Source organism: Oceanobacillus caeni, assembly GCF_019037185.1.
GTDB classification, from domain to species: domain Bacteria; phylum Bacillota; class Bacilli; order Bacillales; family Amphibacillaceae; genus Oceanobacillus; species Oceanobacillus caeni.
Window position 1 is genome coordinate 1 of record NZ_JAHHXM010000022.1, and the last position, 43,492, is coordinate 43,492.

Genomic DNA, 43,492 nt, shown 5'->3' on the forward strand with positions numbered 1-43,492 from the left:
GAAAATTTCAACATTCAAATCAAAGACACAAATTAAATGGTTGACTTCTATAATTATTTTTTATGCAACGCTAGTGAAAATAAGTAAAAAATGCATTGACTTTCCTCTAAGGGGAAGTTAAATTATGTTATAAATGTCTTTAAGGGAGTAGAGCCATATGAAGAAACACAACATTGCATTAACTATCGTACTAGTAAATATATTTATTGCGTTTTTGGGAATTAGTCTTGTTATCCCAGTCGTTCCTACCATCATGAATGAATTGCATATATCCGGATCGATTGTCGGCAATATGGTTGCTGCTTTTGCCTTTATCCAACTCCTTGCTTCGCCAATTGCAGGTCGATGGGTTGATAAATTCGGTCGGAAACGAATGATTGTCATTGGCTTGATTATTTTTAGTTTCTCAGAATTGCTGTTCGGTATCGGAAAAACAGTTAGCGTTCTTTTTATTTCGCGCATGCTTGGCGGCGTAAGTGCAGCTTTCATTATGCCAGCGGTAACCGCCTTTATTGCAGATATTACGACGCTCCATACACGCTCTAAAGCAATGGGCTATATGTCAGCAGCTATTTCAACTGGATTTATTATTGGTCCGGGTATTGGGGGCTTCTTAGCAGAAATTCATTCTCGCTTGCCGTTTTTTGTTGCGGCAGGTTTTGCTCTGGTAGCGGCCGTATTGTCGGTTACACTACTTCACGAACCGGAAAGAAACCCTGAACATGAAGAAAATAGTGTGGGGCAAAAAGCTGGTTTAAAGCGAATTTTTGCTCCGATGTATTTTATATCATTTATGATTATATTAATATTCTCTTTCGGTTTATCTTCGTTTGAATCGCTGTTTTCATTGTTTGTCGATCATAAATTTGGTTTTACACCGAAGGATATAGCTATCGCGATAACAGGTGGAGGCATTATCGGGGCCTTTTTTCAAGTTGTGCTATTCGATCGCTTAACGAGACGGTTAGGTGAAATTCGTTTAATCCGATACAGTCTTATATTGTCAACCATTCTCGTCCTTGTATTAACGATTGTTCATCAATATATTTCTGTTTTACTTGTTACCATCACTGTATTTATTGGATTTGATTTAATGCGTCCGGCTGTAACAACATATTTAACAAGAATTGCCGGTAAGGAACAAGGCTTTGTAGCTGGTATGAATTCGATGTTTACAAGTATTGGGAATGTGATTGGCCCTATAATCGGTGGATTGTTATTCGATATCGATCTTGATTATCCGTTTTACTTCGCAACCATTGTTTTAGCAATCGGAATTGGGCTTACTCTTGCATGGAAAGAACCGAAATCCCAAGAGGCTGAAACAATGTAAAATGTAAAACCGTATTCCATGCGATTACAAAGAATACGGTTTTTTCTTTGTTGTCAGGAAATTATAAAATTTGTATGGCTGTAGATAATTTAGATACAGAAATAGCCACGTCCGGCTCCAGCGCCCAGCGACTAGCGAGACTTCCTTCACCTCCGTACGATAAGTCAACATCGGCTCGCTGACGCTCGCCGTGTTTCCTTTATCTCCTACGGCTCAGTCCAGTCCGTACGTCGCTAAACGGGCGCTTCCGCCTTTGTTCTCTAAGCTGCATCATTGGATTTTAGTTCAATATCTGCCATTAGGTTTTCTCGTCGATTCTTGTTACCTTTCCAGAAGAATAGAGCAGTGATTAGAATGGTCATGACGATTCCACCGATATGTGATACATGATATGGTAAGCCAAAACCAAGATTGCCATCATATAAGATATAGGTTAATACCATATCCGTAATGAATAGTGCTGGTATTAGAGCAATGAAATAATTTTTCTTCTTCACAAATAGATACATGGTACCAATCCAAAGAGCAAGTGCAGCGGTTCCTTGGTTGGCAAACGAGAAGTAACGCCACAAAATATTAAAATCAATTGTCGTTAACCAATAAGAAATCACAAACATTGGTATCGCAATAGATAAACGTTTTGCTACTTTCGTTTGATCCATTTTAATATAATCGGCAATGATATTACGTGCTGCACGGAATGCAGTATCACCAGATGTAATTGGTAACACTACTGCGCCAAGAACAGCAATGGTACCACCAATCGCACCAAGTAGGGTCATTGAAACTTCATTAACCACTAGGGAAGCTGTACCTTCATTAATTAACCCTTGAAGCCCTTGCCCATCAAATAAACTCATAGCTGCAGCAGCCCATATCATGGCGATAACACCTTCTGCAACCATCATTCCGTAGAAAATATAACGTCCTTGTTTCTCATTTTGTGTTGTTCTAGAAATAAGTGGTGACTGGGTAGCATGGAAGCCAGATAAAGCACCACAAGTAATCGTTAAGAATAATATCGGTAAAACGGGCAAGCCAGCTGGATGCATATTCGTTAAAGATATTTCGGGAATCTTATAATCGGAGAATAATAATGCTATACCAACTCCAATTGTACCAATTAATAAAACTGCCCCAAAATACGGATATACTCGTCCGATAATTTTATCAATTGGTAGAATGGTAGATAAGAAATAATAGCCGAAGATCATTAAAATAATAGCAATTAAGGCAATCTTTCCATCTATTAAATTGTGTAATAAGGATGCTGGTGTCGTAACAAACACGGTACCAACTAGTAATAATAAAAGTAATGCGAAAATGTTTACTAAATGTTTGGAAATATTCCCCAAAAATTTGCCTGCAAGTTCTGGAATGTGAGCACCTCGATTACGAATCGAAATCATACCAGTTAGGTAATCATGCACAGCTCCCGCAAAGATGGAACCTAACACAATCCATAAAAAGGCAACAGGACCATATAAAGCCCCCATGATTGGACCAAAGATAGGCCCGGTTCCGGCAATATTTAATAATTGAATTAGTGCGTTTTTCTGTTTGTTCATTGGCAAATAGTCAACATCGTCTCGATTTGCATAAGCCGGTGTTTTTCTATCTTCGTTAGGGCCAAAGACTTTTTCAACATATTTTCCATATGTGAAATAAGAAACAACCAATAAAGCTATGGCAATTAAAAATGTAACCATCTTAACTCCCCCTTTGTATGATGGTGCAAACGTTTACATCATCATTTTATATCCTTTCATAAAAAAATACAATAGTTTTAACCGTTTGTTAATCTTGTGAAATTATGTTAGTATACTTGTATACAAGTATACTGGTTTTTGGGGAGTGATGTATTTGAAAGGGCTTTATCCCGAAAAGAAATTATTAGACTCTTCTATTGGACAAGTGGTCGTCGCCGATTTGCGAATGAGAATTATTTCAAAGGATCTAATAAATGGAAGCACTTTATCCGAAAATAAATTATCTGAAGAATACAATGTCAGCCGTTCTCCTATTCGGGATGCTCTAAAGGTACTGGAAAAAGAAGGGTTAGTTCAGTTAAGGAGAATGGGGGCAAAGGTTGTAGGGATTACTGAGAAAGATATTGATGAAATTTATGATGTAAGACTTATAATAGAATCCTTTGTTTTTAATCATTTATTGGAAGCAGATATTAATGATGAGTTAATCAAAGAGTTAAATAAAATATTAGAAATGATGAAAGTTGCATTTAAATATAAAGATGCAGATGAATTTGCATTTAAAGATGTGCAATTTCATGAAACGATCATTCATGCGATTAATCATCGTTATATAAGCGTTCTTTGGTCGAATATAAAGCCAATTGTAGAATGTTTTATTTTATTGGATATGAGACACCGAATGGAGGAAAACTATGAAGACTTTCATCGGGTCATACATAATCATGCACTTCTGATACAATGCATTCAACAAAAGGATAAAAAAATGATGGATGAAGCTTTTTATAAAAATTTTAAAGATGTCAAGAAAAATTCAGATGGTTTATGGGATGATCCAGAATCATTGAAGAAAGCGAGTGAGTATCGTGGATAAAAATAAATACATGCTTGGGGTTGACATTGGCACAACCAGTACAAAAGCTGTGTTATTCCGTGAAACAGGAGAAGTTATTGCAAACGAGAATAATGGATATGATTTGTATAAGCCAGATATATATACAGCTGAACAAGACCCAGAAGAAATCCTTCAAGCGGTTCTTCTATCGATTGGGAATGTGATGAAAAAATCTCAGATTAATCCCGAAGATTTAACTTTCATTTCATTTAGCAGTGCGATGCATAGTGTCATAGCTATGGATGAAAATGACCGAAACATAACACGTTGTATTACATGGGCCGATAATCGTAGTTCCAACTGGGCTAAGAAAATAAATGAAGAGTTTAATGGACATGCTATTTATTCTAGGACTGGAACACCCATTCATCCAATGTCCCCATTATGCAAAATTGCTTGGATGGAGAATGAGGTACCTGAGGTTTCTAGTAAAACAAAAAAATATATTGGGATAAAAGAATATATTTTTTATAAATTATTCAATGAGTATGCGGTAGATTATTCGATTGCCTCTTGTACTGGATTAATGAATTTAGAATCTTTGAGCTGGGATAAAGAAGCATTGAAGGTAGCCGGAATTACAGAGGATAAATTGTCCCGGATTGTTTCGACGAAGGAAGTATTTACTGGATGTGAAAGCTCTTATGCGGAACAGATGGGGATATTAAAAGAGACCAAATTTGTTATTGGTGCCAGTGATGGTGTGCTTTCCAATATAGGTGTAAATGCTATTAAAAAAGGTGAAGTTGCGGTTACGATTGGTACAAGTGGTGCCATTCGAACGGTCGTTCCAAAGCCACATACGGATCCAAAAGGACGGATTTTTTGTTATGCGTTAACGGAAGATCATTGGGTTATCGGCGGTCCAGTAAATAACGGTGGAATTGTATTTCGTTGGATTCGCGATGAGTTGGCGGCAAGTGAAGTGGAAACAGCAAAACGATTGGGAATTGATCCGTATGATGTGTTAACCCGAATTGCAAGTCAGGTAAGACCTGGTGCGGACGGGTTATTATTCCATCCTTATTTGGCGGGGGAAAGAGCCCCATTATGGAATGCAGATGTTCGCGGTTCCTTTATTGGCTTAACCTTAAGTCACCAAAGAGAACATTTAATCCGAGCTTCTTTAGAAGGGGTTATCTATAATTTGTATTCTGTATTTTTAGCATTAACGGAAGTAATGGATGAGCCCGTTACAACTATTAAAGCGACAGGTGGATTTGCTAGGTCTGAATTATGGCGGCAGATGCTTGCTGATATTTTTGATCAAGAGGTAATTGTTCCAGAAAGCTATGAATCATCTTGTTTAGGGGCTTGTTTATTAGGGTTATTTGCACTTGGGAAAATTGATTCCTTTGAAATCGTGGAAGATTTGATTGGGGAAACACACAAACATAAACCGAACCCATCTCATGTTAAAGAATATCGGAAATTAATCCCAATTTTTATCAGTCTTTCCCGAACTTTAGAGATTGAATATGAAAAAATTGCACAATACCAGTCAGAGATAACAAAAGCGTAAGCGTCCTTACAGGCTAAAAACGCGATGTCCTGTCGCAACTTCTTTACTCACACGTTCTGTGCTTGAAACGACGTACGGAGGTGAAGGGAGTCTTGCTTCGGCTTTAGCTCTGAAGCTGTACGCGGCTTTCCTTATGACAAGTTTTAATTAGCATAATTCTTATCTAATAGAAAAAATAACATTTAGTGTACCCTATACATCAAGATTGGAGCTATAAATCATGGAAAATATATTACCCCTAATTGTTGTCGCATTAGGTGTTGTAGTTTTACTTTTTCTAATTACGAAATTAGAAATAAATACATTTATTTCACTTGTTATTACAGCTTTTCTAGTTGCTTTAGGATTAGGTATGCCTTTGGAGGAAATTGTTGAATCCATTCAAGGCGGTATGGGAGGAACACTCGGAAGTATCGCTCTTATATTTGGTTTTGGCGCCATTTTAGGTAAGTTGGTTGCTGATGCAGGTGGCGCGCAGCGAATTGCGAGTACCCTTATCGATAAATTTGGTGAAAAACAAATTCAATGGGCGGTTGTTATTGCCTCCTTTATTATTGGGATTGCCTTGTTCTTTGAAGTAGGATTAGTCCTATTAATTCCAATTGTCTTCCAGATTGCAAAACAATTAAAGGTATCCCCATTATATCTAGGAATACCGATGGCAACTGCATTATCTGTTACACACGGGTTCTTGCCGCCACATCCAGGTCCAACGGTAATTGCCCAGCAATATGATGCAAATATTGGAATGGTATTAGTTTTTGGTATTATAATTTCCATTCCCGCCGTTATTATTGCAGGTCCTTTATTCGCAAAAATCATTCAAAAAATGATTCCTGATTCTTTCAATAAAGCAGGGAATATTGACTCGCTTGGTGAAACAAAAACATTTAAAATAGAAGAAACACCAGGCTTTGGAATTAGTGTGCTCACCTCTCTATTACCGGTTATATTAATGGCTATTTCAACGGTTGTTGAATTGATTCAAGACCTTGGTCATGTTGAAAATAACGTATTCTTTAAAATCATTTATCTAATTGGCGAGCCAACGACTGCTTTATTAATCTCTGTGTTGCTTGCTGTTTATACAATGGGAGTAAAACGGAATATTCCAATGAAACAAGTAATGGCTTCAGCAGAAGAATCTATCCGTTCCATTGGTATGATGCTACTAATTATTGGTGGCGGTGGTGTCTTAAAACAAGTACTAATCGATGGCGGTGTTGGTGATTCTGTTGCAGCATTATTTGCGGACTCCCATATGTCCCCATTATTTTTGGCATGGCTAATTGCTGCAATCTTACGGATCGCGCTCGGTTCTGCAACGGTTGCAGCACTAACAACGGCGGGCTTGGTTATTCCATTGATGCAGGGAAGTGGCATAGATCCGGCTTTAATGGTACTTGCAACAGGTGCTGGAAGCTTAATCGCTTCTCATGTAAATGATGCGGGTTTCTGGATGTTTAAAGAATTCTTTGGTTTAACTTTAAAAGAAACGTTTTCCACCTGGACATTACTAGAGTCAGTCATATCTGTAGTAGGTCTAGTTGGCGTTTTAGTTATTAATATGTTTGTTTAAAGGAAAAGGAAGTGTCTATCATGAAAAACACAATAGGTTTATATGGTTTAGGAGTAATGGGAGCAAGTCTTGCAAGGAATATGGCAAATAAGGGTGAGCAGGTTGCGATATATAACTATACACCTGACTTAACGGATAAATTTGAGAATGAGTTTCCTGATTATGATATAGAAGCCCACTATGAATTAGAGGAATTTGTTCGTTCTTTAGAAACTCCAAGGAAAATATTTTTAATGGTCACTGCAGGTCCAATTGTTGATTCAGTGATTCAATCCCTTGTCCCTCTTTTAGATAAAGGGGATATCATAATGGATGGTGGAAATTCTGATTTTCATGATTCAAACAGAAGATATGAGGAACTTCATAAACAAGGAATTCATTTCATCGGTGTTGGTGTTTCCGGCGGTGAAGAAGGGGCCTTAAATGGACCGGCATTAATGCCAAGTGGTGATCCAGAGGCATATCAACAAGTTGCACCTATATTGGAAAAAATTGCAGCACAGGTGGATGGAAAACCATGTTGTACCTATATAGGACCAAAGGGCTCAGGTCATTATGTAAAAATGGTTCATAATGGAATTGAATATGCGGATATGCAGTTAATTACGGAGGCTTATCAATTCTTGCGTGAAATAGTTGGACTTTCGGTTCAGGAAATCTCAGAAGTGTTCACATCTTGGAATGAAACGGAATTAAAGAGCTATCTTATTGAGATAACTGCAGATATTCTAACGAGAAAAGATGAAGAAACTGGTAACCCGCTTGTCGATGTGATTTTAGATAAAGCAGGTCAAAAAGGTACAGGAAAATGGACAGGCCAAGAGGCATTAGACCTTGGGGTTCCATCAACGATTATGACGGAAGCTGTATTTACCAGATATTTGTCATCAATGAAGGAGGAAAAGGTGTACGCCTCTGAACGTTTAGTAGGTCCTCAAGTGGCGGAAGCTGGACTTGATAAAGAATATTGGATTGATGTTGTGAAAGAAGCGCTGTATATGGGTAAGATTTGCGCTTATGCACAAGGATTTTATCAATATCGTATGGCTTCTAGTCAGTATGGCTGGTCTCTCAATTTGGGGGAAATTGCTTTAATCTTCCGTGGCGGATGCATTATTCGAGCTGACTTTTTAAATACAATTAGTGATGTGTTTAAAGAAAACCCTGAGTTAAGTAACATATTGCTTGCCCCTTACTTTGTGGAAAGAGCTAGTCGTCATCAAGCATCCTTAAGAAAAATTGTAATGAAAGGATTTGAAGCTGGACTATCCTTGCCATGTTTGACGACTTCTTTAACCTATTATGATGGATACCGATCCGCTTCCAGTGCTGCGAATCTTATCCAAGCTCAAAGAGATTACTTTGGAGCTCATACCTATGAACGCATTGATAAAGAAGGAATTTTCCATACAAACTGGCAAAACTAAAGAGTAAGTAGACTTTTATTTAAAGAAGGCATTACTATATCATGCCTTCTTTATTTTTTTATTTTTAGTAGTTTAACCTTTGGAAGAAATCTACTATTTACAATTATGGGGTAGTTAAGATATTATAGTAGAGTAGCTATAATTATCGCTAAATCTATTTAAGAGCGGGGGACCCAATTAATTACGGATATATCCGTGTGGGTGAATCCTTTAAAAGGAAGGGCTTCTATTTTCTCTTAGTCCTAACCCGAAAGCTAACCCCGTCAGCGTTTAAGAGGAAACAAGCGAGAAACATATTTTGAGATTACACAGTGCTTGACACGCAGGTGTCTTTTTTTTTGCGGTTAGGAAAGTATAATAATCTTTCCGGTTTGGGGCTCCGATTACTCGTCCCATCTTAAAGAATTGCAAAAGCGCAACTAAGCATCACCCAAAGGATTGGCAAATGCAAAGTTTTCTAATAATCTCAAAAACAGTGTTAATTTGGATCATCTTGTTTTCCTTGCCTGTACGTTATGTATTTATCAAAATCATCAAGAAGGTGGGGGTTTTATGAAAAAGTTTAAATTAAGTTTGGCTAGTCAAATTTTAATTGGTCTTATTCTAGGTATTATCGTTGGTGGGATTTTTTATGGAAGTGAAACGGCGCAAAGTGTTTTACAACCATTTGGTGATTTATTTTTACGCTTGATTAAACTGATTGTAGTTCCTATTGTTTTATCAAGTATTATCGTTGCTATAGCAGGCGTAGGCGATATAAAGGCAGTTGGGAAACTAGGGATTAAGTCATTAAGTTATTTCATAGGTATGACATTAGTTGCTATTGCTGTTGGATTAATTTCAGCTAATTTATTTCACCCTGGTACGGGATTAAATATGGACGAGCTTGAGCAAAGTGACATATCAAGTTACGTAGATACAACAGAAGAACAGGAAGGGAAATCGATTGCGGATACTCTCCTTCACATTGTTCCTACCAATCCATTTCAATCAATGGTTGAGGGCGATATGCTAGCGATTATTTTCTTTGCTGTAGTATTCGGTTTAGGTATAGCTGCGATAGGTGACAGAGGTAAGCCAGTTCTAAGATTCTTCGAGGGTATGGCACATGCGATGTTCTATGTGACGAACTTATTTATGAAATATGCTCCGGTTGGTGTATTTGCATTAATTGGGGTTACGATTTCTAAATATGGTTTCGAATCCCTTATTCCTTTAGGTAAATTAGCAATTACGGTTTATGGAACGATGATTTTCTTTGTTATCGTTATTCTAGGGATAGTAGCTAAGATTATAGGATTTAATATTTTTAAATTATTGAATTTAATTAAAGAAGAATTACTGTTGGCATTCTCTACTTCAAGTTCAGAAACAGTACTTCCGAGAATTATGGAAAAAATGGAGAAGGCAGGAAGTCCAAAACATATCGTAAGCTTTGTTATTCCAACAGGTTATTCTTTTAACTTAGATGGATCTGTTTTGTATCAAGCGATTGCAGCCTTGTTTGTTGCGCAAATGTATGGTATTGATTTAAGTATCTGGCAACAAATAACCCTTATGTTAGTTCTAATGGTTACATCTAAGGGGATGGCAGGAGTACCGGGTGTATCGTTTGTTGTTTTATTAGCTACATTCAGTACAGTTGGTTTACCTGCTGCAGGCTTAGCATTTATTGCTGGTATCGACCGTATTCTCGATATGGGTCGTACAGTAGTAAACGTTGTAGGTAACTCTTTAGCAGCTCTTGTAGTAGCTAAGTGGGAAGGACAATTAAATCCTCCGGCTGAAGAGTCAATGCATGAAGCATCTTAAATAAAATCCATGCCAATAAAAATACTCTCAAATATTGATTAAGTCAATGTTTGGGAGTGTTTTTATTGGTAGTGTATATTTCCCTGCTCTCTTCTAATAATAATCAAATAAGGGGACAAGTTATTTACCTTAATGATTACTTTATAAAGGAGTTCGAATATCATGAACCGACCAAAATCACGAAAAGAAAGACAATGGAGAGGTCGTAAAAATTCGCAAAACCCACATGGTCAAGTGAAGTCTCTTGATCAATTAGCTGATGAAGCAGGGAAAAATGAAAGTAAGTGACATTTATAGGGGTAACTTATATGGTTAGGAAGACAGGGTGATTAAATCCTGTCTTTATCTATCTAAACGGGCGGTAAGACTTCCACCTAATTTTAATAGATTAATCATGCAAAAGTGAAGATTTATGGTACAATTTTCTAAGCCGATTTATTCGTAATCTATTAAAAAAGGGAGGGGAGTATAATGAAAATTCAAATACAAGATTTATATCATGGAGCGGTTCTTTCACAAATTTCGGAGCATCCTTCCTTTCATGCTTTGAAAAAAGTAGATTCAGAGTACGGTCATTATTTAGTGAATCAGGATACTAGATTATTTGTGAAATATTTAACGAAGAAGTCTTCACCATGGAACTTTAAATTTAGCGTTTCCGAAATGCAATCGATACAACATGTCATGAAAAAAACAAATAATGTCTTCTTATGTTTGGTATGTGGGCAAGAAACCATTTGCGCTTTAAATAAAAATGAGTTAAGGAATCTAATAAACTTAAATTCTGCAGAAACCCAATATATCATTGTAGAGGTCCCAACTGGTGGCTCCATGCATGTAAAAGGCACGACAAGAACTCTAGAAAGAACACTTCGACATAATTCCTTTCCGGGTAAACTATTTGAAGAGACATTGGAATTAAGCAATAGTTAACGGGAATGTAAACCCCTTTAAATGTTTAAACTCAACATTTAAAGGGGTTTTTATATTTATCCCACCTAAACGGGCAGTAAAACTCCCACCTCAAGCTTCTGTGGAATAAAAGTCCCCACTGATGGAAGTCCTTTTTATAAAAGTAAGACTATTCTGCAAAGAGGTTTTCATGTATTGTATTCTTAAAGGAGGTTGTTGATGAGGAAATTAACTGTCATGGCACTTATCCTATACTGTGCACTATTTATTCCTGGAGTTGTATCAGCAAATGAAAATCTAACACCATCAGGTATTCCATTTAAGGATTTGGAAAGTTATGTAGATGAGTATGTAGAGGAATTTATTGGGGAAACAACAGCGGGTGCTAATGTTGTAGTCGTTAAAGATAACCAGATCGTTTTATCAAAAGGGTATGGATATGCTGACATGAAAAGCAAAATTCCAATGGATCCAGGAACTTCTGTTTTGGAATGGGGTTCGGTAACTAAATTGTTTGTTTGGGTATCGGTCATGCAATTGGTGGAGCAAGGGAAAATCGATTTGAATGAAGACATTCGCCATTACTTACCTGAAGGATTTTTGACGAAATTAACGTATGATGAACCGATAACGATGTTGCATTTGATGAACCATAATGCTGGGTTTGAGGATCGAATATTTGACCTTGGTTATGCTTCAAAAGAAAAGGTAGAGTCTTTAGAAGAGGGGTTGAAAAAGGCAGAACCGAATCAAATTTATCCTCCAGGTGAAGTGGTTGCTTATTCTAACTTTTCTACATCACTTGCGGCTTATATTGTTGAGCGGATTACAGAAAAGGAATTTGATGAATATGTTTCTGAAAACATTTTAGAAATAATTAATATGAACCATTCGTCGATTCATTTGCCCAAAGAGGAAAATGAAGAGATTATTCAGCATGTCACCAAGGGGTATGAACTTATAGGAATTGGAGAATTTCGAGAATCCACTCCATTTTATATGTCGATGTATCCGAGTGGTGGAATGAATGGTACGACAGACGATTTAGCAAAATTTGCGATGGCACTGATGCCACAAGGAAATAAAAAAAGTATTTTATTTGATGAATTAGACACGTTAGAACAAATGCTATCTACCAGTTATTCTGCAAACGACAATGTACCGGGAATTGCTCACGGTTTTTGGGAAGTTGATGGGAAGAAAAAAGGTTTTGCTCATTCAGGAAATACCGCTGCTTTTTCTAGTAACTTTCACATCGTACCAGAAGAAAATTTTGCTGTTATTGTATTAACGAATCAAGCTGGGGAAGCGGATATAACGTTTGGGTTGACTAAAGCATTAATAGGTGAGAGTGTATTTCATCCTGTAGCAAATGCCCCAGATTCTTTCGATGTAGAAGGAACCTATATAAGTGCACGTAGAACAGATAGTGGATTTCTCCATCTTTATTATTATTTGACACCATTAAAGGTCAAATCTTTAAATGAGAATGAAATCCAAATAAGCGTGATGGGAATGAAGGGGAATTATATTCAAGAAGAACCTTATACGTATCGATTCGTCAATGGGGATTCTGTTTTTCTCCCAATGCAGACACTTTATTTTCAAGTGGATGAAGGGGTGGTAAACCAAATTTCCACAACTTATTCAGATTTTTTACCAATGGATAAAAAGGGTGAAATGCTTGCCGCACATGGTATTTTATTTCTATATTGTATCGTGTTTTTTCTTGTTACTGCACTGATTCTGTTGGTTCGCTGTTCCTTACATTGGCGGAAGAAAAAAGCTTTTTCAATCATGATGAGGTGGAATGCTGCATTGCACCTATCAGGAATGGCATTAGTTGTGAATGTGATGGTACTTATGGGACGAATGTTAGTGAATAGTAATCGTGCTTATTCTGAAATCATCATTCACTTTACCTTAAATTACCTTTTTACCTTTACTTGTCTTCTTTCTATGTTTTTCGTTATATGGAATTGGAGGAAAGAAACTTTGACGAAATGGCGTGTTATTGTCTATTCTTTGTCCATGTTAAGTAGTATGCTTCTGATAACGTTACTTATATATTGGCAATTTTATTTTTAATGGGATGGAAGGATAGGTTTTCCCACTTTCATTTAAAAAAACTGCCTACATTTCTGTAGACAGTTTTTTAAATGAAAGTGGGAAGTACTTATGTCCTATTAAAATTACTCTTGTTGTAATTCAGAACCTGATCCAGAGTCGGGATTCTCGGGACTTAATTCTGGGTCTTGTTCAGAATTTGGATCTTCAGGATTCTCTGGTTCTTCTACGTCGGAATCAGGATCAGATGCAGGATCCTCTTGTTCTGGTTCGGATTCTAATCCAGGGTCTGTTTCTGATCCAGGATTTGTTTCACCTGTACCAGGATCTACTTCCGTTTCTGGTGGGGGTTCCATATTATCCTTATTTTCATCCTCATTCGTTTCTCCTGAACAAGCAGCTAAAGTCAATGCAGTACCGATAGAAATTGCACCTACGATGATGTTTTTAAATTTCATTTTAGGTCTCCTCTCTCAGTCTCAGATTTTTAACTTCTACTAAAGTATAACAAAGCATTGTAAAAAAACTGTGGTAAAGCAATGACAACCTAATAACAAAAGTATGGCAAGAATTGGAAATGGGGTTAGTAGGTTTTTGACGCTTTGAGACCCATCAATAAGCAGGTTTTATCAGGATGAATAGGTGGAGGGTTGTATTATTCTATTCATAAATTTGTAATATTTCTAATTATGATAAACCTGTCCCTGTATCCCTTTTTTTAATAATGTTAGCCTAATGTGAATCCTACTGCATATATATTGTAGTAGTATCAATGCTTAAAGGAGGTTTTCCATTGAGTGATTTGTTAAAAAGTCTTATATCAGGAGGTCCAAAGGGTTTTGAAGAAGCTAAGCCAAGTTTTAATTCGCAAGAAGCCCTAGACGAGGCAAACCGTTGTCTGTACTGTTATGAGGCACCCTGTATAACAGCTTGCCCGACTGGTATTGACATTCCAAGTTTTATTAAAAAAATTGCATCTGGAAATATGAAGGGTTCGGCAACAACGATTATGGAAGCTAATCCTGTCGGTGCAAGCTGTGGGAGGGTTTGTCCAACGGAAGAGTTGTGTGAAGGCGCTTGTGTACTTAATCATTCTACTAAGCCAATTCCAATTGGTGATTTACAAAGGTATGCAACGGATTGGGCAATTAAAAATGAGCAAGTTTTATTTAAAGCAGGAAAAAGCAATGGAAAACATATTGCTATTGTCGGTAGTGGGCCAGCAGGGTTATCTGCTGCTCGTGAGCTAGCTCGTTTAGGTTATGAAGTTACTATTTTTGAAGCGAAAAGTGAAGCGGGTGGTCTTGATACATTTGGAATTGTTCCTTTCCGCCTTCCGAAAGATATTTCACTTTGGGAAGTCGAGCAAGTGGAAAAGCTAGGTGTCACCATTCGAACGAATATGGAAGTAGGTAAAGATATTTCTGCTGACGAGCTATTGGAGAAATACGATGCTGTTGTACTTGCAATAGGAATGTCTAAGGTACCAATGTTAGGCATTGAAGGAGAAGAATTAGCCGGAGTTTACGATGCCATTGACCTCGTAGAACGTACGAAAAATGGGATTTATGAAAAAGAGTTTATTGGAAAGCGGGTTGCAGTAATAGGTGCAGGTAATACTGCGATTGATGGAGCGACAACATCTGTCAGACTTGGGGCAGAAAATGTAAAGATACTTTACCGTCGAACAGAGAAAGAAATGACAGCTTATGATTTTGAATATGAATTTGCCAAACAAGATGGTGTGGAATTTAGATGGCTTACTAATCCGAAGCGTCTAATTAGCGATGAAAATGGGCATGTCAAACAAATGGAATGTGTCAGGATGGAATTACAAGCCACAGAAAGTGATGGACGTCCACGACCGGTTGAAATAGCAGGTTCAGAGTTTTTGATGGATGTCGATATCGTTGTAAAAGCAATTGGACAAACAAGGCATATGAAGATGATTGAAAGTTTTGGCTTAGAACATATTGGTGGAGTTGTAAAAGTAGACGAGGAGTCTTTTATAACATCTAATCCAAACGTATATGCTGCTGGGGATGTTATTTTTGGTAAAGGGATTGGAGAAGCGATGGTTGTTACTGCAGCCCAACAAGGAAAAGAAACCGCATTATCCATTCACCAACGTTTCAAAGAATATACGGCTGAGCAAGTTTGAGAATAAACAAACCTTAAACAGGAGGATGAATATGGCTGATATTAGTATTAATTTTGCTGGAATCAAATCATCGAATCCATATTGGTTAGCATCGGCACCACCGACAAATACCGGTTATCAAGTCCAGCGTGCATTTGAAGCAGGTTGGGGCGGGGCAGTATGGAAGACATTAGGCGAACCGATATTAAATGTTACCTCTCGCTTTGGTGCGCTTCATTTTAATGGTCAGCGTGTGGCTGGATTTAACAATATCGAGTTAATTTCAGATCGTCCCCTTGAAGTAAACTTAAAGGAAATCTATGAAACAAAGAAAATGTATCCTAAACACGTTATTATAGCATCATTAATGGTTGAGCCGACACGAGAAAAATGGCATGAAATTGTGAAAAAGGTACAGGATGTCGGGGTGGATGGAATTGAGTTAAACCTAGGCTGTCCACATGGTATGTCAGAGCGCGGAATGGGTTCGGCTGTGGGGCAGCATCCTGACTTAGTAGAAATGACTACAATGTATGCGAAGGAAGCTGCCGAAGTTCCCGTTATTACAAAATTAACACCAAATATTACCGATATTAGAGAAACAGCGAAAGCGGCAGTCCGTGGTGGGGCAGACGCAGTTAGTATGATTAATACGATTAATAGTCTGATAGGTGTTGATTTAGATACATGGAATCCGGTACCCCATGTGAATGGGCAAGGTGCACATGGTGGTTATTGTGGTCCAGCCGTGAAGCCAATTGCCTTAAATATGGTTGGAGATTGTGCTAGAAATCCAGAAATTAATATCCCAATTTCAGGAATCGGCGGAATTTCAACTTGGCAGGATACCGTAGAATTTATGCTGATGGGTGCAGGAGGGGTACAAATTTGTACTGCAGCAATGCATCATGGATTTCGAATCATCGAGGATTTAACGGAAGGATTATCGAATTATTTAGATGAAAAAGGAATTGATTCATTAAGTGATATCATCGGGGCTTCTGTCCGGAAATATACAGACTGGAGTGATTTAGATCTAAATCATAAAGTCGTTGCCCGCATTAACAATGATATTTGCATTAATTGTAATAAATGTCATATTGCCTGTGAGGACACCTCCCATCAATGCATTGACATGTTAACAGATGAGAATGGAAGTGATTATCTAAAAGTAAGAGAGGATGATTGTGTAGGGTGTAATCTCTGCTCTATAGTCTGTCCTGTAGATGGAGCAATTGATATGATTGACCTTACACCAACAGAGCCACCAATGTCATGGAATAATCGTCAAGCAGCTATTCAAATGCTACAGAAAGCTGATTCATAATGATATCGATGAAAAAATAAACTTTTAAGAGGTTGTTCAAAAAGTCCGGTGAAAATGACACTTCGCATTTCTTCGTTGGCTTGCTTTTCCGCTACTCACGTATTAATTGCATACGTTCCGTTCCTTGGAAAAGAAGTGCACTTTTCCTGCGTGCGATGTGGAATCGGAGAAGCTTTTTCTAGTGCTCAAAGCTACGCCGCCTCGAACTGCGACGCACAGGACGTGCTAGTGTCGGCGTTGCAACAGGACGTTGCGCTTTTAGCCGACCTTGGTCCTTTTCATCCTCCTTTTTGAACAAGTACTTTAAGTAATATTATCAAAGGAGGAATTTTAGATGAAGAAAATTATTAAAAATGGAATGATTGTCACGGCGACAGATACGTACCAGGCTGATATTTTAATTGAAAATGAAAAAGTTAAAGCAATTGGCCAGGGGTTAAGTGATGTGTACGCTGAAGTGATTGATGCTTCAGGGCTTTATGTATTTCCTGGAGGAATTGATCCACATACCCATATGGAAATGCCTTTTGGTGGGACAGTAACAAAGGATGACTTTGAAACAGGAACGATGGCGGCTGCACATGGGGGAACAACAACGATTATTGACTTCTGTTTAACGGAAAAAGGAAAAACATTAAAGAATGCGCTAAGTACGTGGCATCAAAAATCAAAAGATAAATCGGTTATTGATTATGGATTCCATTTGCAAATTGTAGAAGCAAATGAAAGCGTTTTGGAGGAGATTCCTGTTGTAATTGAAGAAGAAGGTGTCACGTCTTTTAAAGTATTTATGGCGTATAAGAATGTATTACAGGCTGATGATGAAACATTATACCAAACGTTGACAACTGCGAAAAAACATGGCGGCTTAGTGATGGTTCATGCAGAAAATGGGGATGTGATTGAACATTTGACAAAAGAAGCTTTGCGTAATGGAAACACCGAACCTATTTATCATGCATTAACCCGCCCGCCTGAATTAGAAGGGGAAGCGACAGGACGTGCGGCGAAGCTAACCGCGCTTGCTGACTCACAATTATATGTGGTGCATGTTACCTGTAAAGAAGCGGTGGAACAAATTGCCGAGGCGCGTAGTAAAGGATTTAATGTGTTCGGAGAGACGTGTCCACAATATTTAGTACTTGATCAAAGTTATTTGGATCAACCTGATTTTGAAGGTGCGAAATATGTGTGGTCACCTCCATTACGAGACAAATCCAACCAAGAAGTACTTTGGAATGCACTGAAGAGTGGGCAGCTACAAACGATTGGTTCGGACCATTGTTCCTTTGATTTTGATGGACAAAAAGATTTAGGGAAAGGTGATTTCACAAAAATTCCTAATGGTGGACCGTTTGTAGAAGACCGGTTTAGTGTTCTATTCTCAGAAGGTGTGAAAAAAGGACGTATTTCGATAAATCAATTTGTAGATATGGTGTCGACTCAAAGTGCAAAACTGTTCGGTTTATTCCCGCGTAAAGGGACAATTGCTCCCGGAGCGGATGCCGATATCGTTTTATTTGACCCAAATGCAGAGCGTACCATTTCTGTAGATACACACCATTCAGCTGTTGACTATAGTGCGCTAGAAGGAATGAAAGTGACAGGAGAGCCTGTAACGGTTTTATCTCGCGGTGAATATGTCGTGAAGGATAAGGAGTTTGTAGGTAAACCTGGAGCAGGTAAATTCTTAAAACGTGAAAAATACAATTCTGATGCACTTCAGCGACAAGAGGAAACAGCTACAGGTCGATAATCTTATACTATAAAAAGAATGACTCTTTAAATGAGTACCCGAACAGAGAGAAAACGCGTTATTCGGTTATTCGGTCACTCATGGATGAGATGAGTACCCGAACAGAGAGGAATCCGCGTCGTAGGGTCACTCATGAGGGTGATGAGTGCCCGAATAAAGAAGAATCCGCATTGTAGGGTCACTCATGAGGGTGATGAATGCCCGAATAAAGAAGAATCCGTGTCGTACGGTCACTCATAAGTGTGATGAGTGCCCGAATAAAGAGGAATCCGCGTCAATCGGTCACTCATGAGGGTGATGAGTGCCCAAATAAAGAAGAATCCGCGTCGTAGGGTCACTCATGAGGGTGATGAGTGCCCGAATAAAGAAGAATCCGCGTCGTACGGTCACTCATGAAGATGATGACTGCCCGAACAGAAAAGAAACTGTGTCAATCGGCCACTCATCAACTCAATGAACACCCGAATAAGACAAAGATACAGAATATGATTAGTTAACTAATCTAGTTATCTTGTAAACTTCCTAAACTATTTTCTGCATAACCGATTAAATTTGACCGAGTAGCTTACCTGATCTCCACCCGTAATGAAACAACTGGCGGGTTTGGAAAACATGGCATTCCCTATTTAGTGAATGCCAAGGTTACACTTAGGTGGGAAGAGAAAGATTCATATTTTCCTACCTAAGAAAAAAATAAACGGGAAGAAGGTCGATTGTCTTGCAGGAGAAAAAGAAGGGTAGTTCTTACTTGAAGTCAAAAGACTTGCTTCCAATCCACCACAATGAGAGAAAGATAGGTGTTCGGGGATTTTTTATGATGTGGATTGGGATGGCGATTCTGCTGGCAACTTTCGACATTGGTGCATCAGGTATACAAGGTATTTCGTTGCCATGGGTTGTGTTGGCAACGCTAATCGGTTGTGTTGCTATCGGTGCCTTTATTTCTCTAATTGGTGATATCGGGGTAGAACATGGATTGTCATTTCCAGTCTATATGAGGGCACCGTTTGGAACAGTGGGGACACACATTCCGTCCGTTACAAGGGCGGTAACAGCTTCCTTTTGGTTTGGGTTGAATACGTATTTTGGATCAACTGCTATCAATGCGATATTAAATACGATGAATCCGAGTTTTGATAATTGGCTTTTGTGTTACATTGTGTTTGCATTATTCCAGCTGATTAATACGGCATCTGGAATTAAGTGGGTGGAACGATTTGCTGATTTAGCAGCCCCGATTATTGTCATTTTTTCTTTAATAATATATCAAACACTAACGACGGAAATCACCAGGCAAGGAAGTAATGTCTGGGACTGGGTAGCAAGTCCGGTGACTGGAGGGGTTGCTATTACTGCGTTTATGGTAGTTATTTTTGCGAATATGGGATTTTGGGCAACGCTGGGATGTGATATCCCGACCATTTCACGTCATTTTAAGGCGCCTAGATATGAAAGAAATTGGTTTAAGCGAAATAAAACAACGCTTATTGGAACTCTCATTGCTATGCCTATAACAGAAGCATTTATGATTATGATTGGTGCGGCTGCTTTTATTGTGGCGGGTACTTCTAATCCGGTTACGGCTCTTCAAGATACTGCATCTGGTTGGATGTTGGCAATGTTACTTCTTATGATTGTTTTAACACAATGGTCTACGAATACTGCAGCTAATGTTTTGCCCGCTGCTGCAATATTCTCTAATGTGTTGGGTCCGAAAGTTTCTCATGCGATTGCTGTCTTTGTCGTTGGAATTGTGGGTACGATTATACAGCCTTGGAGTGTTTATGAAATATTGACCCAAGTTCTTTTAATTATCGGTGCTGTGTTATCGTCCGTTAGTGGAATTCTCTTTGCCGATTATTATTTATTAAGAAAACGAAGGGTGAATGTCCCCGATCTTTTTGATACAGAAGGTCAGTATCGCTTTAATGGGGGCGTAAATATTGTTGGATTTATTTCTTGGGCTGTTGGTGGTGTGATTGCAACGATATTTATGACGTATTCCTTTATCATTGGTTTCGTGATTGCAGCTGTCATCTACTATATATTTTCGAAATATTGGTACTTTAGGAAATTCCCGCAAGCTGAAATTTCTTATCCGAGTGATAATGACTATTTAGGGATTACTGTAGGACGGGATTGGTTTATTGTAACTGATTCAAACCTTGATTATAAGAGTGAAGAAGGAAAGTAAGGTAGGAGGGGGATCGATTTGTCGAACTATGAGGATTTTATAAAAGAAAAACAAGTGATTGATGAATTGGTAAAACAAAATTATGTTATTAAAAACATTCAAGGAACCTTAGAAGGTGATGTAGTTAAGTTTGAAAAGCTAGGTAACACCGCTGCTAGGAAGTCCATTCGACTAACCAATCCTGATAGTAGAAAGTATGTGACGACGCTATTGATTAAGGGAAAGTAAAGATTATAGATGGAGGGAGAAGTCATGCAAAAGCAAAAAGTGCTTATAAACGGGGAAAGATTAAAAGATACATTGGAAGAATTTGCGGACATTGGAAGAACAAAAAATAACGGGGTCACCCGATTGGCGCTAACCGATATCGATATTCAAGCTAGAAATCATTTCAGGTCTGTATGTGAAGAGCTTGGAATGACAGTTAAGTGGGATGATATGGGGAGCATGTATGCGACACTAGAGGGAGTAGATAAGGATAGCCCCCCAATAGTAATGGGATCCCATTTAGATTCAGTGGAAAAGGGGGGAAGATTTGATGGTGTTCTTGGTGTAGTGACAGGTTTAGAAGTTGTACGTACCCTTGTTGAAAATAACATTAAACCACAAGTACCAATTGTTATCGCGAATTTTACCAATGAAGAAGGAGCAAGATTCGAGCCTTCTATGATGGCATCTGGTGTGATGTCGGGCCGTTTCGATAAAGGTATGATGCTCCAGTCTACTGACAAACAAGGGATTACATTTGGGGAAGCCCTAAAAGCAAGTGGCTATGAAGGGGATAAGGCGAATCGGTTACAGAATGCAAAGGCATTCATTGAACTCCATATTGAACAAGGTCCTGTATTAGAAAATGAAGCAACGGATATCGGAGTGGTTGAATGTGTGGTGGGGATGTGTTGTTATGAAATCGAAGTAACTGGGGATTCTGACCACGCTGGAACAACTCCAATGCCAATGAGAAGGGACGCTCTTTTTGTAGCAAATCATTTAATAAATGAAATACGTGAAAAAATGAGTAAATTGGATTCAGACCTCGTTTATACGATTGGGAGAATGGATGTAAGTCCTAATATTCATACGGTTATTCCAAATAAGGTTGTATTTACAATCGAAGCACGTCATAAAGAAGTAAACACTATTCGGCAAGTAGAGAATATTATTCAAGGTCTTACCGAATCAAAAGGTAAGGAAAAATGTGAGGTGACCGCAACAAAACTTTGGGATCGTGATACGGTTTGGTTTAAGGAAGAACTTGTGGAATCATTGGAGAATTCCTGCACGTCCTTGGGATATACATTCAAGCGTATGCCGAGTGGTGCTGGTCATGATGCACAGTTTATTGCCACTTATCTTCCAGCCGCCATGGTTTTTGTTCCGAGTGTTAATGGAAAGAGCCATGCAGAGGATGAGCTTACATCTTGGGAGGATTGTGAAAAAGGCGTTAACGTTGTATTGCAAACGGTATTGGATTTAATTGGTCATAGATGATTCTATGACCTTTTTTAGCGAAGGTATATCAAAAACTACCTATTCGGTGCTGTAAACTATCATTCTATTCTAATAATTTATATAATAGCATTAAGAGATACCTTCTCTATTAATAATAGACAATGAAGGTTATTCATATTTTTAGACAAGTATAGGAGTGACTAGCGTGAAATCACAAGTTATTCAGTCTTTTGGTGAACCATCTGTTTTTCAATTGAAAGAGATACCCAAACCTGAACTAAAACCGGGACATGTACTTATTCAAGTGAAGGCTACGAGTGTAAACCCTATTGATACGAAAGTTCGTGCTGGTGCGGTTCCAGCTGTTGCACCTGAGCTTCCAGCGGTATTACATGGAGATGTGGCAGGTGTGGTATCTGAAGTTGGTGAAGGAGTAACCGAGTTTGAAATTGGTGATGAGGTGTTTGGATGTGCGGGTGGATTTAAGGGGACTAGCGGCGGTGCACTTGCAGAGTTTATGCTAGCTGATGCTGATTTACTTGCACATAAGCCGAAAAATTTGACGATGGAAGAAGCAGCAGCTTTACCATTAGTTTCCATTACAGCTTGGGAAGCATTGTTTAATCGTGTACAAGGCTTATACCAGGGCAAGATATATTAATTCATGGAGCCGCTGGAGGTGTAGGACACATCGCCATTCAACTTGCCAAATGGGGAGGGGCGACAGTCTATACAACTGCTTCTTCACAAGAGAAACTCGAGATTGGCAAACGTCTTGGTGCTGATGGAACGATTAATTATCGTGAAGAAAAGGTTCGTGACTATGTACAGAATTATACAAACGGAAAAGGATTTGACGTGGTGTTTGATACGATGGGTGGCGAAAATCTTGATCGATCTTTTGAGGCGGCAGCGGTGCATGGAACGGTAACAGCCATTGCTACCCGTTCGACTCATGACCTTTCCCCAGTGCATTCAAAAGGACTATCACTTCATGTTACCTTTATGTTGTTAAAGATATTAAACAAAGACATGCATAAACATTATGGAGAAATTTTGCGGAAGATTACAGGATTGGTTGAAGAAGGGAAGCTGCATCCACTTTTAGATTCCAACATTTTTAACTTCGATGAAGTATCAAAAGCTCATGAATACTTGGAGTCAGGCAAGGCAGTAGGGAAAATTGTTTTGAAAAATAGTTGGTAGGATTTTAAGGTTTGAAATGCTTTAACAGGTCGAAGGGACAGATTTATCGTCTTAACAAAGGTTAGGGACAGTAAACCTGTCCCTATGTCTGTTTCTTTAGTGAATGGGCTGCTAGTGCAAGTTCAATTGCTTGACGGTTTATTGGTTCCATATAACCTTTTCCGAGTAGTTCTTCAATTTTTTCCAAGCGATGGTAGAGGGTCTGACGAACGATAAATAATCGCTCGGCAGTCTCTTTTTTTGACCCCAAACAATTTAAGTATGTTGATAGTGTACCTAATAGGTTACTCTTGTTTTCATGATCATGCCTAATAATGGGCCCCAAGTATTCATGAATATAATCTTCTAGTTTTTGATTTTCAAGTAAGTTCAATAGAATGCGATAAACCCCGATATTTTCGAAAAAGTATGTTTGTAAAAGGTTAGAAGATTGAATAAAGATGACATCTTTAGCTTCTTTATAACTCTTGTTTAATTCTGTGTAATCATTTTTAATATTACTAATCCCGAATCTACAGTTCTTTCCTATTAATATTTTTTGCTCCTCGATATTTCCGATCTCTTCTATGATTCTTGTAAATCTTTCAGTATCCTTCTTTGCTTCTTCTTGTTTAAAAAAAGAAGCAATGACCGTGATTTCATTTTTACTAACGGATAGGGAAGGTATAAAACCATAGCTTTTAAATAAAGATCGAATCATGAGAGATTGTTGCAATTTGATTTCTTCCCATTCTCCATCTTTCAACTCCATGTCAGGTGAGGCCGTTTCTATGAGGAATAATCTATAATTAAAATTCTTTGCTTGAGCGGGTAAAACCTTTTGAATATCGTCTGCTGCACAATCTTTACCTTGTAATAATTTACGAATGAGCTCTTCCTCTAGATTTTGTTTTCGTTCTTCTATTGTTCGGTTACGGAGCATAATTTGCGTGATGGCTAAAATTGCACGATCGATTAAAGAATGGGAAAATTCATCTAAATCTTTTTTGTTACGTTTAACGAATAAGTTACCACAATTATTTCCAACTATTTTTATTGGGAAGTTGGTATAATCCGTTTCTTGCAAAAAATTACTTTCATATAAAGGAGTGTTTGTTACATTCTGTCCAATGGATGTCTTAATAGATGGAATGTCATCCTTTACAAGTGGCGGATAATAGTATGTTTTGGAATCGTCCGTTAAAAAAATAACTGGAATGTCTAAATGGGAATATAACTCTTTTAAAATTTTTAAAATACCATTTGGCATTAAGGATAGCTTGTTAACTTCTTGGGAAAATATATTGATTTGATTTAACCTATGATGGTGGTGATTAATAATGAGTGTATGTAGATCTTGTGTAATATCGACAAATTTCACAACAGTATCAAAGATAATTAGTGGAATATGATGGGCATTTCCATATTGGATAATATCTGGATGAATGGTTTTCACGTGGGTTCCAAGTTCTATACAAATACCAGCAATATCTTTCTTTCTTAATTTATCAAGATAAATGATTCCGTTTGGTGAATCAAAGTGGATACTAGAACCAGTAGTTAGAATCAGCTCTCCCCCATTAATGAAAGACTCAAATTCGCTTATTTCTAAAATATGGGTCCATTTCACTTCGCGATTCAACCCACCATGTCCCGCAACCAGTTTGCACTCTCGAAATAATCCTCTTGAAAGAACATCGTTAACTGTAACCTGCCATTTTTCCATCTTAAAGTAACCCCTTTCATATTGTAAAAGAGAAATGATAAAGATTTAACATAATGTAAATTGAAAAGTCGCTTTATTTAGTATAGAATAAATTGTGTAATATGCCCAATATTTTGTCAAATTTGATACTTTAGAGAAATGGACATTATGTTTATTTAGCAAGATAAGGGAGGAGATGTTAGATGGAATCAGTAGAAAAGAAACAATCATTAGTGGAAAGGGATCGTCAAAATGTTTGGCATCATATATCCCCATATAGTGAAAAGAACCCACCAATGGTCATTAAAGAAGGAAAAGGCTCATGGATTACTGATGAACAAGGAAACCGTTATTTAGACGGAATGTCAGGTCTTTGGTGTGTCAACGTTGGTTATGGTCGTGAAGAATTAGCACAAGCTGCTTATGAACAAATTAAGAAAATCGCATATATTCCAATGACACAAAGCCATGAACCTGCAATTAAATTGGCAGAAAAGCTTAACGAAATGCTTGACGATGATTATATGATTTTCTACTCCAACAGTGGTTCCGATGCAAATGAGGTAGCATTCAAAATCGCCCGACAATACCATCAGCAAAATGGTGATCCGAATCGTTATAAAGTCATTTCACGATACCGTGCTTACCATGGTAGTTCAATGGGAGCATTGTCTGCTACTGGTCAAGCGTTAAGGAAATATAAATATGAACCTCTAACTTCTGGATTTTTACATGTCAGTCCTCCAGATAACTACCGTAAACCAGAAGGAATTTCGATAGAAGAATACAATATTCAACGTGCAGAGGAAATTGAACAGACAATTATTTGGGAACAAAAGGAAACGGTTGCAGCAGTTATTATGGAACCGGTCATTACAGGTGGCGGTATCCTAATACCACATCCAGTGTATGTAGAGAAGGTTCAAGAAATCTGTAATAAACATGGTGTCCTGTTAATTATTGATGAAGTTATTTGTGGCTTTGGTAGAACAGGGAAAGCGTTCGGTCATAAGCATTTTAACATTAAACCAGATATCATTACGATGGCAAAAGGACTTACAAGTGCCTATTTACCGTTATCTGTAACAGCTGTTAGGAAGGATATTTATGAATCATTTAAGAGTGGGGAAGAAAATAGTCATTTCCGCCATGTCAATACATTTGGAGGCAACCCAGCAGCTTGCGCCTTAGCTCTTAAGAACATTGAAATCATGGAGGAAGAAGGCCTATTTGATCGCTCAGCGCAGTTAGGGGATAGACTTTTACAAGAATTGGATGAATTACGTACACATCCTTATGTAGGAGATGTGCGTGGTGTTGGTTTAATGGTTGGGATTGAACTGGTAGAAGATAAGATTTCAAAAGAGCCAGCATCGAAAGAAAGAATTGGAACGATTATCGCAGCATGTAAAGATAATGGGTTAATTGTTGGGAAAAATGGAGACACAGTTGCCGGTTATAATAACATTTTAACGTTGAGCCCGCCTTTGTCTAGTACCGATGATGATATTGATTTTATGATTGCAATTTTAAAGAAAGTATTTAAAGAAAATATGTAATATAAGAATGAAAAGGGGTATAAACATGAGAATCGGAATTCCAAAAGAAATAAAAAACAATGAAAATCGAGTAGCTATCTCACCTTCTGGGGTAGATGCCTTAGTCGGTGCAGGACATGAAGTGGTTATTGAAAAAGGAGCAGGCTTAGGTTCTGGGTTCTCGGATACAGAATATCAAGATGCTGGTGCACGAATCGAAGCAAATAGGGAAGCGGTTTGGTCACAAGATATGATCATGAAAGTAAAGGAACCTCTACCAGAGGAGTACGGCTATTTCCGTGAAGATCAAATTCTATTCACCTACCTTCACCTTGCTGCTGAGCCTGAATTAACGAAAGCGCTTACGGATTCAAAAGTGACAAGTGTTGCATATGAAACAATTCAGGAAAAAGATGGTTCTCTTCCATTATTATCGCCAATGAGTGAGGTGGCAGGAAGAATTGCCGCACAAATTGGGGCGCAGTTCTTAGAGCAGCCAAAGGGTGGAAAAGGGATTCTACTAAGTGGTGTGCCAGGTGTTAGTCGCGGGAAAGTAACGATTATTGGTGGTGGCGTAGTAGGAGCGAATGCGGCTAAAATCGCTATCGGTTTAGGAGCGGATGTCACCATCATTGATTTAAATCCGGCACGTTTACGTGAACTCGATGACTTATTCGGAAACCAAATCCAAACGATGATGTCGAATCCGCTAAATATAGCAGAATCGGTAGCTGAAGCAGATCTTGTAATTGGAGCAGTATTAATTCCAGGAACAAAAGCTCCGAAACTCGTAACAGAATCGATGGTAAAAGCAATGAAGGAGAAATCTGTCATTGTAGATGTTGCCATTGACCAAGGTGGAATATTCGAAACATCGGACAGAATCACAACACATGATAATCCAACCTATGAAAAACATGGTGTTGTCCATTATGCAGTAGCCAATATGCCTGGTGCGGTTCCTAAAACAGCATCACTAAGTTTAACGAATGTAACCTTGCCTTATGCGTTAACCATTGCCAATAAAGGAATTCAGAAAGCGGCACAAGATAATGAGGCAATATATAAAGGAATTAATACAGTGGCAGGACATGTAACATATAAAGCAGTTGCAGAAGCACATGGGTTAGATTATCGAGAAGCAAGTACTCTTTTTCAAAGGGAAGAAAAAGTTGGAAGTAAGTAGAAATTATAAAGTAGGGGGGGACGAAAGTGAAGGCTGTTACAGTAGAATCTATTCCCCATTATATTAATGGGGAAAAAGTAGAAGGAAAAAGCAATCGCTATGGGGCTGTTTACAGTCCCTCAACAGGACAGAAGATTGCTACCGTAGCTTATGCAACAAAGGAAGAAGTGGATGAAACGGTAAGACTTGCAAAAAAAGCTCAAATAGAGTGGGCTAAAACATCAGTAGGCAAAAGAGTACAAGTTCTTCACAAATTCAGACAATTGCTCGTGGAGCATACAGAAGAAATGGCCCAATTGATTGGAAAAGAAAATGGAAAGACGATTTCAGATGCCAAAGGAGAAATTAGTCGAGGCATTGAGTCCGTGGATCTAGCCATTGGTGCACCACATCTAATCAAAGGAGAACATTCAGTAAATGTTGGTGGCGATATTAATTCGTATTCTATGAAACAACCATTAGGTGTTGTGACATGTATTTCTCCTTTTAACTTTCCAGTCATGGTCCCATTAGCAATGAGTACGATGGCGGTTGCGGTTGGAAATGCGATGATCCTAAAACCATCTGAAAAGGTTCCGTGCTCAGCCCTTTTTATATCGGAACTATGGGAAAAAGCTGGATTACCTTCTGGTGTATGGAATGTTGTGAACGGGGATAAAGATACAGTTGAAGCTATTATTACTCATCCAGACATTGAAGCTATAAGCTTTGTTGGTTCTACGAAGGTCGCTGAGATTATTTATGAGACAGGTACCAAACATCACAAACGCGTCAATGCTTTTGGTGGTGGAAAGAACCACATGGTTATTATGCCAGATGCAGACATTGATAAAGCAGTGGATTCCTTTATCGGTGCAGCTTATGGAGCAGCTTCACAGCGCTGTATGGCGATTTCAGTTGCGATGCCAGTAGGGGAGAAAACAGCGAGAGTCTTTACAGAAAAATTGAAAGCAAAAGTCGAAAATTTAAAAGTCGGTACGTATGATGATGAACATGCTGACTTTGGTGCTGTCATTAGTGCGGAAGCAAAACAAAGTATCCTTCAATCCATTGACGATGCGGTAAAAGAAGGAGCGAATATCCTTGTTGATGGTAGAAATCCGGAAGTAGAGAATAATGAAGGATTCTACCTTGGTCCAACATTACTTGATCATGTTACACCAGAAATGAAGATGTATAAGGAAGAAGTATTTGGACCAGCGCGTATCATTGTGAATGTGGATACGATAGAAGAAGCGATTCACTTAATCAATGATCACCAATATGGAAACGGTGTAACAGTATTTACGAACAGCGGCAGCCATGCACGGAAATTCACACAAGAAATTGAAGTAGGAATGGTTGGAGTTAACGTACCAATTCCAATTCCTGTTGGCTATCATAACTTTGGTGGTTGGAAAGGCTCCAGATACGGGGAAGGACAAATGTTTGGACCAGATACCGCTCGCTTCTTTACGAAAATGAAAACTGTTTCAGAACGATGGTTTGATTTAGACGATAAAGATAGTGAAACAAACTTTGATTTTCCTAGTAGTTAAATAATATTGGGTCGTTTTGACCCAATATTGTTTTATCCTAAATACTGTAAACGGTTACATATCATTATATAAATTTAAGGCTGTGAGGTGAAAGTATGAGAAAGTATTTTCAGTTATTATTAATTGTACCTTTTTTAATGTGTGTGTTGTTACCATGGGCTAATCGTGTAGAACCATATGTGTTAGGGTTGCCATTTTTACTATTTTGGATTGTCTTATGGATGGTCCTATCTTCATTCATTTTATTTATCGTGTATAAATTAGATCCTGAAAATGAAGGAAGTGAAACTGAATGAATTCAGCATTAATAATTATTTTTTTATTTGCAGCGATAGCTTTGTATTTAGGGATTAGGGCTACATTTGGAAAGAAAATGAGTGTTGATGAATTCGCTGTTGGCAATAAAGGATTCGGTACGTTATTCATTTTCTTATTAATCGCAGGGGAAGTATACACGACATTTACGTTTTTAGGTGGTAGTGGATGGGCATACTCGAACGGTTCAGCGGCTTATTATGTCCCAATGTATATTTGCTTAGCATATGTGTTGTCGTATTGGGTTATCCCAAAAGTTTGGATCTTTGCCAAAAAAAATAACGTCATTTCACAGCCACAATATTTTATGAAATCGTATAACAGTAAAGGGTTAGGGATTGTTGTAGCGTTTATTGGAACTATTGCATTAATTCCGTATATCGTGATCCAACTAAAAGGATTAGGGATTATCGTCTCGGAAGCATCGTACGGAGCTATCACACCTACAATGGCATCGACAATTGGTGCAGTCATTGTCACAGTGTATGTTGTGATTTCTGGTATTCATGGGTCAGCATGGACCGCAATATTGAAAGATATTATGATTTTATTTGTTATTGTATTTTTAGGAATTTATATTCCGTATCATTACTTTGGTGGGATTCAGCCGATGTTTGAAGCGGTCCAAGCAGTAAAACCAGATGCGCTTACACTGGCCCCAGAGGGATACAGTGTATCATGGTTTATTTCGACTATTGTATTAAATGCATTTGGATTCTATTTATTGCCACAGACATTCACTGTAATTTTATCGGCGAAGAGCCCAAGTACATTAAAGAAAAATGCTGTGACATTACCTTTGTATACAATTTTAATTTTATTTGCGTTCTTTATCGGATTTTCGGCGATTGTGCAAGTACCGGGGCTTCAAGGGGCTGATGGTGACTTGTCACTATTACGTTTAGTGACACAAACATTTGATCCGTGGTTTGTTGGAATTGTCGGTGGTGCGGGTTTGCTAACGGCGCTTGTACCGGTATCAGTGATGATAACGTCAGGGGCAATTGGTTTAATGACGGGCTTCTACAAGTTAATCAAGCCAAATTCAACCGATCGTCAGCAATTAACTGTGTCAAAAGTGTTTGTTGTATTGATTATTTTAACTGCGTATATTTTTGTGTTGAAAGGAGGTAATGCATTAGCTATTTTAAACATTATGTCGTACGGGTTAATCACACAATTAGTACCAGCAATGGCTTTCAACTTTTTCAATTCAAAGTATATGAACAAATTTGGTGCAATGGCGGGGATTTTAACAGGGGTTTTCATCGTATTGTTTAATGCGGTAACATCATTTAAACTTGTTAACATTTTTCCTAATATTCCGAGTGTAATCAATGATATTAATATAGGGTTTGTAGCAATTCTTGTAAATATCGCTGTTGGTGTGATTGTCAGCCTGTTAACAAATTCGATTGTCCGTAAACAAAATCAATCTAATATGCCAGATGAAGTAATAAATTATTAATAAGGGTTTAATGGTATGCAAACATGTAATTTACCACATATAAAATCATTAATTGAACAGTTTAGTCAATTTGGAAGATAAGAAAAGAATGGTGTCACTGGACTTGCTTATCAAAAGAAGATATCGAAGATCGTTATTTTTAACAAAAAATGTGAAGTAGTGATGATACTAGAATGATAAGGACAGAGAATTATGACCCCGCTGACACGTAAAAGAAAGGAAAGAGATTTTCTAAGTTGTCTAAATATCCTCGAAAAAATAGTTGTATAGCTTGATCATTCACCTTAACATTATGATGGAAACACCAATGATTGTGTTAGCGAATAAAGCAGAAACATTTGTTTTCAGCATTCCATTTTTATTATTTGGATTTTGTTATTTAACGAATTGGGGAGGCAAATAAACGAACACAGAATCTAAATGATATATAGGAGGAGTATAGATAATGATTGGTGTATTAATCATTGCCACATTTATTATTTTCCGCTTAGCGATAAAAGGTTGCTTTAGAACATTAAAACACAAACGGGCTCCACCGTGCTGTCAGGTCAAAACGTGGTAAAACGATTTGATGATGTACGTTACGAATATAACAAAGAGTATCACCCTGAATTGATAGAGAATTTAAAGAAAAAAGATGAGAAGACGTTTAAGTGATTAGCACATATTTTAGATGATTAATAATGGAGGGATTTATGATGTTTTCAGAAGCAGTCCGGTTAACACAACAGCTCGTTCAAATACCTACAGAAAATCCAAATGGTTCGGAGCGCGAATGTTCTACTTTTGTAGAGAATTATTTGAAAGAACTAGATAATGTCAATGTTACGACACAACGAGTAGAGGAAGGTAGAACGAATGTGATTGCGAAGTATAAGGGTAATCCATCCGATTTACCTCCAATTGTTATTATTGCTCATATGGATACTGTTCCAGTAGAAGGAAAATGGACGGTGGATCCTTTTGGGGCAGAAATTGTGGAAGGAAAATTGTATGGTCGTGGATCATGTGATATGAAGAGTGGCCTAGCTTGTGCGTTAATAATGATTAAGCATATCAGTGAAAATAATATTCCTTTGAATAGAGATTTGTATGTTATTGCATGCGTTGATGAGGAAGGTCCTTATATGAAGGGTGTTAACGCACTTGTGGATGAACAAATTATCCCTAATGATGCTCTAATCATAGCGACAGAACCTACGAATGCAACCTTATCTACGGTTCATAAAGGAACAATTTGGTATGAAATCTTAGTCGAAGGTAAAAGCTCGCATGGAGGAAATGCTCATTTAGGCGCAGATGCAGCCCATGCAGCAGCGGAAATAATCGTTAAGTTAAAAGAAAAAGTGAAAAAGTTACCTTATGATCATGACATTTTCGGTAAATCCACTATTTCAATAGGTACGATTGGTGGAGGACATAAAACGAACATGGTAGCGGGTTCCTGTCGTATCGAAGTCGACTTCCGTCTTGCTCCACCGTTGACGAAAGAAGAGGCGAACCAAATAGTTACAAGTGCCGTTGAAGAAGGTTGTGCAAATGTAAAGGGAACTCAAGCAAAGGTGCAACATTATGGCTGGGAACGACCGCCAATCGAGACAGATTTGAATTGCCCATTAATCGCTCCTTTTGAAAAGGCTTATTTGAAAGTAACAGGAAAAGAGCTAGAGAAAACAGGATTCCCTGCATATACAGATGCTAGCATGATTGGATTAAGGACTGGTAATCGTAATATTTTAGTATTTGGCCCCGGGCATCTAGATCAAGCCCATGTTATAGACGAATTTGTTGAGATTGCACAAATTGATTTATGTACGGAAGTGTTAACGGAGATGGTGCTGGAAGCAGGGACAGGTTCAACGTCCCAGTAATGGCTTATGACAGTGTATTTGTCCCATGTTTCCTTGAAAAATACCATCTATTAAAAGTGTAGTAGTGGGATAGTAGAAAGATAGGGTCAAAGCTATGACCCTATCTTTTGGTGTTAATGGAGGGTAAAAAAATTATAACTTATATCTTTATTACAAAAAAAGGGCAATCATTAAAACTGGCTCTTATAGTATTAATTTTCCTAGTATTATAAAGGATGATAACTTCCGCTAATCGCATCCACTATGACTTCCCGGCCTCCGCTTACTTTTGAGTTGTATTCTGCAAGCCAAAACGGACGGTAAAATAAAGCTGTGCTATGGATGGTCACCGTAGGAATCGTTATGAATTTAGCTTTTTGTGTCGCTGCTTGAAAAATAAACTTCTCAGCCAGCTGCTCCGCTTCTTTCTCTGAAATCTCAATAGGGAGGATTTTCTCGTCAACAATTGGTCGCTGTATAAATTCCGGCTGTACATCAATAATTGCCCCTTGTCCGCTGATCGCGTCAATCGTACAGGCGATTTTCCCGTTGAACTTAAGCAGACTTTTAGCACTGACTTCAAATTCTAAGAAATAGTATGGATAAAGAATCATCGTGTTTACCTGAACACTTGCTCGTTTATCATATTGCTGTAATCCCTTGAGTACCTCTTGCTGAACAAACTGTGGTTCCTGCGTTAAGATCAGACTCATGAGAAACTATTCCTTACGCTTCCTGATTCTTTTGCAAGAAACTTAGAAATATTTTTAGCTTCTGGTGCAAGACTACGAGCAATATTTTGATCAAATTGCGTAGAGAAGGAGCGTTTGTTTTTCGATTGTTCAAATATCGTTAAGATTGACTGTGATGGTTTTCGTCCAAATCGGCTTCCGATGATCATGCCTATAAGCGAAACTAATAATCCAGCTAAGAAAGGATGAAGTCCTGTTACAGCCTCCAGATCCATAGAAGTCCAAATAATATTTGTCGTAGCTCCTCCAATCATCGCACATAAACATCCGATATAATTGGCTTTTTTAGAATAAACAGATGCTACATAAGGTACAAGAAAGGCATTTCCTAGTGTACCAAAAGCAAAGACAGCCAATCCAAAAATAGAAGGCGGTTCAAAAATTGCAACAACAATTCCAACAATCCCGCCACCAAGAATACACAGCCTTGACACTAGAACGGTTGTTTTCTCTTTTGCATTTTTATTTATAAACCTTTGATAGACGTCACGTGATAGAATTGTACCTGCTTGTATTAGTAAAGAGTCACAGGTAGACATAACGGCTGACATAACTGCTGATAAAAGGAGTGCAGCAAAAAAGCCTGGGAATAGCGTATAAGCTAATTCTGTAATGATCATTTCTGGATCACTTATTGTTGGGATCAGTAAAATACCAGCAAGTCCTAAGATGTATGGAACAAAGATAAAAAATTGATTCCAAATGGCTCCTATTAAAATAGCGCCTTTAACGGTCTTTGTACTTTGCATAGACATATGACGGACAACGACATGGGGGAGCCCCATATATCCAATTGAAAAAATTAAAATCGCACCTAACACAACTCCCCATTGGCCATAAAAGGCTAAATCTTTACCCCAGATACTTAAATAGGTTGGGTCAATATTTCCTAAGGCTGTATTTAAACTGGTCAATCCGCCTACGTGGATGTATGCTAGAACCCCAATCCCCACAACTCCGGCTACCATGATGATACCTTGTACAAAGGCTGTATAGGCAACAGCTAAATAACCGCCTGCCACCGTATAAATAATAATCACACTGATACCAATAATGAGGGACATTTCATATGGAAATCCCGTTAGTGTAGCCATTGCCTTTCCTGCAGCAATAAATTGTGCACAAACATATGCGAAGAGGAACACGATAGAAATAATAGATCCTACCACACGAACACTTGCATGTTCAAATCTTTTTTCTAAATACTCAATGGGTGAAAGCGCTCCCAAAAGTTCGGACATTCTTCTCATCCGTTTACCGAGAACAGATAGATTAACAATCGATCCTCCTGCATCCCCAATCGCATACCAAACTGCGTACCAACCATATTGAAAGGCAAGTGCGGGCGCCCCCATGAACATATATCCGCTCATAGCGGTCGTCTGCATCGTCATTGCTGTAACAGCTGGTCCAAGAGATCTTCCTCCAAGTAAATACTGTTCTGAGGACTCCGATGATTTTCGCGAAAACCAAAGGCCAATCATTAACAGCGTTAGAATATAAATAATAAATATAACACCGTCCAAACTCAAGACAAATTCCCCCTATCAGCTATTCCCATTTTCTTCTGCATCATCTTCACGCTTCATCTTAAAATACATGACCAAAGCTAATCCAACCCAAATAAATGGCCAAGGAAGAATGAGCCAAAATGTTTCAGCCGGCAAACCCAACAAACTATCACCTCCTATTTAAAAAGATGGTTTGAATAATTATACTATTTAGATAACCGAGATATAATTTACATAATGTCATGAATAAGAGAGTGCTATTTTACACTTTGTTAAAAAGCGGGGCGTAGAGAGATGGTTCAGTGCCCTGATACTAGGTTGGTACTGTGAATATCCGGTGAAGAGGAAATTTAGGTTCGAAATGGTTCTATTCAATTAGTATTAAAAAGGAATGATGATGTTAAAATTATAACTAAGAGCCTTTATTAGTTTGAACGTTTTTAGTAATAGAGGGGATATTAAATATGTGTTTTAAGTACTGAATAAGCTCGGAATGTCGGATTAATGCAAATGAATGTTGAAATACTTCAAACGAAAACCGGATTAATGTAAACAAATGGTGACAGTCAAAAAAAGTGCCTGTCCTCCAATGTGGTAAAGTATCCACATTAAGGGACAGGCATCAAAATTATATTTTAAAACATTTTATCAAAGTGGATGATTGACACCAATAATCTTAAGTTACTCATTTATCGCTTAATTTAAACTTCTCAACTACCTTTTGTAAATCTTCCGCTATTTTTGTTAGAGAGGAAGCTGAGTTTGAGATTTCCTCCATGGATGCAAGCTGTTCTTGAGTTGATGCAGAGGCATTTTGTGTCTGACCTGATATGGTCTCGCCAATGGTTGCAACGTCTTCAAATATTTGAATGAAATGTTCTGTACTAGAAGAAATTTCTTGAATTTCAGACGTAACTTGCATAATTTGTTCCGTTATTGTATCAACATATCCTGTTATCGTTGTAAATGATTCTCCTGCGTGATGCGCAACGTCAATACCTTTTTCAACTTGCACGGTAGCTGTTTCCATGGATTTCACTGTATTGCTCGTTTCTGTATGAATTTTGCCTATCATTTCTTTTATTTGGTCTGCCGATTTAGAGGATTCTTCCGCAAGTTTGCGTACTTCGTCGGCAACAACGGCAAATCCTTTTCCATGTTCTCCGGCCCTAGCGGCTTCAATCGCAGCATTTAGCGCAAGCAGGTTAGTTTGGTCGGAAATTTCTGTTATAACATCTACTATATTGCTAATTTGTCCAGATAATTCGCCTAATCCCTGGATATTATTTGACAAATCATGTGTGTTTTTCTTGATGTATTCCATTTGATTGACAGTTGTTTCCAAGGCTTTGTTCCCTTCGTTTACAGCTGACATTGTATTTTCTGCAGTTGTAGAAACTTCATCAGAGCTTGCTGCAATTTGGCGAATGGAACCAGCCATTTCTTCTGCCATTTGTTTACTATTTTCAATACTATTTGTCTGTTTGTCCATTTCTACTGCAACTTCTTGAATAGATGACGAAATTTGTTCGGTCGCTTGAGTATTTTGTTCAGTGCTCGCACTTAATTGTTCAGATGCTGCAGCTACATGATGAGACTTATCACGAACCTCTGTGATAACCTCATTTAGATTTTCCCTCATACGATTAAAGGATTCAGATAATGTCCCTATTTCATCATTTGTATTAATTTCAACACCAACACTTAAATCTCTTTGACTCATTTTCTCACTTACGTCAACCAATTGATGAATTGGTTTAGTAATGGAGCGAATGATGAACAGGATAGTGACTCCTCCGAGGATAAGTGCAATAAATAGAATAGCAAGGGTAGAATGCAAAATTGGTTTAACGGCTTCGTTCACCTCGGATTGATACATGGTTCCACCAATCTTCCATCCGGTAATGTCATTCGTTGCAAATGCTAATTTTTTTTCACCTTCGTATTTGTAATCAAACGTTCCAGAGTCCGTGTCGTATAGTTTGTCATAAAAATCTTCCTTCGCCTCACTGCCGGCTTCATTGGTTGGATGACTAATAAAATGTTCCGTTTTATCTAACACAAACAAATAGCCTTCTTCTCCAAGTTGTACGGAACTAATGATATCTGTAAGGCTCCCTAGTTTTAAGTTAACCGCAACTACACCGTGATTATCTTCAGTTGCCTTTGCTAATGTAACTACTACTTCATTGGACGATTGTGAGACATATGGATCGGTAATAATGACATTACCTTTATTATCCATTGCCTCCTGATACCAAGGTCGTTCACGTGGATCATAGTCTGGTGGGTTTTGAAATGAAGTCGGTGAATTCATGAAATCCCCTGTCTCCGTACCCACATAGGTTTGCTCGATCACATTTTCTTTGGCTTTTTGAATCGTATCTAAAATTTCCCTCGTTTTAGCATCTTTATCTTTTTTGATATTTTTTGCATCAATGGAATTAGACAAATAATCAACATTTTCCATTTGTGCAATAATGAATTGATCAATGGTTTGATTAACAATGTTTACATTTTCTTGGGCTGTATCAATTATTCTTTGGTCCGTATTGGATTTTGAAGTTACATATGAACCAAAGCCAATACACATACTTGGTATTAATAAAATTGCTAAAAATGATATGATTAATTTTTTTCTTAGGCTTAGTGAAATTTTCGCCTTATTCTTTTTGTCTCTTTTCAAATCTCTTTCCTCCAATCTCTTCATTTCAGGTCTTTTTACCTAGATTTTTACTTACTTATATTGTATCGACAAAGAATCCTAGGTTCTTAAGGAAAAAGTAAAATACAGTTAATTCCATTTATTAAGAAATTAGAGAAAATGGTAGGTGAAGGTAATGTACCTACGATTATTTTTACTTGCCCAAAAAATGGTACTTGATTAATTCACTAGACACAGGTATAGTAATAGACAAATAATTTATTGCATAAAAGCGTTCATGTATAAAAGTTAATATGACACCCATACAACGGACAAAAGTAATTCTATTGGATGCAGCAGGAAGAGACTGAATGGATGCTGGAAATTCAGGCAGCAGTAGAAATGAAATACACCGTGAAAAGAATGGGAAATAAGAGTGAATGACATAGATCATTAACTAGGGTGGTACCGCGGAGAGCATCTTCGTCCCTAATATTGGGATGAGAATGCTTTTTTTATTTTATACATTATAGGGGGAAGGACACATGTTTACAACGAAGAGAGCATATTCACCAACCATTGGAGAGGCTTTGATCCTTCTTCTAATTATAGTAGGGTTGGTTAGTATAAGCATCATCAAATTTTCAGCACCTCCACATATTCCAATTTTATTATCTATTTTTCTACTAATCCTATACGGTTTAGTGAAAAGAGTACCGTTTCATTTGTTGGAGGAAGGAATGGTGAATGGTGCTAAATCAGGTTTACCAGCAATTTTTATCTTTTTTCTAATAGGTTTGTTAATTGCTACATGGATGATTGGTGGGACCATACCAACACTTATCTATATGGGCTTCGAATTGGTTACTCCCCATTTTTTCTACGTGATTGTTTTTGTAGTCACAGCTATTGTGGGGATGGTAGTTGGAAGTTCGTTAACGACTTCCGCCACATTAGGAGTAGCTTTTATCGGGATCGCAACAGCGCTAGATATCTCTTTAGCGGTAACAGCGGGCGCAATTGTATCAGGAGCCTTTTTTGGAGATAAAATGTCTCCACTTTCCGATACAACGAATATTGCATCAAGTGTATTAAAGGTAGATTTATTTGAACACATTCGAAATATGGCTTGGACAACCATCCCGGCTTTTTTGATAAGTCTTATCATTTATGCGTTTATTTCTCCTAATGTAACAACCGTTCACTTTGATAGGTTAGCATCTATTCAAGCTGGTTTATTAGAAACTAACTTAGTTCATTGGTATAGCTTAATACCGGTCGTGATTCTTATTATTTTTGCTTTGAAAAAAGTTTCAGCCTTTATTACGTTAGCCTTTATTTCTATTTTTTCTATTTTCCTATCACTATTTCATCACATACCATCTGGTAAGGAATTATTTCAAATACTTTTTGATGGTTATGTATCCACGACCGGAAATGAAGCAATTGATAGTTTGTTAACTCGTGGTGGAATTAATAGTATGATGTTCACCGTTGCCCTTGTCATCCTAGCTTTAAGTATGGGGGGACTACTTTTTACTTTAGGCATCATTCCAGTAGTACTAGAATCTGTAGGGAAATTATTGAATAGCGCTGGTTCTGTTATTTTTGCTACTGCATGTACTGCAATTGGGGTTAATGTATTTATCGGAGAACAATATTTATCCATCCTTTTACCAGGAGAAGCATTTCAGTCTAATTTTAAAAAGGTAGGACTTACTAATAAAAACTTATCAAGGGTGTTAGAGGATGCAGGTACGGTTGTGAATCCTCTTGTTCCATGGAGTGTATGTGGAGTATTTTTATCGAATGTTCTCGGAGTACCCACACTTGAATATTTACCTTTGGCGTTTTTCTGTTTACTATCCCCGGTACTAACCATCTTATTTGGATTCACTGGTAAAACATTAACGTATGCAAAAAGTGAATAATGGATTTTAATTGGAGGAGTTGACTAGATGGGTTAACTCCTCTTTTGGCAGCGGGTATTTTTTACCCACTTATTCCGGTTGTAGATATTACCCCTTATCAAACAAGCCAATGTAAATTACATAGCATTTGTCGTGTTGATTGTCAAAGAGACAAGTAAAAGTAACCGTCCTGGTCTCTAAAGGATAGAATGGTTACATTTAGGTATGCCGATAATCGTGCAAAGATTGATTAGAACGGATCCTACTTTTGTGAATTAGAATATATTTTTTCTTAAAAAGTTTGATGTTTAAGAATAATGAATAATCATGATACACTTTACAATTGAATTGCCTTCATTTTTATAGATATGTTGTTTATTACCATCAAATATAATTATAAAATTAAAAAGGAAGTGAACTTATGGATAAACACATAAATGCGTTACGAACAGCATTTCCCTATACTATTCCGATTCTGGCAGGATTTAGTTTTATAGGGATCGCCTATGGTATGTATGTTCATGCTCTGGGTTTTGAGCCTATTTATACTTTTATAATGAGCTTTTTTATCTTCGCAGGCTCAATGGAATTTGTAGCTGCTACGTTATTGCTTGGAGAATTTAATCCTATTTATGTTTTATTTTTAACGTTAATGCTAAACGGAAGGCACTTATTTTATGGTATTTCGATGTTAGAGAGATTTAAGGGAACCGGAAAAAAGAAATTTTATCTCATATATGGTATGTGTGATGAATCGTTTGTGATAAATAGTACTGCAACGATTCCTTCCAATGTGGACAGAGGTTGGTTTATGTTTTATGTCACGCTATTAAATATGTTTTATTGGGTCAGTGGAGCGATGATAGGAAGTTTTATAGCTTCTATTGTTAGCTTTGATACGAAAGGTTTAGACTTTGTTATGACTGCACTGTTCGTTGTGATTTTTTTAGATCAATGGATGAGAGAAGATAAACATTACAGTTCATTAATAGGAATTGGAGTTTCGGTGTTAGCACTCATCATATTTGGCCCAGAATATTTTACTATTCCTGCGATGATAATCATGTTAGTGATTTTAACGCCTTTACGAGGTCATATTGAAAATAAAAAGGTGGTGAATGAAAGGTGACTTTTACACAAGAAATGATAACGATTGGTACAGTTGTTTTGGGAACAGTGATTACAAGGTTTTTACCTTTCATAATTTTCTCAGCAGATAAGCCTACACCACCCTATATTCAATTTTTAGGTAATGCTTTACCGCCTGCTGTATTTGGTTTACTCGTTATTTATTCATTAAGAGATATTTCTTTTTTATCTGGCAGTCATGGGATACCAGAATTAATTTCAATAGGTTTAATCATAATAGTACATTATTGGAAGAAAAATATGTTTCTTTCAATAGCAAGTGGGACAATATGTTATATGTTAATAATACAATTCATATCCTTTTGATAATAAGCATGATGCCTATTAGGATAACAGGATATATAAGAGCCGCTTTGGAGGAAATGTTAGATTCATTAAAAATTTTTATGGATAGAGTCGAAGGAAATTGATTATTTTTAGATAGAGTTATAAAGACTTCCACTATAATGCTAAACCCTTTAATCATTAAAAAGCCCCGTGATACATAAAGTAGTCTCAGGGGGGATGCCTATGTCGGGAAGAATATGGGTGGGGTTGTTTTTTCTTATATTTGGTTTTGGTTTTTTTGCATCAGTCTGACATCATTGACATGTCGCAAGTCTTGTCTACTTGGTGGCCACTCATACTCATTATTATTGGTATTATTCAGCTAATCAATCGTACACTTTCTTCTACAGTGTCAGGTTTCCTATTTTTATTGGTTGGGGTCTTATTTTTTATAAATCAATGGTTCGACCTGCATTTAATTTTTTATTTGTGGCCGCTTATTTTCATTTTCATTGGTTTCGTTATCATTCTTACCCGGGCTAAAAGTGGAAAAACTAAACATACGAGCGATAAATTAAACACATTCTTGTTATTTTCAGGTGCGGAGATTAAAAGTCAATCGGAAAATTTTCAAGGTGGTAGTGTTGTGACGATAATGGGCGGTGCGGAAATTGACCTCCGTGATGCAATCATTGCAGAGGGAGCTATGCTTGACTTCACTTCTATCTTGGGAGGGATAAGTATTATCGTTCCAGAAAATGTTCAGGTTGAAATATCCGGTATCCCCATTTTAGGTGGCTGGGAAGATAGTACAAGAAAACATGGAGAAAGTGAAGAAGTTGTTGTATTAAAACTTAACTGTCTTACGATTCTAGGTGGAGTGGAAATTAGGAATTAAGGAACTATGCATTAGAATAGAAGGAACATAATCTCTCACATGCAGATATAGCGTGATGAGGGATATTTGATTTGAGAGGAAGCCATTAATAAAATGAGATTAATTGTTATTTATTAGAATATTTTAGTATAATATACCTAGTTCACACATCACTGTATTATTCCTCATTACATCCCCTAGGAGGCCTCTACTCATGACTCAAATTACATTAATACGTGAAGAAAATACAAAATACACCCATCATGATCAATTGGCAAAAGAATTGATCTACAACTTTTTTGAGGAATTTCTTGAAGCATTCTTTCCAGAAGTCCATGAAAGTGTGGATTTTTCAGAAATCCGTCCATTATCAGAGGAAGTTTACACGGATATTCTTCAAGGAAGAAATAGAAAGCTGGATATTGTGATTGAAACTAAATTAAAGGGAGAAGAAACGATTCTTATTATCCATGTTGAACCCCAAAGTTACGTTGAAAATGATTTTCATGAGCGTATGTATCACTATTTCAGTCTGTTGTATAATAAGTATCAGAAGCCAATATTACCAATTGCTGTTTTTAGCTATAATGAAAAAAGAAATGAACAGGATGAATTTTCTATAAGCTTTCCTTTTTTTCATGTATTGACATTTAATTTTTTAACACTGGAATTAAGGAAAAAGAATTGGCGCGAATATATTGAATCAGATAACCCTGTTGCAGCAGCATTGTTAAGTAAAATGGGTTATACGGAAAGAGAAAAGATAGAAGTTAAATTGGAATTTTTAAAAATGTTAGTCCGAATGAAACTTAATCCAGCAAAACAAAGGTTTATTACTGGATTCTTTGATGTATATTTAACCCTAAATGATCAAGAGGAGGAGCAATTAATGGAAGAAATTAAAGAATTGGATAATGCAGAGGAAATTTTTGAACTATCAAATTCCTGGGAAAGAAAAGGTATGGAGAAGGGGATAGAAAAAGGTATTGAAAAAGGTATTGAAAAAGGTATTGAAAAAGGAAAAATGGAAGAGCGTCAGAACATTGCTAAAGAATTATTAAAACAAGGATCACCGGTTGAATTTGTAGCAAAGGTTACGCATTTATCTAAGGAAGAAGTAGAAGAATTAAAGGGAAAATTGTAACTTTAAGTATGATAGTCTTTCGGGGTTCCGGAAAAGTGAAATAAGGTACTGGTCGAACAACAAAAGGAAATTAGGTGTCTAATCATAAAAATCCAGATTCTTTATTCTTTGATGTATATTTAACCCTGAATAACCAAGAGAAGGAGCAATTAATGGAAGAAATTAAAGAATTGGATAATGCAGAGGAGATTTTTGAACTGTCAAATTCCTGGGAAAGAAAAGGTATGGAAAAGGGTATTGAAAAAGGAAAAATGGAAGAGCGTCAGAACATTGCTAAAGAATTATTAAAACAAGGATCACCGGTTGAATTTGTAGCAAAGGTTACTCA

33 protein-coding genes, 2 pseudogenes and 1 riboswitch are annotated in these 43,492 nt (G+C 37.5%); of the genes and pseudogenes, 28 read left to right on the top strand and 7 right to left on the bottom strand.

Features of this window, described 5'->3' with window-relative positions; all coding sequences use genetic code 11:
• The first annotated feature begins 157 nt into the window (after positions 1–157).
• A complete protein-coding gene (gene norA, locus KM885_RS12005) occupies positions 158–1,333 on the top strand; it encodes a multidrug efflux MFS transporter NorA (protein WP_216884043.1) in 1,176 nt (391 codons plus the stop codon).
• Between the two features lie 260 nt (positions 1,334–1,593).
• Here the strand turns inward: norA and KM885_RS12010 are convergent, their stop codons facing one another.
• The gene (locus tag KM885_RS12010; protein ID WP_216884044.1) at positions 1,594–3,042 is read right to left on the bottom strand and encodes a carbon starvation CstA family protein; all 1,449 of its coding nucleotides are present in this window, start codon (positions 3,040–3,042) and stop codon (positions 1,594–1,596) included.
• Positions 3,043–3,190: 148 nt separating this feature from the next.
• Here KM885_RS12010 and KM885_RS12015 point away from each other — a divergent pair, with 148 nt between their 5' ends.
• The 8 genes from KM885_RS12015 to KM885_RS12045 all read left to right on the top strand — a co-directional run bounded on the left by KM885_RS12015 (position 3,191) and on the right by KM885_RS12045 (position 13,277).
• Complete coding sequence (locus tag KM885_RS12015) at positions 3,191–3,916, top strand: GntR family transcriptional regulator (protein ID WP_047184313.1); 726 nt, start codon at positions 3,191–3,193, stop codon at positions 3,914–3,916.
• Positions 3,917–3,926: 10 nt separating this feature from the next.
• On the top strand, positions 3,927–5,459 hold the full coding sequence (gene gntK, locus KM885_RS12020) for a gluconokinase (RefSeq protein ID WP_047184389.1): 1,533 nt from the start codon (positions 3,927–3,929) through the stop codon (positions 5,457–5,459).
• Positions 5,460–5,679: 220 nt separating this feature from the next.
• The gene (locus KM885_RS12025) at positions 5,680–7,038 is read left to right on the top strand and encodes a gluconate:H+ symporter (protein ID WP_216884045.1); all 1,359 of its coding nucleotides are present in this window, start codon (positions 5,680–5,682) and stop codon (positions 7,036–7,038) included.
• A gap of 20 nt (positions 7,039–7,058) precedes the next feature.
• Positions 7,059–8,465: a decarboxylating NADP(+)-dependent phosphogluconate dehydrogenase gene (gnd, locus tag KM885_RS12030; RefSeq protein ID WP_216884046.1), complete on the top strand. Its 1,407-nt coding sequence runs from the start codon at positions 7,059–7,061 to the stop codon at positions 8,463–8,465.
• 136 nt (positions 8,466–8,601) lie between these two features.
• A riboswitch (cyclic di-AMP (ydaO/yuaA leader) is annotated at positions 8,602–8,749 on the top strand.
• Positions 8,750–9,017: 268 nt separating this feature from the next.
• Complete coding sequence (locus KM885_RS12035) at positions 9,018–10,277, top strand: cation:dicarboxylate symporter family transporter (protein ID WP_204798185.1); 1,260 nt, start codon at positions 9,018–9,020, stop codon at positions 10,275–10,277.
• Positions 10,278–10,439: 162 nt separating this feature from the next.
• Positions 10,440–10,565 (top strand): DUF6254 family protein, encoded by a 126-nt coding sequence (locus KM885_RS17935; protein ID WP_222115734.1) that lies wholly within the window; start codon positions 10,440–10,442, stop codon positions 10,563–10,565.
• 183 nt (positions 10,566–10,748) lie between these two features.
• Positions 10,749–11,210: a hypothetical protein gene (locus KM885_RS12040; RefSeq protein ID WP_047184309.1), complete on the top strand. Its 462-nt coding sequence runs from the start codon at positions 10,749–10,751 to the stop codon at positions 11,208–11,210.
• Between the two features lie 198 nt (positions 11,211–11,408).
• Positions 11,409–13,277 (top strand): serine hydrolase domain-containing protein, encoded by a 1,869-nt coding sequence (locus KM885_RS12045; RefSeq protein ID WP_216884047.1) that lies wholly within the window; start codon positions 11,409–11,411, stop codon positions 13,275–13,277.
• A 104-nt stretch (positions 13,278–13,381) separates the two neighbouring features.
• Here KM885_RS12045 and KM885_RS12050 read toward each other — a convergent pair whose 3' ends face one another.
• Positions 13,382–13,714 carry a hypothetical protein gene (locus KM885_RS12050; protein WP_047184308.1) on the bottom strand — a complete coding sequence of 111 codons (333 nt, stop codon included), beginning with the start codon at positions 13,712–13,714 and terminating at the stop codon, positions 13,382–13,384.
• Between the two features lie 335 nt (positions 13,715–14,049).
• Between KM885_RS12050 and KM885_RS12055 the strand changes: the two genes are divergently transcribed.
• The 7 genes and pseudogenes from KM885_RS12055 (at position 14,050) to KM885_RS12085 (ending at position 23,331) form a co-directional block, all read left to right on the top strand.
• Positions 14,050–15,417, top strand: a complete 1,368-nt coding sequence (locus KM885_RS12055) for an NAD(P)-dependent oxidoreductase (protein WP_244987007.1) — start codon at positions 14,050–14,052, stop codon at positions 15,415–15,417.
• 31 nt (positions 15,418–15,448) lie between these two features.
• The gene (gene preA / locus KM885_RS12060; RefSeq protein ID WP_216884048.1) at positions 15,449–16,723 is read left to right on the top strand and encodes an NAD-dependent dihydropyrimidine dehydrogenase subunit PreA; all 1,275 of its coding nucleotides are present in this window, start codon (positions 15,449–15,451) and stop codon (positions 16,721–16,723) included.
• 334 nt (positions 16,724–17,057) lie between these two features.
• Positions 17,058–18,479 (top strand): dihydropyrimidinase, encoded by a 1,422-nt coding sequence (gene hydA / locus KM885_RS12065; RefSeq protein ID WP_047184305.1) that lies wholly within the window; start codon positions 17,058–17,060, stop codon positions 18,477–18,479.
• A gap of 718 nt (positions 18,480–19,197) precedes the next feature.
• Positions 19,198–20,673, top strand: coding sequence for an NCS1 family transporter (locus KM885_RS12070; RefSeq protein WP_060668053.1), 1,476 nt, complete (start codon positions 19,198–19,200; stop codon positions 20,671–20,673).
• 18 nt (positions 20,674–20,691) lie between these two features.
• Positions 20,692–20,901 (top strand): hypothetical protein, encoded by a 210-nt coding sequence (locus tag KM885_RS12075; RefSeq protein WP_047184303.1) that lies wholly within the window; start codon positions 20,692–20,694, stop codon positions 20,899–20,901.
• A gap of 24 nt (positions 20,902–20,925) precedes the next feature.
• Positions 20,926–22,164 carry a Zn-dependent hydrolase gene (locus tag KM885_RS12080; protein WP_060668052.1) on the top strand — a complete coding sequence of 413 codons (1,239 nt, stop codon included), beginning with the start codon at positions 20,926–20,928 and terminating at the stop codon, positions 22,162–22,164.
• Between the two features lie 166 nt (positions 22,165–22,330).
• Positions 22,331–23,331, top strand: a pseudogene (locus KM885_RS12085) (zinc-dependent alcohol dehydrogenase family protein).
• A gap of 82 nt (positions 23,332–23,413) precedes the next feature.
• On the opposite strand, the gene KM885_RS12090 reads toward KM885_RS12085, so the two are convergent.
• Positions 23,414–25,036 carry a PucR family transcriptional regulator gene (locus tag KM885_RS12090; protein ID WP_047184300.1) on the bottom strand — a complete coding sequence of 541 codons (1,623 nt, stop codon included), beginning with the start codon at positions 25,034–25,036 and terminating at the stop codon, positions 23,414–23,416.
• A gap of 182 nt (positions 25,037–25,218) precedes the next feature.
• Here KM885_RS12090 and KM885_RS12095 point away from each other — a divergent pair, with 182 nt between their 5' ends.
• From KM885_RS12095 to KM885_RS12120, 6 genes are all read left to right on the top strand, one after another.
• The gene (locus KM885_RS12095) at positions 25,219–26,574 is read left to right on the top strand and encodes an aspartate aminotransferase family protein (RefSeq protein ID WP_060668050.1); all 1,356 of its coding nucleotides are present in this window, start codon (positions 25,219–25,221) and stop codon (positions 26,572–26,574) included.
• A 25-nt stretch (positions 26,575–26,599) separates the two neighbouring features.
• Positions 26,600–27,739, top strand: coding sequence for an alanine dehydrogenase (gene ald, locus KM885_RS12100; protein WP_047184298.1), 1,140 nt, complete (start codon positions 26,600–26,602; stop codon positions 27,737–27,739).
• 26 nt (positions 27,740–27,765) lie between these two features.
• Positions 27,766–29,277, top strand: a complete 1,512-nt coding sequence (locus KM885_RS12105; RefSeq protein ID WP_216884049.1) for a CoA-acylating methylmalonate-semialdehyde dehydrogenase — start codon at positions 27,766–27,768, stop codon at positions 29,275–29,277.
• 95 nt (positions 29,278–29,372) lie between these two features.
• Complete coding sequence (locus tag KM885_RS12110; RefSeq protein ID WP_047184296.1) at positions 29,373–29,573, top strand: DUF3311 domain-containing protein; 201 nt, start codon at positions 29,373–29,375, stop codon at positions 29,571–29,573.
• Positions 29,570–31,060, top strand: coding sequence for a sodium:solute symporter family protein (locus tag KM885_RS12115; protein ID WP_216884050.1), 1,491 nt, complete (start codon positions 29,570–29,572; stop codon positions 31,058–31,060). The genes KM885_RS12110 and KM885_RS12115 overlap by 4 nt, the downstream gene beginning before the upstream one ends.
• Positions 31,061–31,758: 698 nt before the next feature.
• Entirely contained in the window at positions 31,759–32,931 is a 1,173-nt protein-coding gene (locus tag KM885_RS12120; protein WP_052771649.1) for a M20 family metallopeptidase, read from the top strand.
• A gap of 206 nt (positions 32,932–33,137) precedes the next feature.
• Here the strand turns inward: KM885_RS12120 and KM885_RS12125 are convergent, their stop codons facing one another.
• The 4 genes from KM885_RS12125 to KM885_RS12135 all read right to left on the bottom strand — a co-directional run bounded on the left by KM885_RS12125 (position 33,138) and on the right by KM885_RS12135 (position 37,859).
• Entirely contained in the window at positions 33,138–33,623 is a 486-nt protein-coding gene (locus KM885_RS12125; protein WP_060668045.1) for a hypothetical protein, read from the bottom strand.
• Complete coding sequence (locus tag KM885_RS12130) at positions 33,620–35,194, bottom strand: sodium/proline symporter (protein WP_216884051.1); 1,575 nt, start codon at positions 35,192–35,194, stop codon at positions 33,620–33,622. Before KM885_RS12130 ends, KM885_RS12125 begins: the two co-directional genes overlap by 4 nt.
• A gap of 15 nt (positions 35,195–35,209) precedes the next feature.
• Positions 35,210–35,338: a hypothetical protein gene (locus tag KM885_RS18100; protein ID WP_255449150.1), complete on the bottom strand. Its 129-nt coding sequence runs from the start codon at positions 35,336–35,338 to the stop codon at positions 35,210–35,212.
• 520 nt (positions 35,339–35,858) lie between these two features.
• Positions 35,859–37,859 (bottom strand): methyl-accepting chemotaxis protein, encoded by a 2,001-nt coding sequence (locus tag KM885_RS12135; RefSeq protein ID WP_244987009.1) that lies wholly within the window; start codon positions 37,857–37,859, stop codon positions 35,859–35,861.
• Positions 37,860–38,362: 503 nt separating this feature from the next.
• On the opposite strand from KM885_RS12135, the gene nhaC reads away from it, so the two are divergent.
• The 6 genes and pseudogenes from nhaC (at position 38,363) to KM885_RS12160 (ending at position 43,164) form a co-directional block, all read left to right on the top strand.
• Positions 38,363–39,748, top strand: coding sequence for a Na+/H+ antiporter NhaC (gene nhaC, locus KM885_RS12140; RefSeq protein ID WP_060668043.1), 1,386 nt, complete (start codon positions 38,363–38,365; stop codon positions 39,746–39,748).
• Between the two features lie 400 nt (positions 39,749–40,148).
• Complete coding sequence (locus KM885_RS12145) at positions 40,149–40,856, top strand: AzlC family ABC transporter permease (RefSeq protein ID WP_145543135.1); 708 nt, start codon at positions 40,149–40,151, stop codon at positions 40,854–40,856.
• Positions 40,853–41,182, top strand: coding sequence for a branched-chain amino acid transporter permease (locus KM885_RS12150; protein ID WP_338113679.1), 330 nt, complete (start codon positions 40,853–40,855; stop codon positions 41,180–41,182). The genes KM885_RS12145 and KM885_RS12150 overlap by 4 nt, the downstream gene beginning before the upstream one ends.
• A gap of 235 nt (positions 41,183–41,417) precedes the next feature.
• Positions 41,418–41,675, top strand: a pseudogene (locus KM885_RS18280) (LiaI-LiaF-like domain-containing protein); the annotation flags it as partial.
• Positions 41,676–41,729: 54 nt separating this feature from the next.
• Positions 41,730–42,041 carry a LiaF domain-containing protein gene (locus KM885_RS18285; protein ID WP_420874573.1) on the top strand — a complete coding sequence of 104 codons (312 nt, stop codon included), beginning with the start codon at positions 41,730–41,732 and terminating at the stop codon, positions 42,039–42,041.
• Positions 42,042–42,234: 193 nt separating this feature from the next.
• Positions 42,235–43,164, top strand: coding sequence for an RpnC/YadD family protein (locus KM885_RS12160; RefSeq protein WP_047184287.1), 930 nt, complete (start codon positions 42,235–42,237; stop codon positions 43,162–43,164).
• Positions 43,165–43,492 lie beyond the last annotated feature (328 nt).

Coding starts and splice junctions, on each gene's coding strand:
- KM885_RS12110 (WP_047184296.1), top strand. CDS start 29,373: ATGAGAAAGTATTTTCAGTTATTATTAATTGTACCTTTTTTAATGTGT.
- KM885_RS12045 (WP_216884047.1), top strand. CDS start 11,409: ATGAGGAAATTAACTGTCATGGCACTTATCCTATACTGTGCACTATTT.
- KM885_RS12035 (WP_204798185.1), top strand. CDS start 9,018: ATGAAAAAGTTTAAATTAAGTTTGGCTAGTCAAATTTTAATTGGTCTT.
- norA (WP_216884043.1), top strand. CDS start 158: ATGAAGAAACACAACATTGCATTAACTATCGTACTAGTAAATATATTT.
- KM885_RS12120 (WP_052771649.1), top strand. CDS start 31,759: ATGTTTTCAGAAGCAGTCCGGTTAACACAACAGCTCGTTCAAATACCT.
- KM885_RS17935 (WP_222115734.1), top strand. CDS start 10,440: ATGAACCGACCAAAATCACGAAAAGAAAGACAATGGAGAGGTCGTAAA.
- preA (WP_216884048.1), top strand. CDS start 15,449: ATGGCTGATATTAGTATTAATTTTGCTGGAATCAAATCATCGAATCCA.
- KM885_RS12125 (WP_060668045.1), bottom strand. CDS start 33,623: ATGAGTCTGATCTTAACGCAGGAACCACAGTTTGTTCAGCAAGAGGTA.
- KM885_RS12090 (WP_047184300.1), bottom strand. CDS start 25,036: ATGGAAAAATGGCAGGTTACAGTTAACGATGTTCTTTCAAGAGGATTA.
- KM885_RS12010 (WP_216884044.1), bottom strand. CDS start 3,042: ATGGTTACATTTTTAATTGCCATAGCTTTATTGGTTGTTTCTTATTTC.
- KM885_RS12050 (WP_047184308.1), bottom strand. CDS start 13,714: ATGAAATTTAAAAACATCATCGTAGGTGCAATTTCTATCGGTACTGCA.
- ald (WP_047184298.1), top strand. CDS start 26,600: ATGAGAATCGGAATTCCAAAAGAAATAAAAAACAATGAAAATCGAGTA.
- KM885_RS12095 (WP_060668050.1), top strand. CDS start 25,219: ATGGAATCAGTAGAAAAGAAACAATCATTAGTGGAAAGGGATCGTCAA.
- nhaC (WP_060668043.1), top strand. CDS start 38,363: ATGTTTACAACGAAGAGAGCATATTCACCAACCATTGGAGAGGCTTTG.
- KM885_RS12145 (WP_145543135.1), top strand. CDS start 40,149: ATGGATAAACACATAAATGCGTTACGAACAGCATTTCCCTATACTATT.
- gnd (WP_216884046.1), top strand. CDS start 7,059: ATGAAAAACACAATAGGTTTATATGGTTTAGGAGTAATGGGAGCAAGT.
- KM885_RS12115 (WP_216884050.1), top strand. CDS start 29,570: ATGAATTCAGCATTAATAATTATTTTTTTATTTGCAGCGATAGCTTTG.
- hydA (WP_047184305.1), top strand. CDS start 17,058: ATGAAGAAAATTATTAAAAATGGAATGATTGTCACGGCGACAGATACG.
- KM885_RS12015 (WP_047184313.1), top strand. CDS start 3,191: ATGTATTTGAAAGGGCTTTATCCCGAAAAGAAATTATTAGACTCTTCT.
- KM885_RS12160 (WP_047184287.1), top strand. CDS start 42,235: ATGACTCAAATTACATTAATACGTGAAGAAAATACAAAATACACCCAT.
- KM885_RS12040 (WP_047184309.1), top strand. CDS start 10,749: ATGAAAATTCAAATACAAGATTTATATCATGGAGCGGTTCTTTCACAA.
- gntK (WP_047184389.1), top strand. CDS start 3,927: ATGCTTGGGGTTGACATTGGCACAACCAGTACAAAAGCTGTGTTATTC.
- KM885_RS12025 (WP_216884045.1), top strand. CDS start 5,680: ATGGAAAATATATTACCCCTAATTGTTGTCGCATTAGGTGTTGTAGTT.
- KM885_RS12080 (WP_060668052.1), top strand. CDS start 20,926: ATGCAAAAGCAAAAAGTGCTTATAAACGGGGAAAGATTAAAAGATACA.